Origin of the sequence: Pseudomonas mohnii (assembly GCF_900105115.1) — a bacterium.
Classification (GTDB): domain Bacteria; phylum Pseudomonadota; class Gammaproteobacteria; order Pseudomonadales; family Pseudomonadaceae; genus Aquipseudomonas; species Aquipseudomonas mohnii.
In genome coordinates this window covers 1147932-1204325 of the sequence record NZ_FNRV01000001.1, presented here as the reverse complement: position 1 = coordinate 1204325, position 56394 = coordinate 1147932, and the positions used below count along the sequence as shown (strand labels likewise).

Here is a 56394-nt window from a genome sequence, read left to right as displayed (position 1 = left end):
CCGGCTTTTTCGACACGGCCCTTGATGTAGTCCCACAGCACTTCCCGTGGTGGGTAGGAGCCGATGGGGCGGCCAAAATGTTCTTCGAAGGTGTAGTCGGCGAACTCCAGGCATTCCTTCGGGCCGTTCGACCACAGGTAGCGGTACATGCTGCCATGCACCGGTTCGCCGTTCTCGTCCAGGCCGGTGCGCCAGGTGTAATTCCACATGCCACCCCAGTCTTGCTGTTTTTCATAACAGACCAGTTCCGGGATGGGCGTTCCCTGGTCCCTGGCCGATTGAAATGCCCGCAGTTGAGCCATGCCGCAAGGGCCGGCGCCGATGATTGCTACGCGTGTGGTCATGGTCGTATCTCCTGGATGTTGATCGGGAAAAGGGCTCGCTCAGCGAAAAATCACCGTCTTGTCCTGGTTGATGAACACCCGGTGTTCCAGGTGGTATTTCAGGGCTTTGGAAAGCGCTACGGTTTCGGTGTCGCGGCCGATGGCGACCAGCGCATCGGGCAGGTAGGTATGATCGACTCGCTGGATTTCCTGCTCGATGATTGGCCCCTCGTCGAGGTCGCTGGTGACGTAGTGGGCGGTGGCGCCGATCAGCTTCACGCCACGGTCGTAGGCCTGGTGATAGGGCTTGGCACCCTTGAAACCGGGCAGGAACGAGTGATGGATGTTGATAGCCCGGCCGGACAGTTGCTGGCACAGGCTGTCGGACAGAATCTGCATGTAGCGGGCGAGCACCACCAGGTCGGTCTGAGTGTCCTCGACGATGCGCATCAACTCGGCTTCCTGGCTGGCCTTGCTGTCCTTGGTGATTGGCAGGTAGATGAAGCGAATGCCTTCGCGTTCGGCCATGGCTCGCAGGTCCAGGTGGTTGGAGACCACTGCGGTGATGTGCATGTCCATCTCGCCTTTGCGGTGGCGGTACAGCAGGTCAGTCAGGCAGTGGTCGAACTTGCTGACCATCAGCAGCACCCGGGTCGGCTGACTGCTGCAGAACAGCTGCCACCGCATGTCGAAGCCGCAGGCCAGGTCGCCCAGATGCTCGCGCAGGGCACCGATATCGCCCTTCACGCCGGTGTTGAAGCGGAACACCGCGCGCATGAAAAATTGCCCGGTGAACTCGTCGTCGAATTGCGCCAGCTCGCTGATGTAGCACTGCTGTCCGGCCAGGCAGGTGGTGATCGCGGCAACGATGCCGGACGCTGCCGGGCAATTGATCTTGAGAATGTAATGTTCGTTGGTAGTGTCCATCGAGAGTCCCCTGGAGACAGTGGTTGGAGGCTCAGCCCTTGGCTGTGCGCTTGGTTTTTTCCGGGTCGTCGAAGGGCAGGGCGTGGGTCAAGGCGGCGCTTTCCTGGCTGCCGCGCACCTGCAGGGCAATGCCTGGATTCGCGCAGGCCACGCTCATGCGGGCGATGGCCATGGAGCGTTTGCTCAGGCGCGAATACATGCCGCAGGTGATCACCCCGACTTGCTGGTTGCCTTGCCACAGGGTGTCGCCGGCTTCAGCGGGGCGCACGCCTTCGAGTAACACGCCGGTGATCTTGAAGCGCTCCTGACCGCGCAACCGGAAGTGCTCGTCGGCGCCACGGAATTCGCGTTTGTCCGGGGAGACGGTGAAATCCAGGCCCATTTCCCACAGCGTGTCGCCCGCCTTCTGATCGGCGAAGGGGTACATCTGCGAGTTGTCGTAGGGGAAAAACATCAGCGAGCTTTCCACCCGCAACCAGTCCAGGGCGGTAAAGGCACAAGGGATGATGCCCAGGCCCGCGCCCTGTTCGAGGATCGTGTCCCACAGCGCCGGGGCATCGGCGGCCTTGCAGAAAATCTCGTAACCGCGTTCGCCGGTATAGCCGGTGCGGGAGATCATCACCGGGCGATCGAACAGGCGGGTTTGCAGGTGATGGAAGTAAGGCAGCTGACGGATCCCGGGGACGTGCTCGGCGAGAAAGTCCACCGCCAGCGGCCCTTGCAGCGACAGATCGTGCAGGTCGTCATCGAACAGCACCGCCACTTGCCGGCCCTGGGAAGAGCGCACCAGCATTTCGTGGCCGCTGCCGGCACCGTGCACCACCATGAACGCGTTGGGTCCGGTGCGGTAGACGATGCAGTCATCGACGAACTTGCCGTCCTCGTCGAGCATCGAGGCGTACACCGACTTGCCGGGGTAGAGTTTGGCGATGTCGCGGGTGGTGGCCCATTGCAGCAGGCTCTCGGCGTGGGGGCCGACGTAATGGACTTTTTTCAGCCCGGACACATCCATCAGTCCGGCACGGGTGCGGATCGCCTGATGGTGATCGGCCAGGTCGCTGTCGTAGGTCCACGCAGTGCCCATGCCGTTCCAGTCTTCGAGGTTCGAGCCGAGTGCGCGGTGCCGTTCGGCCAGTGCAGAAATACGCCATGAATGCGTCATGTGAAGATCCTTGTCGGTGAATGTGGGTCAGGGTTCAGGCCGGGTCGAAGCGGCTCAGCCACTCGACCAGGGTCTGTCGGTAGCGGCTCATGCCCTTGTACTCGGCGATCGGCTCGGGCAGGTCGCGCAGCACACGGTGCAGGCGGCAGCCCCAGCCGGGCTGGGTGACCAGCTCCTGCAGGCTGATCAGGTAGGTGCGGATGCTGAACATCACCGCGTTGCTGCGCGGCAGACGGGCCATCACTTGCAGCTCGACACGCAGGTGAACCTGTTGCCCGACGTTCTCGGCGGTGATGCGACCGCGGTCGGCGCCCCATTCATGGAACGTCTCGGGGGAGGAATCCAGGCGCGGGTTGATGGTCAGCGTCCAGTTCAGACGCCGCACCGGCTGCCCGGTTTGCAGGTTGAGCAGGTATTTCAGCGCGCGGTCGAAGATGCCCATCTGGTGGGCCATGGGCACCGGCGAATGCCACTGCTTGAAACTCATGCCGGCGTCGAAGGCCAGGGACCAGTCGGCCGGGCTGGTGACCAGGCCGGCGTCCATGTACAGATCGCCGTCGCGTTGATCGAGCAAGGCGAAGTCTCCCTGCACCTGTCGGCCGATGAACTCCAGCGGCTCGCAGGGCAGGCTGGTGGCATCACCGAACACAAAGTGCTGATCGATGTTCAGCAGCGTGTTGCGCCAATGCCAGTGATCACCCTCACGCTCCAGCGAGAACCACTGCGGATAATCCGCAGCCAGGTGCTCCATGAGCATCTGCAGTGCATCCCAGGCCGCCACTTGCATGTGCGGCATCACCAGGTAGCGGCGCGGATCCTTGTCCAGCACCAGGGCGCGTTCGGCCATTTCCGAGCGGTAGTGTTCGTCAATGTCGAACCCGTGTTGGTAAACCGAGCCGGGATCCCGGGAGGTCGCCGGTTCGATGTTCACCGAATACAGGTAGCTGTCCTCGGTGAAGGGGAAAGGAAAACGCCGGATGGCGGCGGGGCTGTTGCGAAAGCTGAAATCGTCTCGATAGCTCTGCACGGGGCTTGATTGAATGGTCATGGTCGACTCCTAAAGATCCAGCGAAACGCAAGGGCCACGGCCGCGGGAGACACAGGGCATGAGAAAGTCAGCCTGCTCGGCGGGGCTCAGGAAACTGTCGCGGTGTTCGATGTCGCCGCCCACGTGGCGGGTCATGCATTGGCCGCAGACCCCGCCGCGGCACAGGTTGGGGATCTGCAGCCCGGCCGATTCCAGGGCTTCGAGCAGGCTTTGTTCAGCGCCGACCCGCAGGCGCTGGCCGCTGCGCAGCAGTTCCAGGTCGAAGGGTTGGCCCGGTTGTGCGGCATTGAAGGCTTCCCAGTGCACCCGGCCGGGCGGCCAGCCGAGTGCTTTGGCCTGTTGCCGAACCGCGTCGAGCAACGGTTGCGGGCCGCAGGTGTAAAGGTGGCTGCCCAGCGGTCGATCACGCAGGATCCGGCGCAGGTCCGGGCGGCTGGCGTAGGTGTGCAGGCGTGATCCCAGCCGCTGTTGCAACGCCTCGACATAGGCATCGCTCAGGCCCGGACGACAGAGGTAGTGCAATTCGAAGTCGGCCTTGCGTTGTTCCAGGGCCGCGATGTAGGCCATGAACGGCGTGATGCCGATGCCGCCGGCGATCAGGATGTGCAGGCTGGCGGTCGAGTGCAGGGCGAACAGATTGGCCGGTGGCGAAATCTGCAGCGTGTCCCCGACCTGGACCTGCCGATGCAGGTACTGCGAGCCGCCGCGGGAGGTCTCCTGCAGGCGTACGGCGATGCGGTAATGCTGGTTGTCCGCCGGGTCGCTGGTGAGTGAGTAGGCATTGCGCAGCTTGCCCTCGGCCAGTGGCAGGTGAACCTGCACATGACTGCCGGGGGAGAACGCCGGTAGGGGGCCGGCGCACGCCTGCAGGGTGAATTCGCGCACCACTGGGGTCAGCATTCTCGCCGCGCTGACCCGCACTTGGATTACGGCGCTCATGACCGGACCCCGGCATAAGGCTGGTCGGGGTTGGTGCAAACGCCGAGGTACGCCCCCAGGCGGCGGGAAAAGTGCTCCCGGACTTCCAGCCCGACATCGCAACCGATGCAGATCAGCAGCGACTCCGGCCCGGCGGCCTGAGTCAGGCCGCAGTGCACGCAATACACCAGGCGCGCACCGGCAATCGTGTGGGTCATGTCGATCTCGTCATTTTCCAGTCCGGCGCTGCGGGCCTCGCCGTAAATGCGCCAGATAAAGGCCTCGTCGCCCATGATGTAGAGATGGCTGCCGACCGTGGCGCTGACCAGCGCCCGCTGCAGGCGCCGGGAAAAGTCGGCGTTCTCGCCATTCAGCACCAAGGGCTGTTCCAGTTCACCGACAACGGGCGAGCAGGCGGCTGCCGATTGCATGACCACAATGTGCCGGGTGACGCTGTTACGAGGCAGCGGCTGGCGATAGCGCGGGAGGCTGTGAAGTCGGTCCGGGGCGGCGCTGTGTCTATCCGTCATGTGGGCTTTCCTGGCTGTTCCGCGCCTGTCGAAGGGCGAGAAAGGTGGCGTTGGACTGGGAATTTGTTTCCTGTTAGGGAAGATACTTTCCTATGGAGAAAATCTTCTCAATCCGGAAAAAGGGCTATGCCTTTGGAGATAAGCCCTGCGCAACGCCAGTTCGGGGCATGGAAGTTGCTGGTCTTCGCTCAGGGCTGAGTAACCGGACGGGGAGTTATCAATAGTGCGAACACGACCGCAGTGGTGGCCGCTCTGGCTGGGGCGTATTCGCCCCGAACAGGCACGCAACGTGCGCAAACTGCTGGCCGGATTGCCCTTGTGCCAGGTGCACGCTGACGGTGCCTTGTCGGGTTTTCTGGATCGTTTCGAAGCATTGTTGCCGACCTGCAAACTGAATCTGATCCTGGGTGGCGAAGACCTGGGGCCGGCACGGCGCGGATTGCTCGAGGGCTGTCAGGACGTTGCGCGTTGCCCTTGGCGTGACTCGACATTGCCTGATGTGGCTCAGGCCTGTGGCCCTTGCCGGCAACGGGGCGTACATCGCCTGCTGTGTGCCTTGCCGTACAGCGACGATTCGAGCAAAGGGGTGTTGTTGCTCGATACCCCACAACCGGTCCACGCAAGCTGGCGCCAGTTGCTGGAAGAGGCGGCGCAGGCGGTCGGCGTCACCGTGCGCTTGCGCTGCTACACCCGTGAGCAACAGCGTAAACAGGCGACGTCCCGGCACGGCGCCCTGGCCCGTGAGCTGCACGACTCGGTGGCCCAGCAGTTGGGTTACCTGTCATATCAGGCGCATTGGCTGCAGTCGCAGTTGGGCGAGCCTGCGCAGGCCTTCGCCGCGTTGCAGGAACTGTGCGGCGGCTTGAGTCAGCTGCAGCGCCAGGTGCGCGAGCTGATCACCAGCGCTCGTCTGACCATGGACGGGCGTTCGCTGCGCCAGGCATTGGCCGACTCTGTCGCCGAGTTCTCGCGGCGCTGCATCATCGTTTTCGAACTGGACAATCGCCTGACGGATGACGCTTTGAGCCCGGAAACCGAATTGCAGATTCTGCAGATCATTCGCGAGGCACTGGCCAACGCGGTGCGCCATTCCCATGCGCGGCATGTGCGCATCGAGTTGCGGCAAAACCAGGACGGCGATGTCTCGGTGACGGTGGAGGACGACGGCATCGGCCTGAGCCCGGCATCGGGGGAGGACAACCATTTCGGCCTGGCGATTATCCGCGAACGCGCCGCGAGCATTGGCGCCCGGCTGAGCATTGAAGCGATCCGCCCGCACGGGGTTCGCGTACACCTCGGCCTTTGCCATCACCAAGACCTGCCACAGGGGAGTTTCGATGGACTGCACGACCTTATTACTGATCGATGATCACCCGCTGTTTCGCAAGGGCCTGGCGCAGCTGTTCGGCGCCAGTGACGACTTCGAGGTGGTGGGGCAGGCCGCCAGCGGCCGCGAAGGCATCAACCTGGCGGTGAGCCTGGCACCGCAGCAGGTCTTGCTGGATCTGCACATGCCTGGCTTGAGCGGTTTGCAGGTGCTCGATGAACTGCGTCAGTTGCGCCTCGATTGCCAGGTGGTGGTGCTCACTGCGTCGATGGATCGCGCCGAGTTGTTGACGGCCCTGCGCCTGGGGGCCAGCGGTTATGTGCTCAAGGAAACCGAGCCCGATGCCTTGCTGGCCTACATGCGCAATTGTCACAAGGGCGCGATCGTCCTGGATTCGACCCTGATTGCCCTGTTGGCCGATCAGGACGAATCGTTGCACCGCCCCGCGCAGGATGCCGATCCTCTGGACACCGGCAACCTTACTGAACGCGAGGGCCAGACCCTGGCCCTGATTGTCGCCGGCATGAGCAACAAACAGATCGGTCGGGAACTGGGGATCAGCGATGGCACGGTCAAGATCTATGTGCGCAATCTGTTGCAGAAGCTCGGCCAGCACTCGCGTCTGGAGCTGGCGGCGTGGGTACACAACGGCGCGTCGGTGAGACACGAGGAGCGGCATTAGATGATGGAACGGCCAGAGGCATTTGTGCAGGCACCGTCCTTGCACCTGATGGATCGCTTTCCGGCGGCGTTGCTTGAACTGCGCGATAACGGGCAGATCGCCCACTTCAACCTGGCGTGGGTCGAGCTGATGGACAGGCCGGGTCCGGAGCGCAACCTCATCGACTATGTGCACCATGAGGACCGTTCGTTGTGGCGTCAGGCCTTGAATGAACTGCGTCGGCGTCCCGAGACTTCCTTCAGCCAGCGGTTGCGCTTTGTTCACCCCTCGGGGGAGCTGCGTTGGTTTGACGTCAGCCTCAAGCGCGAGACTCAGGGTTTTTATCTTGTGGCCGGGGACATTACCGCGCACAAACGCCGCGAAGTTGCCTTGCAGGCCAGTCAGCGCAGCAGCATGAGTTTGCTGGACAGCATGCCGGGGCTGATCTATCGCGGCCGCAACAATCGCGATTGGACCATGGAATTCGTCAGTGCCGGTTGTTTGCAACTGACCGGGTATCCACCGGAGCGGTTGGTGGACAACCATGAGTTCACCTACAACAGCCTGATCCTGGCGCAGGATGCCGATTACGTCTGGCGTGAGGTGCAATATGCCCTGTCGCGGCAAGAACCATTCGAACTCAACTACCGGATTCGTTGCGCCGATCAGTCGATCAAGCACGTCTGGGAAAAGGGCGTGGGGATCTATGCCGACACGCGTGAAGTGCTGGGTATCGAGGGGGCGATTTTCGAGCGTAATACCGGCCAGGACCTGGGGCGTTGAACGCAGGTTTGCGGTGTAGTCCTCGGCGTTTAGGCGACGCAGTTTCGGGGTAACATGTGGCCCAACGCAAATTGCCAGAGGGAACGGGATGTCTTCGATCATCAAGCCGATTGGTGCTGCTGACACTAATCAGGCAGCTGCAGCGTTGTGTGAGTTGTGGCCGAAATACTCACCGGCGGAGATTACCTCCAGGATCGACGAGATGCTTCGCCCCAATGGCTACCATCTGATCGGCTTGTGGGAAGAGGGCCTGGCGTCGGCAGTTTGCGTATTGGGCTACAGGATTCAATATTCACTGTGGCTGGGGAAGTCGCTCTACATCGTGGACATTGCGACCCTGCCTCAAAGTCGCGGCAAGGGGTACGCCTCGCGATTGGTGGCTTGGGCTGAAGAGGAAGCTGCGCGTCAGGGTTGCGCGGCTGTGCATCTTGACTCCGGGGTCGGTATGGACAGAGCGGCTGCTCATCGTCTCTACATGCAACGCCACTACCAGATTTCCTGCCATCACTTCCTGAAGCGCCTGGATTGATGCGCAGGATCGTCTGGCAGAGGCATGGCTTTGCTCCACAGCGAGTGAAACCACAGTCCAGGCGGCGGGTGCTTGAGCGGATCGCAGGCAAAGAAAAGCCCGGCACGAGGTCGGGCTGTTCTGTTTGGGGTCAAATCCTTTTGTATGCTCAATCTGCGCTCAATTCTGTGAGCGTTTCGTGAAAAGCACGTTGCCGAAATGAAAAAAGCCCGACACTTGGTCGGGCTCTTTGTAGATGGGCCAAATCCCTTTGGCTGCCCGCATTGTGCGGGGTCGATGTGACGAAGGCGTGACAGGGCGGATGTGAAAAGCCCGCCGCCGGTACGGGCTTTTTGATGACGGGGTCGGGTGGGTTATCGATTGAAGCGCTCGACCAATGAGTGCTGGGTGGACGCAGTTCTGGTGAGTTCTTTGCTCAAGTCCGCAGACTGGTGCGCTTGTTCCGAGGTTTGATCGGCCAGGTGGGCGATGGTTGTGATATTGCGGCTGATCTCCTCGGCAACGGCGGTTTGCTCTTCAGTGGCGCCGGCAATCTGCGTGGTCATCTCGGTGATGTGAGCAACTGCTTCACTGATACCCACCAAGGCCTTGTCTGCCTCAAGCACCCACGTCACGCCTTCTTCGGCCTGACGCTGACCACGCTCCATGGATTGCACAGCGTTATTGGACGACGTCTGGAGCTTGGTAATCAGGTCATGGATCTGGGTGGTGGATTGCGAGGTGCGCTGTGCCAGCTGACGAACTTCATCGGCCACTACGGCGAATCCCCGGCCCATGTCGCCGGCACGTGCCGCCTCGATGGCGGCATTGAGTGCCAACAGGTTGGTCTGATCGGCGATACCTTTGATCACGTCAACGACGGTCCCGATTTCATTGCTGTCCTTGGCCAATTGCGCAACCGTCAGCCCGGTTTCACCGACGACAGTGGAGAGGCGTTCGATGGCCTCGCGGGTGTCTCGGGCCACATCGCGGCCGCGACCCGTGAGCAAATTGGCTTGTTGGGTGGCATCCGCCGTGCGCTGGACGTGGCTGGCGACTTCCTGGGTGGTCGCTGCCATCTGGTTGACGGCCGCAGACACCTGCTCGGTTTCGACGCGCTGGCGATCAAGGCCGTTTGAGCTGTCAGTGGCCAGCAGGTCAGATTGTCCAGCCAGCGCACTGAGTTGCTCGGCGGTGTCTTGCAGGCGTGTCAGGCAAGTCTTCAGTCGCGCGGCCTGACTGACGAAGGCTGTCTCCAGACGGGCTTGTGGTCCCCGGGCATTGCTGTACATCTGAGCGATCAGTGAGTCGGAGGTCGAGGGCTCAGCCATCTGTAACAGGCGCAGGGTGCCCCGAGTCTGCCAGCGCGAAGCGAGCAAACCGATCGGCACGGCAATGCCTGTGGCCACGGCTATTGCCACGGGAGCGCTGAAGAACAAACCGCTCAAGGAACCCACCAAACCCATGGCGACATAGGGCAAAGAGCCCGATAGAGCGGGCAGCCAGCTGTCCTGCCGAGGGATGGCCGGCTTCCCCTGACTGATGCGCTTATAGAGGGATTCAGCACGGCGGACCTGATCAGCCGTCGGCTTGACCCGGACCGATTCAAAGCCGACTACCTGGCTGCCTTCAAATATTGGAGTGACGTATGCGTTGACCCAGTAGTGATCGCCATTTCTGGAGCGATTTTTGACGATACCCATCCACGGGCGGCCTTGCTTGAGCGCACCCCACATGTGGGCAAATACGGCAGGGGGGACGTCAGGATGACGGACGATATTTTGCGGGGCACCAATCAGATCGGCTTTATCAAAACCACTGACCTCTACGAAAGCGTCATTGCAGTACGTAATGACACCTCGAACATCTGTCGTCGAAATAAGCTTCTGCTGAGGTGCGAGTGAAATCTCACGCTGTGTTACAGGCTGATTATTTCTCATTCCGACTGCTCCTTGGTTCCTTTGAGAGGCCATCGACTAGTACGAGAACAAGGTTAGTGTCTTTTTCTAAAATATTTTTTATAAAAATGAGTTGTATTCGTGATGCCGAGCTGTGTTGGATCTGTATTGCTTGTTTGGATAGGCTATTGATTTTGATAGGGAAAAGTCACTCCCTCAGCCTCTCTTCAGCCTGGTGTTTTCGCAGGAGTGGTCGGCACATTAATGGCTTTTATTTCGTTGAAAATTTGGTGAGTTGCGGCCAGAAAGTGCAAATAGATAGTCATGCGTGAAAGAAGCACGGCCACTGCGTCGGGTTTTTTTATGGGGGCTCCATTCCCTGACTATTCTCATTTGACCTGAAATGGCAGAGTGAATTTACATATCAAGCGCAATTGGAATTACATCAAGGCACTTCTTGAGCAAGTCGAACAGGCCAATAGAAAGGGGGGGCTTCAAGAGCATGCTCTGAACGTAGCGCTTGCTCACGACATTCATGACCCGGCCAAAAAGGAGCAGGCGACCCATGCACTCCAGCTCATCGTCAAGGAAGCATTCGTGGCGAGTACCGTGGACGCCTCAGGCGTCGAGACTTTGATCCCGCTCATATGGCGAGGCCATGACCTGCTGGGTGATGGGAGAGCGAACGTCGCCAAGTACGAATTCAAGCACTTTCATTAAGTGTCTTCTTGCCAAGCCCCGCCATCACGCGGGTTTTTTTGTGCCTGCGATTTCCCAAATCCCTCTAAGCCTCTGGTTGACCCACTCATCAATGGCGCGCGCGCATTGCGGGTGTAAGGCCCTCAATTGGAGGCGGTTATCCAGCCACGCATTCAATTCGTAAAGGGCCACACGCACCGCGCGAGGGTAGTCCTCCAGAGCGGCAAGCAAGCGCTGCCGGGCGCCTTCAGTTGGCTCAATATCTCTGGTCCGGATGTATTGAGTGATGAAGCGCTCGATGCAGCAGAACTCTGATGATGACAGATGGATCATGCTGAGATTTGTTGAGCGTGTGCCGTTAGCTGGAGCGAACATCCATGATTCCTTGCTTGTGCATGCGGAGACTTAAAGCTCGTTATTCGGGGTGTTTGTAGTGGGTTGGAAGAAAAGGCGGGGCGGATGATACTTATTTCCATGCGTCGTGTACGTATATCAACACGCCATCATCGACGAACGGCGTAATACGTTAGTCTTATAATGCAAGGTGATTTGCCGCCGTTTGCGAGTTTCAGGTATTGGCCGCGGTTTTCCATCGGCTTCTGCCCAACCGAGAAGGCCTGGCACCGCGCAATGACGCGGATGAAGATCACCGGTTCTCCCTACCCAAAGTCGGACGGCTGGCGTTTTCTGGCCCAGCCGAATATCGGGGTGAGCACCGCGATCGACCACGGTGCGGATCGGTGCCCGAACATTATGTTCGGGCACACCACTGACTGACGTCTTGTCGAGTGCCGGGTAAAGGTCCTTGATAAAAGGGCGTTGTAGTTCGGCATTGCCCTGCCGACAGCCAAGCCTTGGCCAGGGGACGGTGGCAGGCGGTGTCGGTGTCCAATGGCCTGTTCAATAACGTGCTTACTTCAAACTCTTGAGATAAGCGATGAGGTGCTGGCGGCTCTGCGCATCGGGCTGCCCCGGGAACATCATCATGTTGCCCGGCAGCAAGCTGGCAGGGCTTGTCAGCCACTTGTCCAGGTTGGCGTCATTCCACTGCAGCTTGGCGCCTTGCAGGGCGGCGGAATAGTTGAAAGCCGGCGCCTGGGCGCTGGCGCGATTGAACACGCCGTGCAGGCTCGGCCCCATCAGGTTCTTACCCGCTTCGGGGCTGTGACAGAAACCGCATTGAGTGCTGAAAAGGGCTTGGCCCTGAGCCACGTCGCCCTGGGCTTGCGTCAGAGGGGCTGCCAGCAACAGGGCGCTGGCAACGAGCAGTTGTGTGTGGGTCATTTCGTTTCCTACAAATAGCAAAGCCCCGCCAAGACAGACCTGGCGGGGCCTCAAGAGCAATCAGAATGAATTGGCGAGGTCGATGCCCGACTTGCCTGGTGCCAGAATGTTGTTCGGGTCCAGCGCACGTTTGATGGCATGTTCAAGTTTGCGTTTCACAGGGCCGTAGCTCTGCGCAACTCGATCCTGGAATGCTGTGTTGACGCGGTAGACGGCGTAGCCTTCCTTCTCGAATACATCGAGCAGTTCGGCAAAGCAGGCGTTAGCGCGTTTGGTCTCTTCCGGGTTGGAGCGGTCATACAACACGTCGATGACGTGGTGCATGTCGCGCCAGCCGACGATGAACTCGCCGACATAGTCCAGACCGTGCTTGTTGAGGGTCTTCTTGGCCAGCGCCTGTTGCTTGTCGCACTCGCTGCCTCGGGCCTGGCTCACCGGTGCGAACCACATCGAGCCGCCGCCGCCACGCCAGTTGTACAGGCCAAATTCCTGCAGGTTAGGCACCCCGGACATCAACTGGGCTCGGTACTTGAACGGCTGGGTGTCGCCGGCCTCTTCCTGGGTGACGATGCGCCCCTTGCCCAGTTGCTTCAGGGCTCCAGTGACGATATTCCAGTTGACGTCGACCTGCTCCTGGGTGCCGTACAGCGCGGCATAGACGTTCCAGGCGCCGAGATTCTTGTCTTTCTGAATTTGCTTGAGGATCGCGTCAGAGGTCGCGCCCGGCTCGGTGGTGTAGTCGGAGCGGCGGGTGTTGCAGGTGGATGCCTCCCAGAGTACGCCTGCAATGACGACCGAGTTCGGAATGACTTGGGCGATGCGCAGCGGGCGGATGAATTCGACGATTTCGGCGATGTCCGATTCGTTCTCGAACTTGATCTCGAATGGTTTGAATACGGGCGGTTTCGGCATCAGCCAGAAACCCATTTTCGTGCAGATACCATAGTTGGCTTGGGTGAACATTCCGTCCAGCGTCGGGCCATAGCCCCACTTGAATACCTGCCAGGCATTGTCACCTTTCACTCCGCCCATGCCGGTTCGGTACACATCGCCGTTAGCCAGCACCACTTCCATGCCGCACTGCATCAGAAAGTGTTCGCCATAGGGTGTGTAACCCACGCCACGATCCATGGTGTTGCCCAGTGGTCCGGCGATAGCCGACGGTGCAGAGAACGACAGCATCAACGGCAGTTGGTGTTCCTGGATGTAGTCGTAAAGCTGCTGATAGGTCACCCCCGGCTCTACCAGGGCGGTACACAGTTCCGGGTCGACGTGGAGGATTTTGTTCATTTTCTTCAGGTCAAGTATGACTTGACCTCGCTGGCCTGGCGCGGCCGAGCCGTAACCGAAGTTACGACCCGTGGAGATGGTCCACACCGGGATTTTGTGTTCGTTGCAGATCTTCACCACCCCTTGCACCTGTTCGACGGTAGTGGCGGTGACGGCGGCAGACGGCGTGTGCTCGGCATTGTCCACGGCGATCATGATCTTGCTGTACGGGATCAGTTGATCATCTTTGGTCAGGACGTTTTCATCGCCCAGCAATTTGCGAAACTTGGCGATTGCTTGCTCGAAGTTTGCGCTGTTGACGCCGCGCGGGAGCAGGGGCTTGTTGTTTTTCTCAGTCATTTGGTTAGCTCCTTCAAGCCTCGATCGAAAACGAAACGAAATTACCGGTCAGCGGCGATGGGCGGCTGGCGATCAGTGGCGCTTGGCCTGTGTTGGCGGTGCCCAGGGCGGCAAGGGTGTAGCCCAGCGTGGCTGCCCATTGCTCGGAACCGGCAGTGCTGCGTGCGGCCGCGGACACTTGCAGCGGGGCCTGTTGGCCATGCAGGCGGTATTCGCTGAGGCTGAAGCCCGTGCCGCAGGCGTTCAAATTCAGGCCCAGCTGCGGGGCGCAGCCACTGGCGGCCTCGGCGCTGAGCAGGTGGTGCTGCGAGGCATGGGTCGTGGCGCGGTGCTGGCCGATCCACTGCACGCGAGCGCCAGCGCTGCGCGCCAGGTCAATGATCAGTGCGGCACTGGCATCGTCGACCAGGCCGATGATGCGTTGTGGTTGACCACTGCGCAGGCGTTTATCCAGGCCGAGAATGAAGCTCAGACCGAGGTCGGTACGCTGTACCTTGACTTGCCCGCCTGCCGGGCTGGCGCTAATCCCCTGAAGGAAGGCCGACTCGGCGACTTCGCCGCTGACCAGGGCCAGGGTCGGCAGAACCGGATGGGCCTGACTGCCCATTACACGATTGGCCATGGTCAGACCCGAGCTGCTCATGGCCACGCCGGCCAGGCCGCCCAAGGCCATGCCCTTGAGCAGTACACGACGTTCTATGTTCATGCCTGACTCCTCAAGGTTTGGCCGCGGGGGCGGAGGTTTTGGAAATGTATTCGGCCACTTGTTGCAGCGAGTTGTCGTCGATGAACGAGGCGGGGAAGGCCGGCATGGCACGGAAGCCGTGGCGTACGATCGCAGTGATGTACTGCGGTGGCAGTTGGCGGCCGGTGATTTGTGGGCCGACCTTGTTCTCGTGGCAGTGGCCACACACCTTGGCATAGACGTTTTCGCCGCCTTTCCAGACGCCGTCGCCATCGGCAGCTGCATGACCCGCCAGCACGATAAACGGCAGGGTAAAGCAGGCAACAAGGGTCCGTTTCACAGCAGGGCTGTTGAGGAGTGAGTGCATTTCGTACTCCATATTCTTATTGGTAGGTTGGTTCATGGAAGGCCGGATTCGGGTCAGAACGGATACGGCCTTGGGGCGTGTTGCAGGGTGATCCAGTGGTCGGTGGTGAACTCGTCAATGGCCCAGTCGCCGTTGAAGCGGCCAAGACCGGAGTTCTTCTCACCGCCGAAAGGTGCGTTGGGTTCGTCGTTGACCGGGATGTCGTTGACGTGGGTCATGCCGGCGTGAATGCGTTGGGCGAATTGCACGCCGCGCTCCAGGCTGGACGTGAACACAGCGCTCGACAGTCCATATTCGCTGCGATTGGCCAGTTCCAGGGCATGCTCGGAATCGCGGGCGGATTGAATCCCGACCAGAGGGCCAAAGATTTCTTCACGGGCGATCTCCATGTCGGCAGTGACCTGGCCGAACACGTGAGGCGGCAAGACGTTACCCTGGGCTTCCCCGCCAACCAGCAACGTGGCGCCTTCGGCCTTGGCGGTGGCGATCTTCTCTTGGAGGCCAGCCAGTTGCTTACTGTTGATCACGGGGCCGATCACGGTCTCGGCTTTGCTCGGGTCGCCGTAAGGCAGGGCTTTGACGCGTTCGACAAAGCGCTGGGTGAAGGTTTCCAGCAGCGGCTGCTCAACGATGATGCGGTTGATCGCCATGCAGATCTGGCCCTGGTGAAGGAACTTGCCGACCACGGCGGCGTTAACGGCTTGTTCGATGTCGGCATCGGCCAGGACCACGAACGGGCTGTTGCCACCCAACTCGAGGGCGACATGCTTGAGGTACTCGCCGCCGCTGGCGATTCGGCCGATGTTGCGTCCGACCTGGGTCGAGCCGGTGAAGGAAATGAACGCCGGTACCGGGTGCTCGACGAAGGCGTCGCCGATTTCCGCGCCGGAACCGACCACCACGCTGAGTACGCCTGCTGGCAGGCCGGCTTCCTCGAAGATGCGCGCGAGCAACAGGCCCCCGGTGACGGGGGTGTCACTGGCCGGTTTGACCACCACGGCATTACCCAACGCCAGGGCGGGTGCCAGGGAGCGGGCGGTCAGGTGCAGGGGGAAGTTCCACGGGCTGATCACACCGATCACGCCCAGCGGCGTACGGTAAACGCGGCTTTCCTTGCCCGGGATGTTGGACGCAATAATGCGGCCATGCACGCGGCTTGGCAGGCTGGCCGACTCCAGGGTGATGGCGCGGGCGGCGCCCCATTCGATTTGCGCCTTGATGCGCGTACTGCCGGACTCGCGGATGATCCAGTCGATGATTTCTTCACGACGCTCGTCGAAGATCTTCACCGCGTTGAGCAGCACTTGGCCACGCTCGGCCGGCCCCTTGGCAGCCCAATGGGCCTGGGTCTCGCGTGCCTTGCGGTAGGCCTCGTCGAGGTCATCGCGATTGGCCAGTGTGATCTGCAGCAAGCTTTTCTGGGTGAAGGGGTCGAATACGTCCAGTGGACGACCGGCGCTGCCGGCGCGCCATTGTCCGGCGAGGGGCTGCAGTTCAAGGTTTTGATAGGCAAGACGAGTTACGGTCATGGAGTTTTCTCTCTTATTGGTGCGAAAGGGCATCGATCAGGGGCGCCGCCGATGATCGAAGACTTTTGCGGTTTATCGTGGCAGGAACCCGGGGATGCTCCGGCTCAGCCATGAGGCCGACGCGAGCAGGCGGCCTGGCTCATCACCTGCGGATAACAACTATCGTGCCAAGCCTCGGCGCGATGAAAAATACTCAATAAAATCAAGTAGTTAGTCGTATTTGTGATGACCGTTGCACGTTCATGGGTCGACGTTATAGTCGCCAGCGCGGAATTTTATGAAGAGGATGCTGCAGGCCGCTGAAAGCTCAACGCCCGGTTTTTTTTCGGTTTTATCTGTGCGGTTATCGGACAAATGTGGGGGCGCAAGGCAGGTGGTCAGTCACTGACGGATTGACCGTGCGGGTTGTCCGGGCATACTTGAAACTTTACTTCCCTGCCGCCTGTTGACCCTATGACTCCTAATAACAATAACCGTCCTGCCGATGAGGAATTCCTCAAGCAGATGCTCGGCAGACAAAAGCGCTATATCGTTGACCGGGCCAGCCAGTTTGGCGCCAGCGGTCTGCCTTCGGCCGAGCAGTTGGCTGAAACGGTGGCTTTCGCCCCCCAGGACGGAAGCATCTGGTTATGTGGCCAGCGGGTGATGCTGCTGCAGGGCTCTGCCTTCGGCGCCATTCGCCGCGAACTGATCGATGCGCTGGGGTTCGACAAGGCGCGCGGCCAGTTGACCCGCATTGGTTGGCAGGCTGGAGCACGCGACGCCGCCCAGGTCAGCGAACAATGGCCGGAAGGTGATCACGCCAGTCTGTACAGCGCCGGCCCACGACTGCACATGCTCGAAGGCATGGTCAATGTCGAGGTGGTGCGCTTCGAGATCGACTCGGGTATCGGTCACTTCTATTCCGAATTTCTCTGGCACAACTCGCTCGAAGACGACGAACACATTGCCGCCTACGGCCTGGGGGGCGAACCGGCGTGCTGGATGGAGATCGGTTATGCGAGTGGTTATGCGTCGTCACTGCTCGGTCGCTTGGTGGTGTTCCGCGAGCTGGAATGCCGTTCGATGGGGCATAAAGCCTGTCGCATCGTCGGCAAGCCGGCCGAACAGTGGGACGATATCGACGTTGACCTGGCGTATCTGGATCCGAGTGACTTTCTCAGTCGCAGCACTTACACCTCGGGCGTTGAGACCACCGTTGCCAAACTGGAAGAGCCTGTAGACGGCAAACCGTTGGTGGGCATTTCGGCTGCGTTTGTCGCGGCAAGCCAATTGCTGCAACGTGTCGCACCGACGCAGGCGACGGTGTTGTTGATCGGTGAGTCAGGCGTCGGAAAAGAGCTATTCGCCCGAACGCTGTACCAATCGAGTTCGCGGCAGCATATGCCGCTTGTGGCGCTCAACTGCGCGGCCCTGCCGGAGAATCTGGTGGAGGCCGAATTGTTCGGTGTCGAGCGGGGGGGCTTCACTGGCGCCGAGCGTTCGCGGCCCGGGCGTTTCGAGCGAGCCCATGGTGGGACGTTGTTCCTCGACGAAATTGCGACCTTGAGCCTCAGTGCGCAGAGCAAGATTTTGCGAGCCTTGCAGGAAGGTGAGATCGAGCGGGTCGGTGGTACGGCGCCGATCCGCGTGGACGTACGGATTATCGCGGCGACTAACCTGGATCTGCGTCGCGAGGTTGAGGCCGGGCGTTTTCGTGAAGACCTGTTCTACCGACTGAATGTTTTTCCCATTCATCTGCCACCGTTGCGGGAACGTCGCGAAGATATCCCGTTGCTGATGAGTTATTTTCTGCGCCATTTCAGCTTGCGCCATGGGCGTCAGCTGGCGGGTTTCAGCACGCGGCTGGTCAACGCGCTGCTCACTTATCGGTTTCCCGGCAATATTCGTGAGCTGCAGAACCTGATCGAACGCGGTGTGATTGCCGCCAGTGACGGTGAGGTGATCGACATGGTGCATCTGGCCGAGGCTGGAGCGCCGTTGATGGCGACGGCCATCGGCCTGACCCCTCAAGGGCGCTTGTCTGCCGTGCAGCAACGCGATGAGGCGGGTAATGAAGTGCCGGCACCCGCGCAATCCATCGAAGGAGAGGGCGGGGCAGAAGCGCTTCGCGAGCCCGTTCTGGAGAGTTTGCAGGCCTTCGTCTCCGGACGCCAACGGGTGTTGAATATGTCCCTGGAAGAAATCGAGCTGCGCCTGGTGCGCCTGGCGCTCGAGCGCTCGGGGGGGAACATCACCGCGGCGGCGCAAATGCTCGGCATGAGTCGCGCGCAGGTCAGCTATCGCCTCAAGGGAAGCTAGGGCCGAAACCGGCAAGCGGGCCATGCAACGCCCCCTGATCTGATGGTCATGGGGCGTTGTCATGGCTGGCGTCGGGTCAGGCTCAGAGCGGGATCGTGAACTTCAGCCAGTAGGTCTGGCCATCGGCACGGTTGCGTACGCCGGATTCATCTTGCCATTTGGCGCTGAGAAACCAGCCATCCTTGCTCGCGTATTGAACGGCCGGGCCGACGGAGAAGGAGCTGCCGCGGTTGCCGTCAGCGGCCTCGACAGCCGCTGCGGCGGCGCAATGAGCGGCGCTGCACTGGTCATCGCTCACTTGTTTGTAGGCGTGGCCACCGATGCCCAGTACCCAGCCATTGCCCAGGCCCCAACCAAGGGTGTAGTCGGCATGAAGCTCGCGGCCGGACTGGTAGTGGGTGTCCTGGTTTTCGAAGTTGTAATCGTACATCAGGCGCATATCAGCGTTGAAACCCGCCGGGTCCATGTAGGTCATGGCATATACCGCTTGTACGGTGTAGTAGTTAGTGCCGAGGTTGACCAAGTCGTTCTTGTCATACTCGCCGCCGGTAGGCACCACGAAGTCGACACCCATGGCGGTGTGGAACTTGTCGCTGTGGTGGAACCCGATCACCGGACCCAGGTGAGCGTCGCCCAGGCCGCGCTTGTGTTCGTGCGGGCCGTCCTTGATGTTCAGCCGAATGTCATTGAGCGGTAGCAGTGCGTGGAAGCCGAGGTTGCCACCGAGTACTTGCTGCTCGGTGACCCAGACAAACCGTGGCACGAGCGTCGTGACGCGCAGGTCGATGTCGGCCACTTTGTCGCCCGCGTTATCGCGCAAGGTGTCGGCCATATAGTTGCCGACGAACAACTGCCCGTAGGTACCCGGTGGCGGCAGAACCCCCATGCCGTAGATTTCGATACCCATTGGCCAGGAGGAGACACCGCCTTCGGTAGCCTGAACCAGTGATGTGCTGCCGGCCAGGAGCAGGCCAGCGCCGAAGGCAAGGGAAGTGCAGTGAGTGAGTGTTTGACGCATGAGAAGTCCAGCCTTTTTATTGTTGTGAACGATGCGGGATATGAATTCCCGCAAGGTCGCTTCTCAACTATCGTGCCAACTCCGATTATTAATTATTTAGTTTAAAATCAATGGTTTGCGAATTAATTGGGGCAATTGAAATCTCTTCTTCCGACGCGCTCGGCGGTTTTTGTTAAGAGAATTCGGCTGGCCGCGGAAAGTTCGAATGTTCAGGTCTCGCTGTCGCCATGCCTGGCCGCATGGCGGAAGGCATTCGGAGTCTGGCCACTGAGGCGGCGAAAAAAACGCGAGAAGTAGGTGGGGTCGCTGAAGCCGAGATGATCGGACAGATGGCTGATACTCATGTTTGTATAAATCAAGCTTCGTTTGGCTTCCAGCATCACACGCTGGTGAATCATTTGCAGCGCCGTTTGCCCTGTCAGTTCCCGGCACAAGGTATTGAGATGCACATTGGAGAGCCCGATGCGATGAGCAAAGGTATCGACGCTAAGGTGCTCGCGGTAATGCTGCTCTATCAACTTGATGAAGTGGCCAAGCATGTGCTGATTGCGTTCGCCAAGGTTGCCTGGTGAGGTCTTCATTTGTCGTTGTCGACTGATCCAGACCATCAGTACGCTGACCAACGAATGCAGTTGCAGGTCTCGGGACGGCGCGCTGTTCAGGTATTCGTGGTGGAGTGCGGTGAACAGGGGCGTCAGATAGCGGCGCTCGCGTCCGACCGGGTAACAACCCGTTGAGGCTAAAACAGTCAGGGGGGCGCCCATTTGTGCCTCCAGCCGGGCGACCAGGGGAGCACTCAGGGTCAGGACGTAGCCTTCGACGTTTTCTGAGAAATGAAAGCCATGCACCGTCATGGGCGGGACGACCTGAATGGCCGCTTCCAGCACATCACTGCGCTTGCCCTCGATCTCGACCACAGCCTGACCGCGCTGGACATATAGCAGCTGAAACAGGTCGGCATGGCGGTGTGGCTTGATCTCCCAATGATGCAGGCTGCTACGTTTGGGAATGGACTCACAGTGCAGCAAGTCAGACGTTGGCCACGTCTGGCTTTCTCCGTACAACTTAAATACAGGGATGTTAGTGAGACCTGTTTTCATTGTTCAACCGACCTGCCGGGAGTTAATACGAGGAGGTAGTGCGTTAATCGATAATCGAACCGAATTACTAAAAGTGCAATTTCTCGTGGGTTTTATCCCCTGTTTTTCGAAAATTTGTCAGTAAAAATGCAAGGGAAGAATAAATCTAAAACATCCGGCCGCTGTTCCGCATCGGCTGGAGTGCTTACGAGAAGCCAAAATAATGAAAACTCAGATCGCTATCATCGGTGCTGGTCCTTCCGGTCTTCTGTTGGGCCAATTGCTGCACAAGGCCGGTATCGACAATGTCATTATCGAACGTCAAACGCCTGAATACATCCTCAACCGTATTCGTGCCGGGGTGCTGGAGCAAGGCACTGTCGACATGCTGCGCGAAGCCGGTGTCCACGAACGCATGGATGCCGAAGGCCTGGTCCACGACGGCGTTGAGTTGCTGGTTTCCGGCAAGCGCGTGCGTGTTGACCTGAAGGGGCTGACTGGCGGCAAGACGGTAATGGTCTATGGCCAGACCGAGGTGACCCGGGATTTGATGGACGCTCGCACCGCCAGTGGCGCTCCAGTCATCTACTCAGCCGCGAATGTGCAACCGCACGAAATGAAGGGCGAAAGTCCCTACGTCACCTACGAAAAGGATGGCCAGACTCATCGGATCGATTGCGACTACATTGCCGGTTGCGACGGATTCCACGGGGTTGCCCGACAGAGCATTCCCGCAGAGGTGCTCACCCACTACGAGCGCGTGTATCCATTCGGCTGGCTGGGACTGCTATCCGACACCCCACCGGTCAACCACGAGCTGATCTATGCCCACCACGACCGTGGCTTCGTGTTGTGCAGTCAGCGCTCGCTGACCCGCAGCCGTTACTACCTGCAAGTACCGCTGACCGACAAGGTCGAGGAGTGGTCCGACGAACGCTTCTGGGATGAGCTCAAGGCACGTCTGCCACAGGACGTGGCGCAAAAGCTGGTGACCGGTCCTTCGCTGGAAAAGAGCATCGCGCCGTTGCGCAGCTACGTCGTCGAGCCGATGCAGTACGGCAAGTTGTTCCTGCTCGGCGACGCCGCCCATATCGTGCCGCCAACCGGTGCCAAGGGCCTGAACCTGGCCGCCTCGGACGTGTGCTACCTGTATCGCATCCTGGTCAAGGTCTACAAGGAAGGGCGTACGGACTTGTTGGAGAAATACTCCGAATTGGCACTGCGCCGTGTCTGGAAGGGCGAGCGTTTCAGCTGGTTCATGACCAACCTGCTGCACGACTTCGGCGATCACAAGGACGCGTGGGACCAGAAGATGCAGCAAGCCGACCGTGAATATTATTTCAACTCACACGCCGGTCTGGTCAACATCGCAGAGAACTACGTGGGCCTGCCCTACGAAGACATCGAGTAATCCGTTTCTACCGTGCCCACCGTCAAGTGGTGGGCTTTGAATAATAAATACGGAGGTGGTCATGGGCCTGTTCGACTGGAAACACTGGCTGGTGCTCTTGCTCGTAGTGGCGGTGCTGTTCGGTGGTAAACGCCTGAAGAGCCTGGGATCCGACTTGGGCGAGACGATCAAGGGTTTTCGCCGCTCGGTGAGCAGCGACGACGAGGCGCAGCCTCAGGTTGCAACGTCGGCGCGGGTGCAGAGCGATACCGCACAAACTCCGCTGACACAAAGTGAACAGGCACCATTGGGCCATTAATCGCTTCTCGATTTACACCCTTCGTTTACCGAGGACCGCGTTCATGTTGTTCAAGCGTTCGATACGCACACAGGTGCTGACGTCGATAGGGGCCAGCCTGTTGTTGGTCATGCTATCGGTGCCGCTCTGTGTCTACTTTTTCACTAACGTCCTGTCTGAACCGACATGGTTCACGGGAGTCCTGGCACTTCTGGCCGTTGGTGGGCTGGCGTGGTTACTGGCTCTGAGGTTGTTCAACCGTGTGTTATTCGCGCCACTGGGCCATTTGCTCGAATGCATTGAGCTGTTGGATAGAAGCCATGGCGCTGAACGGGCAAACAATGCCCGGATAGACCAGGCGGGTTGCCTGCAATGGGCCGCGGATACTTTGCGTGATGTGCGCCTGGAAACTTCCATGCGCCTGGAACAAAGTACCCGCCAGCTGGATGCGGCCAGTGGTGAGCTGAATTCGATCGCAATCGAATTGGGTCAAGGCATACAAGACCAGAGTCTGCGCCTGGATCAGGTCGCTACTGCGATGGAAGAAATGGCCAGCACCGCGCAAGAAGTTGCAAGCCATGCCACGCGGGCTGCACGCGCCGCCGACGATGCCGAAAACGCGACCCAGCAAGGCGAAAAAGCCATGGTAGGCATGGTCAACGGCATCAACGACATCCGCGATGAAATCACCAACACGGCTAAAGTCATCCATCGCCTGGCAGATGACAGTGGGCGAATCGGTGAGGTGCTGGCGGTCATCCACAGCATTGCAGAACAGACCAACCTGCTGGCGCTGAACGCCGCCATTGAAGCTGCCAGGGCCGGCGAGCAGGGGCGAGGCTTTGCCGTCGTGGCCGATGAAGTACGCAACCTGGCACAACGTACTGCCCAGTCCACGGCTGAAATCAACACCATCATCGCCACCGTGCAAAAGGGCGCAGAAAGTGCGGTACAAGCCATCGAGAGTGGGAAGCGCAGCATCGAGAGCGGCATTGATCAGGTCCAGCTTGCCGGCAAGATTCTGGGCGGCGTAACCGACGCGGTGCAGACCATCTGTGATATGAACCAGCAGATCGCCGTTGCGGCCGAAGAACAGACGCTGGTCACCGAAGATATTTCACGCAACCTCAGCGAATTGGTGGTGATTTCTGCGAGCAATCAGGAAAACGTGCGACGCACTGAAAGTGCGGGTAAAAGCCTGCACCTGGTGGTCGGCGTACTCACCGAGCTGGAAAAATGAATACCTTCGCTGCGTAGCCTGACACCCGCCACCCGAAGGCGACGACCAAACGTGGGTTTCAGGTCCGATACCCTGATTGAGGCGTACCTTGGGTGAGCGCTAGCGCACCGTTCCGCCCGGTTTTCGCCAGTTGCCGTCGAGGTCCGTGACGCTCGACGGCAGTCGCGCGCGCTCAGACAGTATTGAACCCTCGTGCGCCGGATCATGGTCGGTGCGCCGTGAGTTGGCCCCTGCAGTTTCGCCAGCTTGAGTGTCACGCACCGGTGACGCTGTCACCCAGTCCGTAGCCATTGTCCTTCAGATCCGCCCCTGCATCGCCGAAGTCGCCCTCCAGTGACACGATCGGCACGATGACGACGGTGGTCTTGCGCGTATCGGCCACTCTTGTCTGGGAGTGCCATTGTTTGGGCGTATGAGGCCGACAGGGCGCTTATCGAACGAGGGATAAGGCCTGTCCGGATACTCTGGCGCTCTTGAGCAACTATTGGCAGGTGAGGGGAAGTCACGCACTCGGCTCAAAACTAGATTGGCGGCACGGCCTTTCGGCCGCGTACAAAAACAAAAAATGAGAGCCGACAATGAAATCTCTTACACAGCGTGCCTGGTTGTCACTGGGTGTGATGATCGCTGCTTCCACTGCTAATGCCGCAGAAGCTCCGCCACCTTCCGTCAGTCAGCCATCCGGAATCAACCTCGGGGTCACCAGTTTCTTCGACGGGTTTGCCGGGCCGCCTGGCTGGACTCATCTTGTATACCTGCGACAAAGTCGGGCGACGTCGATTCGTAATAATCAGGGTAAGGATGTGGCTGTCTTTGACGATCCCAGCATCGAGGCCACGGTCCTGCTGAATCAGATCAGTTACATCTCGCCATCCACGATCGGTATGGGCGCTCACCTTGGCTGGAATGCGATTATTCCGCTGACGACGGTAGATGCCTCCTTCGGTGCTGCCGGTCCTGCGCTGGCTGACAACGCGACGGGTCTGGGTGATCTCACTACCGGCCCGCAGATTCAGTTCGACCCTGTCTTCAACGCGCAGGGCAGACCTGTCTTCTCCCAGCGTTTTGCATTTGACGTCATCGTTCCCGTGGGCAAGTACGACCCTCACAAAGACATCAACCAAGGTGCAAACCATTTCTCACTGAACCCTTACTGGGCCGCGACCTGGCTCCCCTCTCCGGGGTTCGAGGTGAGCTGGCGTCTTCAGTATCTGTACAACTTCAAGAACGACGACCCTGCCAGTAGCACGCCTCAGTTCTTCAACGGTCAGTCCTTGCGAGACGTCCAGGCCGGCCAGGCTGCCTGGGCCAACTTCACCACCTCGTACGAAGTCGCTCCAGGGCTGCATTTGGGACTCAATGGCTATTACTTCAAGCAGGTGACCGATGATCGAGCGAACGGCCACCGTCTGGAGGATTCGCGTGAGAAGGTGCTGGGGATCGGTCCGGGCCTGTTTTGGGCCATCAACAAGTCGGACGGGTTCTGGTTGAATACTTACCGCGAGTCTCAAGTGGAAAATCGCGCGCGCAACGATTACGTCGTGCAGGTTCGGTTGGCCCACGCCTTCTGACATTATCCGAACCAGTCGATCAGTGGTGTAGGCTGGCTCGCGCGCTTCGGACATACTCGTGTCCGGTGCGCCGTGCCACCTCTACCATTGAACGATGAGCAGAAGAGGGCCCTCCCATGAATCAACTATCGATCCTGTCAACTGAGCAGCTCCCGGCGGGAGAGCGCATGGCTCAGTGGGCCCAATGTATAAGCCTGTACGCAGGCCAGACGTCCGCAGTGGTCAGGCAGAACGAGGAGAGCTCTGTCGAACCCTACAGTCCAAGGGGGTTCAGAGGGCGACTGGAGTTCGGTGACCTGGGTGATCTCCACATTTGTCGAATGATGGCGAGTCCGCATCGGTATCGCAGGAAGTTCCGTGCCGCGCAGGCTCATGAAGGAACCAACTGGACGCTCGTGCTTCAGGAGGGCGGCGTCAGCCATTTCGAGCAAGGCGGGAACACCCTGATGCTGGTGCCCAACCAATTCGCGCTTATCGACGTGAATCAATCGCTGGAGGTGACCAGTTCAAAGGGGTGCGAGCAAATCATCATTCCTTTGGCAGGCCAGCGGTTCAGCCTTGGCGGCAGCGGGCGTCTGTACCACCTTCAGACCGAAGTAGGACTACCCAGGATGCTGCGCAGCATGCTGCACGATGCACTGGCGCAGTATTCAAGCCTTTCCTACAGGGCCTCCAGATCTGTCGGGGACGCACTTCTTGGTGTGTTGGAAAGTGCCATCGAGCAGTCCTGTTCCGGTGAAGAGGAAGAAAAAACCAAGCCTTCTCTCATTGCCATGATCCAGGGGTGTATCGAGGAGAATTTGCATGATCCAAGTCTGAATGCGGAAGTCATCGCGCGTAACTTGAATTGGTCATCACGATCGCTGCATCGCCATTTTCAGAACTGCTTTGGGTGCACCTTCAGCGATTATGTCTGGCAGAGAAGGCTGAGTCGCTGTGCCGAGCAAATGCTGGACGTCTCGCAGTTCAATCGTTCCATCACTGAAATTGCATTTAGCGTGGGGTTCAGCAGCAGCTCCCACTTCAGTCGCAGTTTCAAGGAGGCTTTTGGTATGACACCTCGCGCGTATCGCAAGTCCCTCATACGCTGAGTGTTCGGCTGAGGTGTCTCGACGGATCAAAACCAGGCTGATCCAGGCAAGTCGAAGGAGGTATCGGGCTCTTAAGGTTTCACTGCACTTTCTACCGCTGATTGAGCGGCCATCAACAACAAGAAAGCCAGGTGAAACTTATGTCCTTGCCAAGCCAATGCCGCATGCCGCGGCCAGTGTCCACGCCTCGAAACAGTCGAAATCTCTCTGCCATAGTCCTGCTCCTTCTATCGAGCCTGCCGCTATCAGTGACTGCCTTAGCCGAGGACCGTTCCCCTCAGAAAGTTTACCAGGCCGTTTGTGCGCGCTGTCACGAGGAAGGCATTGCGCTGTCGATTCGAGGCTTCCCTGCGGCAGTAGTGCAGTGGAAGGTACGTAACAGCGTAGGGGCCATGCCTAGACTCCCTGCCACGGACATCGACGATCAGTCGCTTTCTGAGCTTGGCGCATACATCCAGCAATTGAAGCCCGTTGCCGCCGATCAAGGTGAGCGGCAATGAACCGTCGGCAGTTTCTCAATCGAAGTGGAGCGGCCCTGGCGGTTGGAGGGCTCTCTTTTGCCTTGCCCACCCGCTTGATGGCCTCTCCAGGTCTCGATCCTGTCGAGCGGCCTGTCCTCTTGGTCGGCAACCAGTCACGTCCATCGCGAGCTTTCGACGTGGCGTTCGCCCATTCACTGCATCTCCCTTCTTCCAGGATTCGGCGCGTGGCGTGGAGGGATGGCGTTACACCCCGTACCTTGGCCGAGTTCATTCAGGAGGTTGCCGCAAGCGGGCTAATGGTTGCGGGGCTGGTCCAATGGGGGGACTGGGAAATCCTTCAATCGCAGATGCCTCGACATGTGGTTCTGCACCATCTGCGGCATACGCAAGCGGTTTCCGGTACTCAAGGCATCCGATTGCATTCTCCAGGCGTCACGCAAGAGGGCGTCGTCTCGAGTTCGACGCGTGTTGGACGCAAGAGTTGGGCGGCAATGAGCGGTGTCTCGGCGGCTTCGGCTGTACAAAGAAGAGAACCGCCAGGGGGATGGCAGTCCGAAAGCCCCGTCTCCTCAACCCCCTACGTCTCTTTCGTCCTTCTGACTTGATTGTTTCCCTGGAGCTGTGACATGACCACTTCAACCAATCTGCCTGCTGGCGTGAGCCAAAATACCTTCAACCAAGCCGTCTCCGAGTACGCCGCGATTGTCGGCAACGACAACGTTTTTGTAGCCGATGAATCAATGTCGCCTTACATGAAGGCCTACATTCCTGTTGACGAGAAACTCTATGCACCCTCCGGTGCGGTCTCCGTGTCGAGTGTGGAGCAGATTCAGGAGGTCCTGAAAGTCAGTCATAAGTATGGGATCCCGCTGTGGCCTATCTCGACGGGCAGGAACTTTGGCTACGGGGAGGCCTTGCCTGCCGTACCAGGGCAGCTCCTTCTGGACCTGCGCAAGATGAACAAAATCATTGAGGTGGACCCTGTGTTGGGCACTGCCCTGGTCGAGCCTGGCGTCACCTATGCCCAGCTTCACGCCTATATCAAGGAGCACAACATTCCGCTTTGGCTGAGCGTGCCTGGCCCTGGACCGCTGGTGGGGCCGCTCGGGCAAACCCTCATTCGCGGCGAGGGGTACACCGCCTACGCAGAACAGTTCTCGGCCTGCTGCGGGATGGAAGTGGTTCTCGCCGATGGTCAAGTGGTCAGGACGGGACTCGGCGGCATAGAAGGTACCAGCGCCTGGCAGACCAACAAATATGGGTATGGTCCTTATCTGGATGGCATTTTCAGTCAGTCCAACTTCGGCATCGTCACAAAGCTCGGGCTGTGGCTGATGTCCGCCCCGGAAAGCTACGAGATTTTCACGATCAGCTTCCCGCTTTACGCAGATGTCGAAAAGGCTGTCGACTTGGGGCGCCGGCTGAAGTTGTCCGAGACCGTCCGGTCCCCCCTGTTGATCGCGTCGACCGCTACGGGCATGGCGCTTGCTGGTGTTCCCCGCTCGGTGATCAAGCCTGGACCTGGCGCTCTCACTGCTGACGAAATCCAGGCGTTTGCTCAGAAAAACCATCAGCCAACGATCTCCATGACCGCCGCTCTATACGGCACCAAGGATCAGATCGCTGCCCACCTCAAATTCGTTGAAAAGGAAGCCAAGGCCGCGGGTGGGATGTTGCTGCATGGCGAGCAACTGAACGTACTGCCGGAAAAACTGGTGCATCACTTCCATGACATGTTTACGGGAACGCCTGACCTTCAGGAGTTTGCACTGCTCAACTGGATTGGGGGTGGCGGTCTGATCTGGTTTGCTCCGATCTGCCCGACCCGAGGCAGTGAGGCGATCAAACAGATCGACATGATGAAATCGCTTGCCGCCGAATTCGAGTTCGATTTCATCGATGCGTTCTTCCTGAACGGCCGTAGCATGGTGCATCTGTTCAACCTGTTCTATGACCGCAGCAATGAGGATCAGAAGAAGAGGGCGTATGCCTTCTTCGAAAAGGCGCAAGCGACGTTCGCGAAGGCGGGGTATGGGGTGTATCGCAGTAATCCCGCGTTCATGAAGAAAACGGCGCAAGTCTATGGCTCGGCGCAAATGGACCTCAATCGGCGCATCAAGAAAGCCTTGGATCCGAAGGGCCTGATTGCTCCCGGGATGTCAGGCATCACCATAGCCTGACCGGCTGAAGGCAGTATTCCACCGAAGGACAAAAAACTCGGTGGAATACCTGCTGTTCTCCTGTCTGCGCATCGCCGTATCAATTTCTCCATCCAGTTGACTGACAGCCTTGGTCAACGCTGGCGCAGCCAGAATAAATAACAAGAAACCCTGGAGCCTGAAGCCCCGGTCAATCCTGAGGGTCCTTGCACTTCTCAGTGCCGTTCAGGTCTCCACAATAAAAGGGGTACCCGTATGGGGTATGTGTTGAGCAATCTCTCGATTGGTCGCAAGTTGCTTCTAGGCTTTGGATTGGTTGTCGTGGTGGCGTTGGGCGTAGCCAGTGTGGGCTTCATCAACATCTTCGCATTGTTAGAACGCGGCGACCTGATGACGGGTATTGCTGAAAGCCAGATCCACTTGCTTCGTGCGAAGGTGGCTCAGCAGGATTACGTCCGCTCTGGATCTCCGGACTCCGCGCAGCGCGCCCAAGCGTCGCTCAATGCTCTGCAGTCTCGGTTGGACGCGCTTCTGGGGGGGGCGCTTGAGCCGTGAGCAACGGGCGCTCCTGGTTGAAATGAAGTCCGCTACGAAAGCCTGTCAGGCGTCTTTTGATCGCTTGAGGGGTATTGCGGATGGGGCTTCCCATGGAGGGACGGCGTATGAAGACCTGGAACAACAATCTGCCAAATTGCTGGGTCTTGCAGAGGCCGCTTATGTGGCGCCTGGCAAAGAAATGGCGGCGCTCGATAAACGAATCCCAGGCCTTATGGGTTTCAGCTGTTTCGCTCTCCTCCTGGTGGCGGGTGCCGTTGCTTTGTTTTTGCACCGTCAGATCGTCTTGCCTCTGCGTCATGCCGTCTCGGTGTTGCGTACCGTAGCAGCAGGCGACCTTTGCATTGCAATCGAGGTTCGCCAACAGGATGAGTCAGGGCAGTTGCTGCTTGCGACTCGCCGCATGGTCTGTGATTTCCGTGGGGTGGTTGAGCGGATTGGCGGCGGCGTTGAAACGCTATCGGTGATGGCGGCCGGCTGCGCTGTTATCAGTGCAGGCGCCGGCGAGATTACGCGCAGGCAAAGCCAGGAAGCAGAGCAGAGCGCGTCGGCACTCGTGCAGATGGCTGCAAGTGTGCATGAAGTGGCGAGCCATACGCAGCAAGCGTCTGTGGCGGCGCGCGATGCGCAACAGCAGGCGCGATCCGGCGCCATGATGGTGGCTGACGCCGTGGGCAGGATCGATGGTTTGGCAGAAGGCGTGCTGGCAACTAAAGCCAGTATGGTTTCCTTGTCCGCAGAGAGTGAGCGAATCGGCGGCATACTCGATGTGATCAAGTCTGTTGCCGAGCAGACGAACCTCCTGGCGCTCAATGCCGCGATCGAGGCCGCTCGCGCGGGAGATCAAGGGCGCGGATTTGCGGTTGTTGCAGACGAAGTCAGGGCACTTGCAAGACGAACCCAGGACGCCACGATGGATATCGCCACGACCATCGAGTCCCTGCAAGAACTGACGCGGCAAGCCATGTATCGCAGCGAGGATTGCCTGGTGCAGGCGAGCAGGGCCGTTGAGCAAGTCCGTCTGGCCGATCACAGTTTGATATCGATCACACAGTCGGTTTCTCTGATCGAGCAAATGAACCAGCAAATCGCTGCGGCGGTCACGCAGCAGAGTGCCGTAGCCGAGCAAGTGAGTCGTAGCGTCGTCAAGGTGCGAGACGATGCGCAGGCAAGTGCTGCCAAAGCGAGCGAAAGCACTGGCTTCAGCGACGCGTTACAACACCTCAGCGTTGAGCTGAGCCAGTGCATCACGCTATTCCGGTACTGATATGCCGCGGTTCTGAGGAAACTGGAGTCGCGTGCGACAGCTTTCAGCAAACGCTGTCCTTGACAGTCAAGTTGTCGCATCGCTCAGGCAAGTCGCGTCGCCTTTCCAAGTCTAAATTCGTGCTCGGATGCTGTGCTCAGCTCCAGGGTTTCGCCCATTGCGGCGAGCATGAAAACAAGAATCCGGTCGAACCGGTTCTACGATTTAGGTGATGCACATGACTCTGCAATTTCCGGCTCTGCCTAATTTCACTGGCTACAATGCCCCGATGCGCACTGACTGCGAGATCCTGGATCTCGAGGTGACGGGAGAGATTCCGGCCGAGATCGAGGGTACCTGGTATCGATGTGGTCCCGATCCACGCTTTGCGCCCAAGCTTGGCGACGATATCTACGTGAACGGTGATGGCGTTGTGAGTCTGTTTCGCTTTCACCGTGGGCGAGTTGAATTCCGTATGCGTCACGTCCGCACCGAGCGCTTCCTCGCCGAGCGCGAAGCGGGTCGCGCCCTGTTCGGTGCCTATCGCAATCCCTTCACCGACGATCCTCTTGTGGCCACGGTCAGTGGTAGCTCCGCCAACACAACCGCTTTCTTCCACGCTGGCCGTCTGTTCGCCCTGAAAGAGGATGGGCTGCCCTACGAGCTGGACCCTGACACCCTTGAAACACGCGGAACCTGGGACTTCAAAGGCAGGCTGACGAGCAAGACCGTGACGGCCCATCCCAAAATCGACCCTGCCACAGGGGAATGGTTGCTGTTTGGTTATGAGGCTGGCGGACTCGGTTCAAGGGACATGGTCTTCGGTGTGGTCGATAAGCACGGAAACCTGATCCGCGAAGACTGGTTTGAAGCGCCGTATACCGCAATGCAACACGATTTCGCGGTCACTCAGGACTACGTCATCTTCATGGTCTTCCCGACGACTGCCGACGTCGAACGCATGCGCGAGGGTGGGGATCACTGGGTGTGGGAGCGTGACAAGGAGAGCTGGATCGGCATCTTGCCGCGTCATGGCTCGGTGGATCAGCTGCGGTGGTTCAAACGGCCTGCGGCTTATTCGTTTCACGTGGGTAATGCCTATAACGAAGGCAGCATGGTTTACATCGACCTGTGTCTGTCCCATCGCAATGCCTTCCCGGGCATTCCCGACGCGGACGGCGCGCCTTACAACCCCGAGGAGGCGGCGCCTTTCCTGACCCGCTGGAGCTTTGATGCGCAGGATCCTGAGCAGAGCTTCAGCTCGCGACAGCTCAGCCCCATCCCCGGGGAACTTCCTCGGGTAGACGGGCGAGTGGTTGCGGCGAAGCACCGGGTCATCTACTACGGTGGCATCAACCCTGAACTTCCCCTGAACATCTCCGGCCCCATCGGGCCTGGCTCCAACTTGTTGGTTCGTGTCGACGTCGAAAGCGGTGCTGTCAGTGCACTGCATCTTCGCGATGCCGATTCGTTCCAGGAACCACAACTGGTTCCCGCCGCCGACCACGAGGGCTATCTGCTGGTCGTGGTGGATCATCACGACCGGATGCTCGCCTCGGTGGCGATCCTTGAGGCGGCCCACCCGGAAAAAGGGCCTGTCGCCACGATCAAGCTGCCCATCCGATTGCGTGACGCTTTCCATGGTTGCTGGGTTGCAAGTGGTGCGTCGAACGGAGCCTGAGCCACCTGCCAGGCGATCACCACTTTCAGCGACGACTCAAGGCACGGGAAGGGCTTTAGATCCCTTCCGTGCCGTCGCGTCTTTCTCGTTTGTTCATCAACTGTCGATTGTGCTTTGAGCGCGCATCTAGCGCAGCTCTTTGGCACATCATGAAGATCAAGGATTTGCACCATGGAACACACTCAAGTACCGCGCTATCTCATTGAAGGTCATCAGTACATCAACGGTGCCTGGCGCACGGGTCGCTCTGCCAGGCGCCTGGAGGATAACAATCCGTACACCGGCGAAAAGCTTCTGGAGATGCCGCTGGCCTCTATCGGCGATCTCGATGACGCCTACCAATCTGCCAGGACGGCTCAGGATGCATGGGGGAAAACATTTCCTGGGCAACGCCGCCAGTTGCTGGAGAACCTGGCCCGTGTAATGGAGGCGCGAGCCGAAGAAATTGTCGAATGGCTGATCCGGGAGTCGGGCAGTACCCGGCTCAAGGCGGGGTTCGAATGGCATAACACGCTGCAACTGGTGAGGGAGTGCTCGGGGCTCCCATTCCAGGTCGAGGGGCGCATCCTCAGCAGCCACAAACCGGGTGAGCAGAGTTTTGTGTTCCGCGAAGCGCTGGGGGTCGTGGGGGTTATCAGCCCCTGGAATTTCCCCCTTTACTTGAGTATGCGTTCGGTCGTTCCGGCCATTGCGCTGGGCAACACCGTTGTACTCAAACCGGCCAGTGACACGGCTGTCAGCGGTGGGTTGCTGATAGCGCACATGTTTGAGGAAGCGGGATTTCCGGCCGGAGTGATCAACGTCCTGGTCGGTGCCGGCTCTGAAATCGGTGATGCGTTCGTCGAGCACCCGGTGCCGAGTCTGGTTTCCTTCACGGGTTCGACTGAGGTTGGGCGAAATGTCGGACGGATTGCTACTGGCGGCGCCCACCTCAAGAGGGTTGCCCTGGAACTGGGCGGCAATTGCCCTCTGGTTGTCCTGAAGGACGCTGACGTCGAGCTGGCGGCTCATGCCGCTGTCGTTGGGCGTTTTCTCCACCAGGGTCAAATATGCATGAGTGCCAATCGGGTCATTGTCGAGCGTTCGCTCTACGCGGATTTCGCCGCACTGGTCGTCGAGCGTGTCAGGAAACTCAAGGTGGGTGACCCCATGGCAGCCGATACGGTCATCGGTCCGCTGACCAATCAGGCGCAGATGCAGTCGTTGCAGGCCAAGCTCGCCAACGCAAGGAACTCCGGCCTTGAGGAGCTTCATGGCGGCGAGCCGAATGGCCTCGTATTGCCGCCTCATGTTTTCGGCAAGGTTCCCGCGAGCCACGAACTGGCACTGGAGGAAACCTTCGGCCCGGTACTTCCTCTGCTTGTCGCCGATAACGAGGCCCATGCGCTACACCTCGCGAATGCGAGTGAGTACGGGCTTTCCAGTGCGGTTTTCACTCGCGACATGCAACGGGGTATCGAGTTCTCGCGAGGGATTGTGGCCGGCATGACCCACATCAACGACATCACTGTGGACGACCAGCCGAATGCGCCTTTCGGTGGTGAGAAGAACTCCGGGTTGGGGAGGTTCAATGGCCATTACGCCATTGACGAGTTCACCCGGGCTCACTGGATCACCTGGAGACAAAACGGCGCGAACTATCCGTTCTGAGAACGCCTGGCCCCCTGATGGGGGCGAGTCGCCGCACCGAAAGGCACAGGCCAAACGGTCACCATCGTTCACGTAGAGTGAGGACAACATTCATGCAGTTTCATCTCAACGGTTTCCACGCGGGTGATCCCTGCCTGCAACCCGCAAAGGAGGGGGTGCACAATCACGAATTGCCTGAAGCAGTTGATGTACTTATTGCTGGCAGCGGTCCCGCGGGATTGGTATTGGCAACCCAGCTCTCGACATTTCCAAACATCGTGACGCGCATCCTCGAGAGGCGCTCCGGGCCTCTGCTGATGGGACAGGCCGATGGAGTCGCCTGCCGCACAGTCGAGATGTTCAATGCTTTTGGCCTGGCCGACCGATTGCTGCGTGAGGCCTACTGGGTCAACGAAACGGTGTTCTGGCGACCTGACGCCAGTCATCGAGGTTCGATCACCCGTACGGGGCGAGTCCAGGACACCGAGGACGGCCTGTCGGAATTCCCCCACTTGATCGTCAATCAGGCGCGAATCCAGGATTACCTGCTTGAGTCCATGGAGAAGTCCAGCCGCCGGCTGGTGCCTGACTACAACTGGGAAATCGTCGATCTTGCGCGTGACGACACAAACCCCTATCCCGTTCAGGTGACCCTGCGCCGTACAGATCCCGGTCACGAGGGGCAGGAGCGCCAGATTCGAGCCAGGTATGTGGTCGGTTGCGATGGTGCCCGCAGTGTGGTGCGTGGCGCTATCGGGCAACAACTGCGCGGCGATGCTGCCAACCATGCCTGGGGAGTGATGGACGTATTGGCTGTAACCGACTTCCCCGACATTCGTCTCAAGGCGGCTGTTCAGTCCGCGACGGGTGGAAATCTGCTGATCATTCCTCGCGAAGGAGGTCATCTCGTTCGTTTCTATGTCGATCTTGGCATTGTCGATCAGGACAATCGTCAGTCAATTCGGCAAACCAGCATCGAGCAGATGGTCTCGATTGCCCGGAGTATTCTTCATCCTTACACGTTGGATGTGAAGGAAGTCGCCTGGTCCTCGGTCTACGAAGTCGGGCAACGTCTGACCGATCGCTTTGACGACTCCCTGGATCAACAGGGTGATGAGCGTGAACCCAGAGTTTTCATTGCCGGTGACGCTTGCCATACGCACAGTGCCAAGGCTGGCCAGGGCATGAACGTTTCAATGCAAGACACGTACAACCTCGGTTGGAAGATTGCAGCAGTGCTCGAGGGGCGCAGCGATGCCACTCTCCTGAAAACCTACAGCCAAGAACGTCAGCCTGTCGCTCAGGAACTGATCGACTTCGACAAGCACTGGGCGGCACTGATGGGAGGACGGCCAAAGGACCCTGATAACCCTGACTCTAGCGGAATCGACCCCGCTGAAGTGCAAGAGTATTTTGTCCGCGCCGGGCGTTATACGGCAGGTGTGGCAACACGCTACAAGCCTGGAATGCTGACGGGGGAGGGTCATTGGCAGCATCTGGCCGAGGGGTTGCACATTGGAAGCCGATTCCACTCGGCCCCCGTGATTCGCCTGGCAGACGCCAAGCCTGTCCATTTGGGGCACACGGCTTGTGCTGATGGCCGCTGGACGCTCTACGCCTTTTCTGACAAGGAGCAGACAGGTCTGCGCGGTCTGTGCAATTTTTTGAGCGAAGCCGCGTCCCCCTCGTTGCGCCGCATCGCGGCTCTAAGCGCTGACATGGACGGCATCCTGGATGTACGGGCGATTTTCCAGCAACCTCACCGTACATTGCGCCTGGAAGATCTGCCTCCGCTTTTGCTTCCACGAAAAGGACGATACGGGTTGATTGACTATGAAAAGGTCTTCACCGCGGACAGTCGTCTGGATGTATTCGCGTTGCGCGGCATTGATCGTGAGCGGGGCGCAATGGTACTGGTGCGACCGGATCAGTTCATCGCCCATGTTCTGCCCCTGGATGGATACGAGGTGTTGGAGGCGTTCTTGCGTCCGGTCTTCAGTTGCGAGTGAAGGGGGGCTTGAACATCCCCAAGGCCAGTCACCTGCGGCAGCCGTGTTGATTGATCGTTCCCGATGTTGATGGCTTTGGTTTGGCCACTTTCGGCTGCTCAACATTGTTCGTGTCGATCGGATCTGTACCCACCTGCCGTGTTCGGCAGGTGGGTACATTGGGCGCACTCGCGCAGGCATCACTAGCCGATGCGAACAGGCGTGAGACTGTTTCTGTGTGAGCGACTGACTCATTACAGCTTTCTAATATTCAATTTTCCCCATATATCCAAAGCATTTCGCCAGGTGCTAGCCTGCCGCTCGCCTTAAAATCAGGGCTTTGAGCTGACTGTTATCCTCAGGAACAGGCACCTTGAGGAAATATTTCGTTTCTTTTCATTTACCTTATATACGTAAAAACATATATTCGTTAAATCGTATATGAGTTGAGATTTCGCAGTGACCCGCAAGCGCCGGCACCCCTCACGACATTCATGAGCGCATCAAGATATTCATCCTGGTGAAACCAAACGCTGAGCATCGATATGGCCGACCATCTGACACCGACCACTGTTTTCAAATGCCTGGCTGACGACACCCGTGTCCGCACCATGCTGCTCATTACCCGTGAAGGAGAGCTTTGTGTTTGCGAGCTGACCTGCGCGTTGAACGAGAGCCAGCCAAAAATCTCCAGGCACCTGGCGCAATTGCGTACGTGTGGCTTGTTGTCGGACCGTCGCCAAGGTCAATGGGTGTATTACCGCCTGCACCCGAACCTCCCTGACTGGGTTCATCAAGTGCTGACTACCGTGCTGGAAAGCAACAAGCATTGGCTGAGCCCTGATGCCAAACGCCTTGATGAAATGGGTGACCGTCCTGAACGTGCAGCCGTGTGCTGTGCAAGCAAAATCGCCTGATTGCGCCTTCGACTACGAGATCGCTCGATGAAAATCCTGTTCCTCTGCGTTTGCCACGGTGATTGGCCCATTGGTGGAAGTGCCGGTACTGATATCCCTGGTCGGTGTGGCCCTTTGGCTGAAACGCCGCTGGTTCGATGAATCCAAGAGCGCCATTGCGCAGGACAAAGACTATGTTTGATGACCAAATCCCCCAACTCGATACCGAACTGGTTGATTTCCCATCGACTGACAAGCTGGGCATCGAGAAGACCTCCACCCATAAGCCGCGCATTTTGCTGCTCTACGGATCGACCCGTGAGCGCTCCTTCAGTCGCTTGTTGGTCGAGGAGGCCGGCCGACTGCTGGAGCACTTCGGCGCCGAGGCGCAGATTTTCAATCCGTCCGGTTTGCCGCTGCCCGATGACGCACCGGACGATCACCCACGTGTGAAGGAGCTGCGCGAGCTGATGCTGTGGTCCGAGGGGCAGGTTTGGTGCTCTCCAGAACGCCACGGTTCCATGAGCGCGGTTTTCAAGGCGCAGATCGACTGGGTGCCACTGGCGATGGGCGCGGTACGCCCGACCCAGGGCAAAACCCTCGCCGTCATGCAGGTGTGCGGTGGCTCGCAGTCGTTCAACGTGGTCAATCAGCTGCGAGTGCTGGGACGTTGGATGCGCATGTTCACCATCCCTAACCAATCCTCCGTGCCGAAGGCCTATATGGAATTCGACGATAACGGCCGGATGAAACCTTCTCCGTTCTACGACCGTGTCGTTGATGTGATGGAAGAGTTGGTGAAATTCACGCTGCTGCTTCGCGACCGTCAGGACTATCTGGTTGATCGCTACTCCGAGCGCAAGGAGTCGGCGGAAGAACTCATGAAACGTGTTAATCAGCGCTCCATCTGAGGCTTTTTCACCGTGCCACAACACCCATATTCCGTACTGCCCGGTGCCCAGGGAAGAAGGGCGCCCGTACCGGTTTGGTCGTTGCGTCCATAAGCGATTCAGCATCCTGCCCCTATTGAAAACATCGTCCGGTTCGATATCCCGTCGAACGCCCACTGACAACAGACACAGAGCACCACAACATGACGATCAAAGTTGGCATCAATGGTTTCGGTCGGATCGGTCGTCTCGCGCTGCGAGCCGCCTGGAGCTGGCCAGAGTTTGAATTCGTGCAGATCAACGATCCAGCGGGGGACGCGGCGACTCATGCGCACCTGCTTAATTTCGACTCGGTACATGGTCGTTGGCATTACCAGGCTGATTCCGAGGGCGACAGCATCGTCATCGACGGCAAACGAATCAAGGTAACGGCCAATAAGGCGATTGCCGACACCGATTGGTCGGGCTGTGATCTGGTGATCGAAGCGAGCGGCAAAATGAAGACGGTTGCGGTGCTCCAGGCTTACCTGGACCAAGGCGTGAAGCGAGTGGTGGTCAGTGCGCCAGTGAAAGAGAAGGGCGCGTTGAACATTGTCATGGGCGTCAACCATCAGCTATTCAAACCGGCGGAACATCGCATCGTCACCGCCGCTTCATGCACGACCAACTGCCTGGCGCCGGTGGTGAAAGTCATCCACGAGAAACTGGGCATTCGCCACGGTTCGATCACCACCATCCACGACCTGACCAACACCCAGAGCATTCTCGATCAGCCGCACAAGGACCTGCGCCGAGCGCGTGCCTCGGGGATGAGTTTGATTCCGACCAGCACCGGCTCGGCCACCGCCATTGCCGAAATTTTCCCGGAGCTGCGTGGGCGCCTGAATGGCCATGCCGTACGCGTGCCATTGGCCAACGCTTCGCTGACGGACTGTGTCTTTGAAGTCGAGAGAGCCACCACGGTCGAAGAGGTGAACCAACTGCTCAAGGACGCTTCCGAGAACGAGCTCAAAGACATCCTCGGCTTCGAGGAACGCCCCCTGGTGTCCATCGACTACCGTACCGATCCGCGCTCATCGATCATCGATGCGCTGTCGACCATGGTCATCAATGGCACCCAGGTCAAACTCTATGCGTGGTACGACAATGAATGGGGCTATGCCAACCGCACCGTCGAACTGGCCAGAATGGTCGCAATGGCAGTCTGAGGAGCGGTCATGAAAGTGTTGTCAGCCCTCGCTCCGCCAGTGCGGCAGTACTTGCTGGTCACGGGCAATTACTGGGCCTTCACCCTCACCGACGGCGCCTTGCGCATGTTGGTGGTGCTGCACTTCCACGCGTTGGGCTACAGCCCCCTTCAAATCGCGGCCCTGTTTTTGCTCTACGAGCTGTTTGGCGTGATCACCAACCTGGTGGGGGGCTACCTCGGCGCCCGGTTGGGCCTGAACCGGACCATGAACATCGGGCTGGGCCTTCAGGTCGCGGCGCTGCTGATGCTGACGGTGCCTGGCGCCTGGCTGACCATCCCGTGGGTGATGGGTGCCCAGGCGCTGTCGGGGATTGCCAAAGACCTGAACAAGATGAGCGCCAAAAGCTCCATCAAACTGCTGGTTCCGGAGGGGCAGCAGGGCAAGCTCTACCAGTGGGTGGCGATCCTCACCGGCTCGAAGAACGCACTCAAGGGTGTCGGCTTCTTTCTGGGCGGGGCCTTGCTGGCATCGATCGGCTTCAAAGGTGCCTTGCTGGCGATGGCGGGTGTCCTGGCGCTGATCTGGATCAGCAGTCTGATCCTGTTGAAGAAGGACCTGGGCAAGGCCAAAGCCAAGCCCAGGTTTCGCGACATCCTGTCCAAGAGCCGGGCAATCAACATCCTCTCGGCGGCGCGGATGTTCCTGTTCGGCGCCCGCGATGTCTGGTTCGTGGTGGCCTTGCCGGTGTACCTGAGCAGCGTGTTCGGCTGGGACTTCTGGGCGGTCGGGGGCTTCCTGGCGGCCTGGGTGATTGGCTACGGCATCGTCCAGTCCTTTGCGCCGGCCATCACCGGCAAGAAACGTGGGCACGTACCCGATGGTCGTGCGGCGTTTTTGTGGGCGCTGGCGCTGGCGGGCCTGCCTGCGGCCATTGCTCTGGGGCTCAATACCGGGCTGTCGCAACAGGGGGTGTTGCTCGGTGGATTGATGGTCTTTGGTGCGCTGTTCGCGGTGAACTCTTCGCTGCACAGCTACCTGATCGTGTCATACGCCAAGGAAGACGGCGTGTCGCTGGATGTGGGGTTTTACTACATGTCCAACGCCATGGGACGGTTGGCAGGCACGGTGCTCTCCGGCTGGGTTTATCAGGTGTATGGGCTCGGTGCGTGCTTGTGGATATCGAGCGCATTCGTGTTGCTCGCAGCACTGATCTCCATAGGGTTACCGAGGCATGCCGAGGCGATGTAAAGGTCAGCTCCGTGACGCTATGACGAATGATGTCGCCGGCGTCGGGACCGCCGGAACCTGTACCGATTACAAATAAATCAAAGTCGTAAGTCATTTCGTTTCCCTGCAAGGACCGCACAGCGCGTGTGCGTCAAAAGTGGCAATGGCTTCTGTGTTCAGTCTCGCCATCCCGGCGCAATCAGAGAACCAGCAGGGATGTCATGACTCAATTGTGCTGGGTGAAACAATCCAGGCCGCGATCTGGCATGAACGATCAGGCGATGCTCCTGGGTTTGTAGCCCGCTGCTGTCGACTGACCGATAGCGTCCAGGAGCGAATACAATGCAGCGCATAAGCAGAGCCTATCGAAGGGGAACCCACATGCTGCTACGACATTTGCGCTATTTACTGGCCGTCGCGGATAACGGCGGCTTTACCCGCGCCGCCGAGGCGTTGCATGTTTCCCAACCGACCTTGTCCCAACAGATCCGGCAACTGGAAGAGTCGCTCGGCGTTGTGCTGTTCGACCGAACATCACGGACCGTGAAACCGACCGACGCGGGGCAGGCCTACATCGAATGCGCGCGTCGCGTGCTGGTGGAGTTGGCCGCTGGCAAGCGCGCACTGCACGATGTGAAGGACTTGTCCCGGGGCACCTTGCGCCTGGCCATGACACCGACGTTCATGGCGTATCTCGTCGGGCCACTGGTACGCGACTACAAAAACCGCTATCCCAACATCCATCTGGAAATCTTTGAATTGTCGATGGACGATATCGAAACCGGGTTGGCGGAGGATTCGCTGGATATCGCGATCGCGTTTGACCAAGTGAGAAACGCGGACATCGAATCGATTCCGGCTTTTATCGAAACCCTGGGGCTGATGGTCGGGCGCGATCACCCGCTGTACGACTGCAAGACGCCATTGACGGCCCAGCAGGTTGCTCAACTGGAGTTTGCCCTGTTGACGCCGGACTTCGTCACTCGCGTCTGTATCGATGAGTACTTTGCAAGCGCGCGGATCACGCCGAAGGTGGCGATCGAGGTCAACTCGGTCAACACACTGCTGGAAGTCATCCGGCACACGGCGATCGCCACCATTCTTCCCGAGCCGATCGCTACCCAGGACCGCGCCCTGCGCAAGCTCGCGTTGATGGACAACGGACCTCGACGCGGAGCGGCGTTACTGCGGCGCAAAAACAACTACCACAGCGCAGCATCCGTCGCCTTCATGGAATTGGTGTCAGGAACCACGGTGGGCGATTAGAGCCGTGCACAGCGATCATTACGCTGGGTGAACTCGGCCTGCCAACGCACGGTTGATCACCGTATCTGGCGCCGGTTATGACGCCGAAGACGCCATCAAACGCTCCCATGGCTTGCTTGAAGTCATGGAAGACGAGCTGGGCCAACGTCCATTCCTGGCCGGTGACAAGCCGACGGTCGCCGACATTGCCGCCTACACCTACGTGGTTTTTTCCTGGATTGCTTCCTGTCAAACCGGCCAGCCCGACGGCGCGTGCGAAAATCGATGCGGCCGACAATACTGGCAGATCGAGTCTGCACGCATCGGCAGCCAGATACCGCGCTGTACTTTCATTGGAGAGAGAGTCGTCTATGGATCGCTTTCAAGAAATGCAGATTTTCATGGCGGTCGCCGAGGAGGAAGGATTTGCCGCCGCCGCCCGGCGCCTGAATATCTCTCCTCCCAGCGTGACCCGTGCCATCGCCGCGATGGAAGAGCGAATCGGCACACTCCTTCTCTCTCGAACGACCCGCAGCCTGCACCTCACCGAAGCGGGGCAACGCTATCTGGAAGATTGCCGGCGAATCCTGAGTGAGGTCGAGGAAGCGGAGGAGGCCGCCGCCGGGAGTTATTCGATACCCTGCGGGAATTTGACAGTCACGGCGTCGGTGCTGTTTGGCGAGTTATACATCGCGCCACTGCTGGCCCGTTATCTGGACCAGTTTCCCTCAGTGCATCTCAACGCCTTGCTGGTTGACCGTGTCGTGAACATGGTCGATGAAGGCATCGACGTGGCCATTCGCATTGGCCATTTGCACGAGAACAATCAGCACGCCATCAAGGTCGGTGAGGTGCGGCAGGTCATATGCGCGGCGCCGGCGTACTTTGAGCGATACGGCAGGCCGCTTCACCCCGCAGAGTTGAGATCGGCCAATATTGTGATGTCTTCGGCCAGCCATCTGCTCAGCGATTGGCAATTTGAGAGCGACGGCAACCCCTTGAGCTTTCGCTTTGATCCGCGGCTTGTGGTCACTGCGAATCAGGCGGCGATCAATGTGGCTTGCCTGGGGTGGGGAATCACCCGGGTATTGTCCTATCAAGTGGCCAGCCAGGTTGCCGCAGGTGAACTGGAGGTGGTGCTTGAGGCGTTTGAACCGCCTGCGTTGCCGATCCAGGTGGTGTACCTGAAAAACAATCGCGTGCCCGCAAAGGTTCGTACCTTCGTGGATTTCCTGGCCGAACGACTGGGGAACGACCCGGCGCTCAGACCTGTCGGCAAGCGTGCGTAATGATGGACCGTTACCATGAAATGATCGTGTTCGAGGCGCTCTCGGAGCATCCCAGCCTTGCCGCGGCGGCACGTCGTCTTAGCGTTTCCGGCCCGACGGTCGTGCGCGCCATCGCCCGGTTGGAGGCGCGCCTGGGTGTGCCGCTGTTAGTGCGCAGTACCCGAGGGGTGACATTGACTGAAGCGGGTACGGCATTCATGGCCGATTGTTCCCGCATCCTCAAGGCGGTTGATGAGGCCGAGGCCTCGGCCAAAGGTTCGCATGTTCAAGCGCAGGGCAACCTGACGGTGCTGCTGCCGCTGCTGTTCGGCCGTTATGTCATGACCCCCTTGCTGACGGGTTACATGGAGGCGTATCCCGAAGTCAAAGTGTTCGCCCATTACCATGATCGCTTTCCGAACATGAATGAAGAGGCGCTGGACGTCGCGGTGTTGGTCGGGCATTTGCCGAGTTCGTCATTGATCGCTCGGCAGGTTGGCCATGTGCGCTCGATCGTTTGCGGCAGTCCTGCCTACCTTGCCACTCACGGTGAACCCGATGTACCGCAAGACCTCAAGCGTCATCGACTGATCGCCACGAAGGCCTACAGGGACAAGGTCCAATGGGACTTTCAGGCGCAGGGCGAGCCCAACAACATCAAGGCCCGGTCGCAGGTCAGTTGTGCCACGGTACAGGCGGCCATCGATGCGGCGGCCCATGGTGCCGGTCTGACGCGCTGTTTGAGCTATCCGTTGTTCGACTATTTGAACAGCGGACGATTGAAACGGGTCTTGCAACCTTTTGAACTGCCGGCCTTGCCGGTGCATGTGGTGTATCGCGAAAGGCGCAGGGCCTCGATGCGGGTGCGCAGTTTTGTCGATTACATCGTCGACGGGCTCCGTGAGCATCCAGCCCTGCGGCCGGATGCGCTTTGAGCGATTTCAGCGTGACCTGGCGGTCGATCCCGCCATTTCAGCAGGCGAAACAGTGGATTGCTTTTTTTGGTCGTTCTCTCCATGGCGGTTACGGCAGAGCATGAGCACTCACTGTTAAACCCCTCCATGCAGCAGAGGCTCGGATCCGATGAAACGCGTGCTCATGTTACTGGCCAACGGCGTAGAGCCACTGGAAATGGCGGCTTTCACCGATGTGCTTGGCTGGGCCAATCTGCTCGGGGACCAACCCGTTGAATTGGTCAACGCCGGCCTTCGCGCAAAAATCGTGACCACCTTTGGTCTGACGCTCATCCCCGGTTTTTTATTGAGCGACCTGGACGTGAGTGGCTTCGATGCCCTGGCATTGCCGGGTGGTTTCGAACCGGCAGGCTTTTATGAGGAAGCGTTGAGCGAACCCTTCCTGTCGACCATCCGTCACTTCGTCGAAACCGGCAAACCCGTGGCCAGTGTGTGCGTGTCATCGATATGCCTGGGTGTGGCTGGCGTATTGCGTGACAGGAGCGCGACGACCTACCACCAGGAGGGCGGCAAACGGAAAAACCAACTGGTGGAAACCGGGGCCCGCTTCGTCGATCGGCCTGTCGTGGTCGATGACCACATCATCACCTCAAGTGGGCCGGGCACTGCCACCGAAGTGGCGTTCGTGCTGCTGGAGCAAATAACCAGCGTCGAAAATGCCGCGTTCATCCGTCAAAAAATGCGCTTTGCCACACCCGGCCGTGATTGGTACGAGGCGCCGCAAGTGCCGTAGAACCCATGCAGACCATCGCTCGTTTTTTGCGCGCGAGATGCACCTGTTTACGAATGGAAAAACGTAGAGGTGATCATGAGTCAGACAGACGGGCCGGGGGCATCGCCCTGGCATGCAGGCGAGTTGCACTTACAGGAAAGCGTTGGCGTCGCCCAGGTGATGGAGGCAAACGGACGCAGGGTCATACGCGATTACATGCCCGACCAGCACCGCTTGTTTTATAGCCAGTTACCTTATCTGGTACTGGGCGCCGTCGATGAGCAAGGCATACCTTGGGCCACCCTGATCGAAGGCCCTCCAGGCTTTGCCCATTCCCCGGATCCACGGGTGCTGCAACTCGATCGCCTGCCGGCGGACAGTGATCCAGTCAAACCGGCACTGCGAACGGGCGCCGCCGTAGGGTTACTCGGCATCGACCTGAAGACACGAAGGCGCAATCGCATGAACGGCAACATCAGCACCGCCTCTTCTGGCGGTTGTTGCGTTTCTGTGGTGCACAGTTTCGGCAATTGCCCGCAATACATCCAGTTGCGCCAGGTCGATCCGGTGAGCCTTGGACACTGCTCGCCGAGCGCCCGGGCAGAGCGTTTCAATGAGCTCGATGAAGCTGCCCGTAAAACGATCGGCAAGGCGGATACGTTCTTTGTGGCCAGCTACGTGGACCTGGACGGCGATGTCACCCAACGCTCGGTGGATGTCTCGCACCGGGGAGGCAATCCGGGTTTCGTCAGGATTGAAGGCAATGTGCTGACCATTCCCGATTTCGCCGGCAACCTGCACTTCAACACCTTGGGCAATTTTTTGCTCAACCCGCGAGCCGGGCTGCTGTTCGTCGATTTTGAAACAGGCGATATGCTGCAAGTCGCCGGGCGTGCCGAAGTCATTCTCGAGGCCCCGGAAATCGCCGCGTTCCAGGGGGCCGAGCGGCTATGGACGCTGACCGTGGAGCATGTCGTGCGGCGAGCCGCTGTGTTGGCTGTGCGTTGGCGCTTCGAAGGGTTTTCGCCCAATAGCCTGATGACCGGCAGTTGGGAGCAAGCCGCAGGCCGTTTGCAGGCCGACGCCTTGCGCGATCAATGGCGACAGTTGCGGGTGACCCGCATCGTTGATGAAAGCAGCACGATTCGTTCGTTTTACTTTGAACCTGACGACGGCGCCGGCTTGCCGCGCTTCGAGGCGGGTCAACATCTGCCCGTGCGCATTGGCGTGGCCGAGGGTGAAGCGCCGCTGGTCAGGACCTACAGCCTGTCGAGCGCACCTTCCGATAGTTTTTTCCGCATCAGCGTCAAGCGTGACGGACGGGTTTCGTCGCACTTGCATGAGCGGATTCAGGTCGGGGACCTGATCGAAGCCCGTGCTCCTCAGGGCCGCTTCACGGTGCAGGCGGACGAGCATCGTCCGCTGGTGCTGTTGGCCGCAGGCGTGGGCGTGACCCCCATGCTGTCGATGCTGCGCGAGGTGATCTATCAAGGGGAACGCATACGTCGCACTCGCCCGACCTGGTTCATTCAAAGTGCGCGGAGCCTGGCCGACTTGGGCTTTCGCGACGAGTTGTATGAACTGGCCACCCGCGCCAAAGATAAAATTCATGCGTTGCGTCTGCTCAGTCAGCCGGAGACCCATGCCCGCGTCGGTGAGGATTTTGAAGTGGCGGGGCGTGTCGATGTCGAACTGCTCAAAGCGTTGCTGCCCCTGGATGATTACGACTTTTACCTGTGTGGTCCCGGGGCGTTTACCCAGGCGTTGTATGACGGCCTGCGCGCGTTGCGCATTGGTGATGATCGTATTCACGCCGAGACTTTCGGACCTTCGACCTTGATTCGCCAGCGGGATCAACTGACCCCGGCGGTCGAGCAAATACCGGCGGCGAGCCACCCGGTCAAAGTGCTGTTTACCGCTTCAGCCAAGGAAGCGCGTTGGGAGCCAGGCGGCGGGAGTTTGCTGGAGCTGGCGGAAAGCCGAGGCCTGAACCCGGACTTCAGTTGCCGGGGTGGCTCCTGCGGTACCTGCCGCACCAGACTGATCAGCGGGCACGTACATTATCTGAACCTGCCGGCTGAAATGCCGGCCGAAGGGGATGTGCTGATTTGCTGCGCAGTGCCGGCACAAACCAGGGAAGGCGATGCCCCCCTGGTGCTGGATTTGTGAGTCGTGTGCCATCGGCCGCTCATCCTTCAAGCCTGTTGCGTACGGCTGGAGTCAGTGCCTGATCAGGCAACGGCTTTTTCGGGACGGGCCTGCACGGCGCAGGTCGTCGGGTGCTTGACCAGGGACTTGAACGTCTTGTTGTCGGCGTCCAGGGCGTCGATCGAACCGGTCCCGATGTCGTAGACCCAGCCATGCAGATTCAGCCGGCCTTTTTCCTGGGCCAGGCGCACGCTCGGGTGGGTCTGGATGTTGGCCAGTTGAGCGATGACATTTTCACGCACCATCGAACTCACTTTGGCGGCTTCATCTGCGTGAGGGCGCGACTCATTGATGACTTTGGCCGATTCGGAATGTTGCAACCAGCCGGCCACGGCAGGCAGGTGATCCATGCATGTGCACTTGGCGACGGCGGTCATGGCACCGCAATCGGAATGGCCGCAGATCACGATATCGGTCACGCCCAGCACGGCCACGGCGTATTCGACAGTGGCCGACACGCCACCCGGGTGCGGGCTGTAGGACGGCACAATGTTGCCGGCGTTACGAATGACGAACAGCTCACCGGGTTCTTGCTGGGTCAGCAGCTCCGGTACAACGCGGCTGTCGGAACATGTGATGAACAACGTGCCTGGGTGTTGCGTGGTGGCCAGGTGTTTGAACAGGTCCGTCCGTTGTGGAAACGCTTCCTTTTGGAACTTCAAAAAACCTTCGATGAGCGCTTTCATGATGCGTACCTTTCATTGATTGCGTGATGATTGAGTGACGATCAGTTGGTACAGCCGGTACCGATCACGTTGTATTCCAGCGTTCGGGTATCGCCGTGGGAATCCTTGTAAGTCATCTGCACGGGCGTCGGACCGCAGACATCCGCGGCCGGGGTGATGTTGATCACCTTGGCGATATCCAGATGCATGCCGTAGGCATAGGGAACGGCTTCTGGTGCGACCACCGGTCCCTGTGCGTAGGCTGACAGCGAGGCCGTCAGGGACAGGGCGAGAAACAGAATTTTTTGCATGACGAGTCCTCCATTCCAATGGGCTGATTGATAGAAGCGGGTTCGGTCGGTTTTGAAGCGGGCCCACAAAGGCTGCGGGCCGAATGACAGGTCCGGTTAGGTCCTTAGAAAGGACGCAGTGGCAGGAACTTGCCGTCGAGGGTGATCACCGCACGGTGGCCGCCTTCCGGGTCTTCGACTTTCTTCATGTCCAGTTTGAAGTTGATGGCGCTGATGATGCCGTCGCCGAACTGTTCGTGAACCAGGGCTTTCAAGGTGGTGCCGTAGATCTGGATCATCTCGTAGAAGCGGTAGATGGTCGGGTCGGTCGGCACACCCGACAGGCTGCCGCGCAGCGGGATGATTTGCAGGCGGGCTACCGAATCGGCGTCCAGGTCCAGTTTCTTGCCGATCACGTTCGCCGCGTTTTCTGGCAGCGGGTGCTGACCGAGCAGAGCGGCGGTGACGTAAGCCAGGCCAAGGCCGGTGCCTTCAACCAGGTCCTCGAAGGACAGGTTTTTGCGAGCCTTGGCGTCCAGGATTTTGGCGGTCAGTTCGAGGCTGGTGTCGTTGTAAGCGTGAGACTGTTGCATGGAGAATCTCCTGTCGGGGTTGCTGGTTGGGTATTGCTTGGGTGTTGCTTGGGTGTGAAACAATCTTCTGTCGTTTGTTCGATAGGGTCCAAGACCGATATGCAATCCTTTGCATAGGTCTTGCCTATAGATGCCGGTCGGAGTGCGCGCTGCTGTTGGCCCCGCACCGAGGCGAATGCGTGAAGGTGTGGATCGCGGGGAAAAAGCCGGAAAACGCACGCGCCCATTGGGTTTGTATTGCTGTGTATCTCCAGTGTCGCCAGCGACCTCGGCATACAAAAACCGGTCAGTCGGACATGTGGGAGATACACCGTTGACTCGAAATGGACGCACTGCATGAGCGAAACCCGCCTCGGCGTTTACCGTGCACTGACCGGAGAAATTCAATGCCTCGTTTCAACACCCATAAGATTCTCGGCAGGTTTGCTGCCGCCCTGGCCGCGGTGTCCCTTTGTGCATTCGCGGGGATGGCACAGGCTGAAGCGGCACACGAGACGTCTGCGGCAAAAAGCTGGCAGACAGGCCTGCATCGCACGGATCTGGTGAAACGTGATCTGGGCGTTTCCGACCGCGAAGTGATCCAGGTCCGCGTTGACTTCGAGCCGGGGGTCGCAGCACCCAGGCATTCGCACCCCGGTGTGGAAGTGGCTTACGTCATCAGTGGCACCTTTCAGTATCAGCTCGAGGGGCAGCCAGCGGTGACTCTCAACGCCGGTGACTCGCTGTACATTCCGGAAGGAACCGCCCACACCGCGACGAACATCGGCACGACCGCCGGTTCGGAACTGGCGACCTACATCGTCAAGAAGGACACTCCACTGGTTGTTTTGCAAAAATAAGCCGCCTGCGCCAATTGCCTGGCGGGCACGACCTCCAGGCAACCGTCACGGACCAATTTGAGCGCTGACGAAGGGAGCGTCAGGAAAAAGCTGGCCTTCAAGGCAGCCGAACATTACCCAGTCGAGAGAAACAGTGGTTCAATCCCGGCCAACCCATAAGTACAAAAAAATCAGGAGTCATTGATGCAACCGATCCGTCTCGGTCTGGTGGGCTACGGCAAGATTGCCCAGGATCAACACGTTCCAGCCATCAACGCCAACCCCGCGTTCCAGTTAGTGTCGGTCGCCACGCAAGGGCGGCCCTGCGCCGGGGTAGAGAATTTTCAGTCCCTGAGCGAGTTGCTCGAACGTGGCCCGCATGTCGATGCGATAGCGTTTTGCACGCCACCCCAGGGGCGATTCGCTCTGGTCCGTCAGGCGCTGGCCGCAGGCAAACACGTTCTGGTGGAAAAACCGCCATGCGCCACGTTGGGCGAAGCGATGGCATTGGTAGATCAGGCCGAGGAGCAAGGGGTCAGCGGACTGTTCGCCTGGCATTCACGCTATGCGCCCGGCATCGAAGCCGCCCGTGACTGGCTGGCCACCCGTACCCTGCAAAGCGTGCAGATCGACTGGAAGGAGGACGTTCGCAAATGGCACCCCGGCCAGGCATGGATCTGGCAACCTGGTGGCCTGGGCGTCTTCGATCCGGGCATCAACGCCTTGTCGATTGCCACCCATCTGCTGGCGCTGCCGCTGTTCGTTGAGTCAGCCGAACTGCGAGTCCCCGCAAACTGCCAGTCGCCCATCGCCGCTTCCATCAAAATGTCTGACGCGCGCCACCTCGATGTTCGCGCGGAGTTCGATTTCGACCACGGACATGACGAGCTCTGGAGCATCGAGATTCGTTGCACCGAAGGTATCCTGCGACTGGACAACGGGGGGGCGCGCTTGAGTATTGATGGTGTGCGCCAGGCCGTGTCGGAGGAGGGCGAGTACGCGGCGGTGTATCGACATTTTCAGCAGTTGATTGCCGACAAAGCCAGTGACCTGGACCTCCAGCCGCTGCGACTGGTGGCCGACAGCTTCTTTGTCGGCAGCCGGACGGAGGTTGAGCCGTTCTTTGACTAGCGGCCGCCAGCCGTTACCGTGATAAAGCTTCCACGCCGGACGGTTTGCGACTGGCGTTTGCCTCGGGCAAGTCAGGTATGTCCGTTGCTGGGCGATGGGCTGATTTCCTCGCCCTGAATGTCTGGCATCGTCGCATGCCCCGGTGTGAACACTGTCGGGCATGCGCAACGTTCACCGCAGTCAGAGTGAGTAGCTGATCGCCTGTCCAAGGTTATTGTCCTGCGTGCCAGCCATCAGGTGCAGTGGCACATGCTGCTGCGCATCCACGGACTGGATTTCGATACTGCCCACCACATGGAGCTGTCGCTCACTCAGTCCGGTCGACTCTTCTTCCTTTGCCTTGGCCATTCTCGCGTGGTTCGCTGCGATTTCATTGAGAGTTGACACGTTACATCTCCGGTGACTGACCAAGCGTATCGCTGGCGTCCTTAAGCGTTGAATTGAGGCGCAGCCGCGTCAGAATTATGTCGTTCTGGGGTGCTACGTCGGGCCTTTGCAAACCCTAAGCCAGACAGGGGGCTCAGGTGTCGTTCCGTTTTCATTTACGACGAAAGGTTGCCTTGGCCACTCGGCGCAGGACCACACTATCGGTACTTGATGACGATCCCTTTAAGCTTGCGCCCCTCAATGGTCTGTACATCGCGAGCCCATAGTGGCCCGTTGACATAAGCGCCCACCGGTTGAATATGGTCATAGACCACCACCACCGCATCGCCCCCGAGCTTGGCCGCCTCATCCCGCAGTTTTTCTTCTACCTGGGTGATGGGTGGCGCGGGATCGACGCTGGCGTCAATCAATATTTCACCCAATCGAACATGCGGGCGCAGCGGCTCGGTACGCAGTACGACCACTTCACTGGGCAGTGTTGGCGCGGGATGCTCGACGCCGACATAAGCGGTCGTTTGGGCGTCGACGGTTGCGCACCCGCCGAGAGCCAGCAGGGTGGCGATGAGCCCGCCAGCCAGAAGCGACAGTTTCAACCGGGTGGACCATGACAGGTCATGGACTGGCATAGGGGATCCTCCGAAAGGTCGCTGCTATGCGGGTGACTATTTGACGGTAGCAGACGGCCCGAGAGTTGCCAGCAAGCCCAACCTTTGCCGGTCGGGCTTTCTCATGCCTTGAGCATCGCGATCAGCAGGGTGTGCTCACTGATCCTTTTCGCAGTTGACCATCCATGACACGCCAAAACGGTCCACCAGCATGCCAAAACGGGCCGCCCAAAACGTGGCATCCAGGGGCATTTGCACACTGCCGCCCTCCGACAGTGCGGCGAAGACCCGCTCGGCCTCGGCGATGCTGTCGACGTTGAGGGAAATCGAGCAACCGCTCATGTCGTCCACCGGGCGATCGGGCGTGGTGTCCGAGCCCATGAGCACTTGATCGCCCACCAGCAGGCGGGTGTGAATGATCAGGTTGTGCAGGTCTTTGGGCATGTGTTCGCCGGCAGGGGTTTTACCGAAAGTCATCATGGCTTCGATCTGGCCTTGCAGGCTTTGGGCGTAGAAGGTGAACGCGGCTTTACAGTCACCGTTGAAGATGAGGTAGGGATTGATTTTCATGATTCGGCTCCCGGTCATTGAAGGTGCGCATCGGATTGGACGTTGCGTTCGACGGCAAAATTCCGATGGCATTGACCCGGCAAGCAAAGCGCTAAGTCGTGGCGGGAGCCTGGATTTTTTTAGATGTTTTCTCGATAGACGAGGCCAGGCTTATTGCCTCGCTCGCGCGGCGTGGCGCCAGCAGGCGTTCGATGGCGCCGCTCACCATGCTTTCCAGAAGCTCGTCGTGCTCGCGCTCATCGAGTGTGTGCGAGGTCAACCAGGTGGGCGCACTGTTGAGCAGCGCGGCAATGGCGTGCCCGGCCGCCAACTGGCCCGCCTCACTGAACCGCGAACGCGCGCCGAGCATCAGCAGCAACTTGCGCTCGTATTGCTCGCGCAGATGCTGAACCCGTACCTGTTGCTCTTCATTCAGGCAGCCGCCGTCGCGCTCTGCCAGACGAAAATGCCATGGCATGTCGCGATGCAGGTTCAAGTGCGCGCGGATCAGATTGTTGAGTCGATCACGCCTGGCCGGGGCTTTTTTCTCGATACGCCCGAGGGTGGCCAACAGCTCTTCGTAGAACTCCTCGATCAGATCGAGCAGCAAGTGCTGTTTGCTCGGGTAATGGTGATACAGCGAGCCTGGGGAAAGCCCCAGGCACGTGGCGAGCTCACGCATGCCGACCTGACCGAAACCTTTGCTGGCAAAGAGCTCCAGCACCTTGTCCCGGTATTCGGCGAAACGCGAGCAACGCTCAGGCATAGGCATGGAAGCCGCGCCCCGTTTTGCGTCCCAGGTAACCGGCGGCGACCATTTCCTTAAGCAGTGGCGCCGGACGGTATTTGCTGTCGTTGAAGCCTTCGTAGAAGGCTTCCATGATCGCCAGCAGGGTGTCCAGGCCGATCAGGTCCGCCAGAGCCAGCGGGCCGATCGGCTGGTTGCAGCCCAGGCGCATGCCGGCGTCGATGTCCTCGGCGCTGGCCAAGCCTTCCTGCAACACCAGGATGGCTTCGTTGATCATCGGCACCAGAATCCGGTTCACCACAAAACCCGGACGGTTGCCGGCGGTGATCGCGGTTTTGCCAAGTTTGGTCGCCATTTCCAGTGCCAGGGCATGGGTGGTGTCGCTGGTCTGCAGGCCGCGGATGACTTCGATCAGGCCCATCACGGGCACCGGATTGAAGAAGTGCAGGCCGATGAAACGCTCAGGCTGGCTAACGCTGGCGGCGAGTTGGGTGATCGACAGCGACGAGGTGTTGGAGGCGATCGCACAGTCGGCGCTGACCTGGGCTGCGATCTGTTGCAGCACTCGCAGTTTCAGATCGAGGTTTTCGGTCGCCGCTTCGATCACCAGTTGCGCGCCTTTCAGGCTGGCGTATTCGGTGCTGGTGCGGATCTTGTCGAGGGCGGCGAGTTTTTGCTCCGGCGTCAGGGTTTCCTTGGCGACCTGCCGATCGAGATTTTTGCCGACAGTGGCGAGGGCTTTTTGCAGCGCGCTCTCGGAGATATCGATCAAGGTCACGCTGAAACCGGCCAGGGCGCAGACTTGCGCAATACCGTTACCCATGGTGCCGGCGCCGATCACGCCAATGTTTTGCAGATTCATCTTGCCGTCCTTCCAGTAAAACCTTGCGATACCTTGGCCGCCGTGATGGCCGAAGGCGTACTATTGGCCCGGAGTCTAGAGCTGGCGGGGCGGTTGTCCTATGCCGAAACTGTTCAACGGCACTGATGTTTTTTGCCATTTCGGGTGATGGGGAGAGAAGCGTTCACATGCGGGAAAAGGACTCAGTGGCCGCCTACTTCGTACAGGCAATGCTCCACGGGATAGGGGACGACCCGCAGCGGGTGCGGGCCGTGCTTGAGCAGGCCGGCATCGATCCGGCGGTGATCCGGCAGCCCATGGCGCGGGTGCCGGCCAATGCGTTTGCGGCTTTGTGGCTGATCCAGATCCGCGAGTTGAACGACGAGTTTTTCGGACTCGACTCCCATGGCATGCCACCGGGCGCTTTCGCCCTGATTTGTCGGGCATTGATTCAGGAACCCGACCTGCACAAGGCCATGCGCCAGTGCCTGGTCAATTTCGGCCTGTTCCTGCGCGACTTTCGCGGCACCCTGACCGTGCGCGGTAAACGCGCCGTCATCAGCCTTGACAGCCATTCGGCCACCGAAGACGCCAGCCGCTTCGGCGAAGAAACGTACCTGGTGCTGATGATCAGTCTGCTGTGCTGGCTCGGTGGCCGGCGCATCCCGATCGACCGTGCCGACTTTCGCCACAAGCGTCTGCCGCTGAGCGATGACCGACTGCTCTGGGGGCCGAATCTGACCTTTGGCGCCGAGCGCACCGAAATAGAATTCGCCAGTCACTATCTGCGTTTGCCGGTGGTTCAGGACCTGGCTTCGCTCAAAGTGTTCCTGCGCACCGCGCCGCAATGGCTGGTGATCCGCTTCCGCAACCAGCATGGCCTGGCGTCCCAGGTGCATCAGCGTTTGCGCAGCAGCCATTACAGTGATTGGCCGACCTTGCAGGCCTTCGCCCTCGAACAGCATTTGAGCCCCAGCACCTTCCGCCGAAAACTCGAGCGTGAAGGGTGTTCCTATCAAGAGATCAAAGACGAAGTACGGCGTGCCGTGGCGTTCGAGCAATTGCGGGAAAGTCGGGCAAGCATCAGCGACATCGCCGAACAGCTGGGTTTTCAGGAACCGAGTGCGTTCCACCGCGCGTTCAAGAAGTGGACGGGGGAGAGCCCGGGGCGCTATCGGGCCCGGTATCAGGGGGAGCGGGCCGGCACTTCAGTGGAGTCCGAGGCGTGAGCGCCTTACTGATTCGCTTCACCTCACTGCTCGACCAGGCCCGACGTGCCCTGCTGCTGGTCTGGGGTACCTCGCGCGGGTTGTTTCTCGGTCTGGTGCTGGCGACGCTGATTGCCGGCGTTCTTCCAGCGCTCGCGGCCTGGTTGGGGCAGCGCATCGTCGACGCCGTGGTGTTCGCCATGCAGTTGCATGCGCAACAGGGCAGTGCGCCGTTGTGGCCGGTGGTGCGTTATGTGCTGATGGAGGCGGGTGTGTTGGCATTATTGTCCGCCACCCAGCGCGCGCTGTCGGTCCAGCAGTCGCTGCTGCGCGTGCAGCTGGGGCAGAAGGTCAACACGATGATTCTGGAAAAGGCCCAGACATTGTCGCTGGTGCAGTTCGAGAATTCCGAGTTCTACGATAAGCTGGTGCGGGTGCGCCGCGAAGCCTCGACCCGACCCTTGGCCCTGGTGATGAAGTCGTTGGGGCTGATCCAGAACCTGATCGTATTGATCAGTTTTGGCGTGCTGCTGGTGCATTTTTCGCCGTGGGCGCTGGTGCTGTTGGTGGTCGGTGCGTTGCCGGTGTTCTTTGCCGAGGCGCATTTTTCCGGAGACGCCTTTCGCCTGTTTACCCGCCGTGCGCCAGAGAGCCGACAACAGTCCTACATCGAGACGCTGCTCTCCCACGAGGGCTACATCAAGGAGGTCAAACTGTTCGGTTTCGCGCCGCTGTTGTTGCAGCGCTATCGCGATACGTTTGCCCGTCTCTACGCCGAAGACCGGCGCCTGACCCTGCGCCGCGATGGCTGGGGATTCGTTCTCGGCTTGCTGGGCACCGGGGCGTTTTATCTGGCGTATGCCTGGGTGGTGGTCGATGCCGTGCACGGCAGCATCAGCCTCGGACAGATGACCATGTACCTGGTGTTGTTCAAACAGGGTCAGACGGCGGTGAGCAGCAGCCTGAGCGCCATCAGCGGTCTGTACGAAGATGGCCTCTACCTCTCGAGCCTCTACGAATACTTGGCCGAACCCGTGGTGGTCGACACTGGCCACCTCACCGTCGGTGCGGTGCCCGGCGATGGCTTGCGTTTCGAGAATGTCGGTTTTCGTTACCCGGGCGCCAGTCGTGCGGCGCTGGAAGGCATCGATCTGCACCTTGTCCCCGGCCACAGCCTGGCGCTGGTGGGGGAGAACGGTTCGGGCAAGACCACGCTGATTAAACTGTTGACCCGCTTATACCGGCCCGATCAGGGGCGCATCCTGCTTGATGGCAGCGACCTGCAGGCCTGGGAGGAAGATGCATTGCGTCGGCGTATCGGCGTGATTTTCCAGGATTACATTCGCTACCAGTTCTCCGTCGGCGAGAACATAGGCGTGGGCGATACCCTGGCGTTCGACGATCAACAGCGCTGGCAGGAGGCCGCTGCCGAGGGCATGGCCGCGCCCTTTATCGAACGTCTGGATCGCGGCTATGCCACGCAACTGGGGCGCTGGTTTGCCGGTGGCCAGGAGCTGTCCGGCGGGCAGTGGCAGAAGATCGCGTTGTCCCGCGCGTACATGCGTCGCGATGCCGATATCCTGATTCTGGACGAGCCGACCTCGGCGCTCGATCCGGCGGCGGAAGCCGCGGTGTTCGAGCATTTCAGCCAGCACACCCAGGACCGCATGACCTTGCTGATTTCTCACCGTTTTTCCAGCGTGCGCAACGCCGATCACATCATCGTCCTCGATCAGGGGAAGGTGCTCGAGCGCGGCGATCATGAGCATCTGCTGGCCCAGGGCGGGCGCTATGCGCAGTTGTTCGATCTGCAGGCGCGGGGTTATCGCTGAGTAACAGCCAACAATAACCCTCTGGAAAATACCTGCTTCTTATTCGGAATGCTGATGCTTAGTTATGCAACATCCGTTGATAACAGATCTGCGCGAACGAAACGTTCGGCA

Annotated in this window: 53 protein-coding genes and 5 pseudogenes (1 of these 58 cut by a window edge); 33 read left to right on the top strand and 25 right to left on the bottom strand. The window is 59.4% G+C overall.

All coding sequences use genetic code 11. From position 1 onward, the window contains the following. The 6 genes in view from BLV61_RS05495 to BLV61_RS05470 are tightly spaced (at most 39 nt apart) and all read right to left on the bottom strand, a layout consistent with a single transcriptional unit that may run on beyond the window. On the bottom strand, positions 1-344 hold the start of the coding sequence (locus BLV61_RS05495) for an NAD(P)-binding domain-containing protein (RefSeq protein WP_090463289.1). The gene continues 1024 nt to the left of window position 1, outside the view; only the first 344 of its 1368 coding nucleotides appear in the window; it begins with the start codon at positions 342-344; its stop codon lies off the left edge, out of view. Between the two features lie 39 nt (positions 345-383). Next, positions 384-1250 (bottom strand): formyltetrahydrofolate deformylase, encoded by an 867-nt coding sequence (gene purU, locus BLV61_RS05490; protein ID WP_047530833.1) that lies wholly within the window; start codon positions 1248-1250, stop codon positions 384-386. 31 nt (positions 1251-1281) lie between these two features. Further along, on the bottom strand, positions 1282-2412 hold the full coding sequence (locus tag BLV61_RS05485; protein ID WP_090463286.1) for an aminomethyl transferase family protein: 1131 nt from the start codon (positions 2410-2412) through the stop codon (positions 1282-1284). A gap of 34 nt (positions 2413-2446) precedes the next feature. Continuing rightward, positions 2447-3460: a heme-dependent oxidative N-demethylase family protein gene (locus BLV61_RS05480; RefSeq protein ID WP_090463283.1), complete on the bottom strand. Its 1014-nt coding sequence runs from the start codon at positions 3458-3460 to the stop codon at positions 2447-2449. 9 nt (positions 3461-3469) lie between these two features. After that, on the bottom strand, positions 3470-4399 hold the full coding sequence (locus BLV61_RS05475; protein WP_090463281.1) for a PDR/VanB family oxidoreductase: 930 nt from the start codon (positions 4397-4399) through the stop codon (positions 3470-3472). Continuing rightward, positions 4396-4908, bottom strand: a complete 513-nt coding sequence (locus BLV61_RS05470; RefSeq protein ID WP_090463278.1) for a dimethylamine monooxygenase subunit DmmA family protein — start codon at positions 4906-4908, stop codon at positions 4396-4398. Before BLV61_RS05470 ends, BLV61_RS05475 begins: the two co-directional genes overlap by 4 nt. Positions 4909-5131: 223 nt before the next feature. Here BLV61_RS05470 and BLV61_RS05465 point away from each other — a divergent pair, with 223 nt between their 5' ends. The 4 genes from BLV61_RS05465 to BLV61_RS05450 all read left to right on the top strand — a co-directional run bounded on the left by BLV61_RS05465 (position 5132) and on the right by BLV61_RS05450 (position 8208). Beyond that, positions 5132-6277, top strand: coding sequence for a sensor histidine kinase (locus BLV61_RS05465; protein ID WP_244159804.1), 1146 nt, complete (start codon positions 5132-5134; stop codon positions 6275-6277). After that, positions 6246-6917 (top strand): response regulator, encoded by a 672-nt coding sequence (locus BLV61_RS05460; RefSeq protein WP_047530823.1) that lies wholly within the window; start codon positions 6246-6248, stop codon positions 6915-6917. The genes BLV61_RS05465 and BLV61_RS05460 overlap by 32 nt, the downstream gene beginning before the upstream one ends. Further along, a complete protein-coding gene (locus tag BLV61_RS05455; RefSeq protein WP_090463270.1) occupies positions 6918-7679 on the top strand; it encodes a PAS domain-containing protein in 762 nt (253 codons plus the stop codon). Between the two features lie 88 nt (positions 7680-7767). Then, on the top strand, positions 7768-8208 hold the full coding sequence (locus BLV61_RS05450) for a GNAT family N-acetyltransferase (protein ID WP_090463267.1): 441 nt from the start codon (positions 7768-7770) through the stop codon (positions 8206-8208). Between the two features lie 353 nt (positions 8209-8561). On the opposite strand, the pseudogene BLV61_RS32005 reads toward BLV61_RS05450, so the two are convergent. Next, positions 8562-9578, bottom strand: a pseudogene (locus BLV61_RS32005) (methyl-accepting chemotaxis protein); the annotation flags it as partial. Between the two features lie 273 nt (positions 9579-9851). Further along, positions 9852-10127: pseudogene (locus tag BLV61_RS32000) on the bottom strand (PAS domain-containing protein); the annotation flags it as partial. 369 nt (positions 10128-10496) lie between these two features. On the opposite strand from BLV61_RS32000, the gene BLV61_RS05440 reads away from it, so the two are divergent. After that, positions 10497-10805, top strand: a complete 309-nt coding sequence (locus BLV61_RS05440; RefSeq protein WP_090463259.1) for a hypothetical protein — start codon at positions 10497-10499, stop codon at positions 10803-10805. A gap of 24 nt (positions 10806-10829) precedes the next feature. Here the strand turns inward: BLV61_RS05440 and BLV61_RS05435 are convergent, their stop codons facing one another. From BLV61_RS05435 to pchA, 6 genes are all read right to left on the bottom strand, one after another. Continuing rightward, positions 10830-11159, bottom strand: coding sequence for a hypothetical protein (locus tag BLV61_RS05435; protein ID WP_090463256.1), 330 nt, complete (start codon positions 11157-11159; stop codon positions 10830-10832). A gap of 537 nt (positions 11160-11696) precedes the next feature. Then, a complete protein-coding gene (locus tag BLV61_RS05430) occupies positions 11697-12068 on the bottom strand; it encodes a c-type cytochrome (protein ID WP_047530813.1) in 372 nt (123 codons plus the stop codon). Between the two features lie 60 nt (positions 12069-12128). Further along, the gene (locus BLV61_RS05425) at positions 12129-13697 is read right to left on the bottom strand and encodes an FAD-binding oxidoreductase (protein WP_090463253.1); all 1569 of its coding nucleotides are present in this window, start codon (positions 13695-13697) and stop codon (positions 12129-12131) included. A 13-nt stretch (positions 13698-13710) separates the two neighbouring features. Continuing rightward, a complete protein-coding gene (locus BLV61_RS05420; protein ID WP_090463250.1) occupies positions 13711-14403 on the bottom strand; it encodes a hypothetical protein in 693 nt (230 codons plus the stop codon). A 10-nt stretch (positions 14404-14413) separates the two neighbouring features. Next, positions 14414-14749 (bottom strand): c-type cytochrome, encoded by a 336-nt coding sequence (locus BLV61_RS05415; protein WP_047530808.1) that lies wholly within the window; start codon positions 14747-14749, stop codon positions 14414-14416. Between the two features lie 53 nt (positions 14750-14802). Then, entirely contained in the window at positions 14803-16278 is a 1476-nt protein-coding gene (gene pchA / locus BLV61_RS05410; protein WP_090463247.1) for a 4-hydroxybenzaldehyde dehydrogenase, read from the bottom strand. A 453-nt stretch (positions 16279-16731) separates the two neighbouring features. On the opposite strand from pchA, the gene BLV61_RS05405 reads away from it, so the two are divergent. Continuing rightward, positions 16732-18579, top strand: a complete 1848-nt coding sequence (locus BLV61_RS05405; protein ID WP_090463244.1) for a sigma-54-dependent Fis family transcriptional regulator — start codon at positions 16732-16734, stop codon at positions 18577-18579. A gap of 82 nt (positions 18580-18661) precedes the next feature. On the opposite strand, the gene BLV61_RS05400 is transcribed toward BLV61_RS05405, so the two are convergent. Next, positions 18662-19597 carry a SphA family protein gene (locus BLV61_RS05400; RefSeq protein WP_090463240.1) on the bottom strand — a complete coding sequence of 312 codons (936 nt, stop codon included), beginning with the start codon at positions 19595-19597 and terminating at the stop codon, positions 18662-18664. A 209-nt stretch (positions 19598-19806) separates the two neighbouring features. Next, complete coding sequence (locus BLV61_RS05395; protein ID WP_090463237.1) at positions 19807-20697, bottom strand: helix-turn-helix domain-containing protein; 891 nt, start codon at positions 20695-20697, stop codon at positions 19807-19809. A gap of 202 nt (positions 20698-20899) precedes the next feature. Between BLV61_RS05395 and pobA the strand changes: the two genes are divergently transcribed. The 3 genes from pobA (at position 20900) to BLV61_RS05380 (ending at position 23604) form a co-directional block, all read left to right on the top strand. Continuing rightward, a complete protein-coding gene (gene pobA / locus BLV61_RS05390) occupies positions 20900-22087 on the top strand; it encodes a 4-hydroxybenzoate 3-monooxygenase (protein ID WP_090463234.1) in 1188 nt (395 codons plus the stop codon). Between the two features lie 61 nt (positions 22088-22148). Then, the gene (gene tatA / locus BLV61_RS05385; protein ID WP_090463231.1) at positions 22149-22385 is read left to right on the top strand and encodes a twin-arginine translocase TatA/TatE family subunit; all 237 of its coding nucleotides are present in this window, start codon (positions 22149-22151) and stop codon (positions 22383-22385) included. Between the two features lie 43 nt (positions 22386-22428). After that, positions 22429-23604, top strand: coding sequence for a methyl-accepting chemotaxis protein (locus BLV61_RS05380; protein ID WP_090463229.1), 1176 nt, complete (start codon positions 22429-22431; stop codon positions 23602-23604). A gap of 259 nt (positions 23605-23863) precedes the next feature. On the opposite strand, the pseudogene BLV61_RS31835 reads toward BLV61_RS05380, so the two are convergent. Then, a pseudogene (locus BLV61_RS31835) lies at positions 23864-23959 on the bottom strand (SphA family protein); the annotation flags it as partial. Positions 23960-24182: 223 nt separating this feature from the next. Between BLV61_RS31835 and BLV61_RS05375 the strand changes: the two are divergent. The 20 genes and pseudogenes from BLV61_RS05375 (at position 24183) to BLV61_RS05285 (ending at position 46577) form a co-directional block, all read left to right on the top strand. Continuing rightward, positions 24183-25175 carry a SphA family protein gene (locus tag BLV61_RS05375; RefSeq protein ID WP_090463227.1) on the top strand — a complete coding sequence of 331 codons (993 nt, stop codon included), beginning with the start codon at positions 24183-24185 and terminating at the stop codon, positions 25173-25175. Positions 25176-25291: 116 nt separating this feature from the next. After that, on the top strand, positions 25292-26266 hold the full coding sequence (locus BLV61_RS05370; protein WP_090463224.1) for a helix-turn-helix domain-containing protein: 975 nt from the start codon (positions 25292-25294) through the stop codon (positions 26264-26266). A gap of 140 nt (positions 26267-26406) precedes the next feature. Beyond that, complete coding sequence (locus BLV61_RS31995) at positions 26407-26766, top strand: c-type cytochrome (RefSeq protein ID WP_139213605.1); 360 nt, start codon at positions 26407-26409, stop codon at positions 26764-26766. Between the two features lie 608 nt (positions 26767-27374). Beyond that, positions 27375-28928 carry an FAD-binding oxidoreductase gene (locus BLV61_RS05360; RefSeq protein ID WP_090463221.1) on the top strand — a complete coding sequence of 518 codons (1554 nt, stop codon included), beginning with the start codon at positions 27375-27377 and terminating at the stop codon, positions 28926-28928. 234 nt (positions 28929-29162) lie between these two features. Next, entirely contained in the window at positions 29163-29462 is a 300-nt protein-coding gene (locus tag BLV61_RS05355; RefSeq protein ID WP_090463218.1) for a hypothetical protein, read from the top strand. Further along, complete coding sequence (locus BLV61_RS05350; protein ID WP_090463215.1) at positions 29410-30729, top strand: methyl-accepting chemotaxis protein; 1320 nt, start codon at positions 29410-29412, stop codon at positions 30727-30729. The genes BLV61_RS05355 and BLV61_RS05350 overlap by 53 nt, the downstream gene beginning before the upstream one ends. 217 nt (positions 30730-30946) lie before the next feature. Further along, positions 30947-32389, top strand: coding sequence for a carotenoid oxygenase family protein (locus tag BLV61_RS05345; RefSeq protein WP_167361778.1), 1443 nt, complete (start codon positions 30947-30949; stop codon positions 32387-32389). Between the two features lie 171 nt (positions 32390-32560). Then, positions 32561-34039: an aldehyde dehydrogenase family protein gene (locus BLV61_RS05340; RefSeq protein ID WP_090463209.1), complete on the top strand. Its 1479-nt coding sequence runs from the start codon at positions 32561-32563 to the stop codon at positions 34037-34039. 92 nt (positions 34040-34131) lie between these two features. Continuing rightward, positions 34132-36027 carry an FAD-dependent monooxygenase gene (locus tag BLV61_RS05335; RefSeq protein ID WP_090463206.1) on the top strand — a complete coding sequence of 632 codons (1896 nt, stop codon included), beginning with the start codon at positions 34132-34134 and terminating at the stop codon, positions 36025-36027. A gap of 524 nt (positions 36028-36551) precedes the next feature. Next, positions 36552-36923: a metalloregulator ArsR/SmtB family transcription factor gene (locus BLV61_RS05330; RefSeq protein WP_047530794.1), complete on the top strand. Its 372-nt coding sequence runs from the start codon at positions 36552-36554 to the stop codon at positions 36921-36923. 46 nt (positions 36924-36969) lie between these two features. Further along, a pseudogene (locus BLV61_RS31535) lies at positions 36970-37104 on the top strand (arsenical-resistance protein); the annotation flags it as partial. Then, the gene (gene arsH / locus BLV61_RS05325; protein ID WP_090463203.1) at positions 37097-37813 is read left to right on the top strand and encodes an arsenical resistance protein ArsH; all 717 of its coding nucleotides are present in this window, start codon (positions 37097-37099) and stop codon (positions 37811-37813) included. The pseudogene BLV61_RS31535 and the gene arsH, both read left to right, overlap by 8 nt. Positions 37814-37995: 182 nt before the next feature. Next, positions 37996-39000, top strand: coding sequence for an ArsJ-associated glyceraldehyde-3-phosphate dehydrogenase (locus BLV61_RS05320; RefSeq protein ID WP_090463201.1), 1005 nt, complete (start codon positions 37996-37998; stop codon positions 38998-39000). Positions 39001-39009: 9 nt separating this feature from the next. After that, a complete protein-coding gene (arsJ, locus tag BLV61_RS05315) occupies positions 39010-40230 on the top strand; it encodes an organoarsenical effux MFS transporter ArsJ (RefSeq protein ID WP_090463197.1) in 1221 nt (406 codons plus the stop codon). A 360-nt stretch (positions 40231-40590) separates the two neighbouring features. After that, positions 40591-41475: a transcriptional regulator CynR gene (cynR, locus tag BLV61_RS05310; protein WP_090463194.1), complete on the top strand. Its 885-nt coding sequence runs from the start codon at positions 40591-40593 to the stop codon at positions 41473-41475. 37 nt (positions 41476-41512) lie between these two features. After that, positions 41513-41680, top strand: a pseudogene (locus tag BLV61_RS05305) (glutathione S-transferase C-terminal domain-containing protein); the annotation flags it as partial. 145 nt (positions 41681-41825) lie between these two features. After that, positions 41826-42743, top strand: a complete 918-nt coding sequence (locus tag BLV61_RS05300) for a LysR family transcriptional regulator (protein WP_047530785.1) — start codon at positions 41826-41828, stop codon at positions 42741-42743. A 2-nt stretch (positions 42744-42745) separates the two neighbouring features. Continuing rightward, positions 42746-43657: a LysR family transcriptional regulator gene (locus BLV61_RS05295; protein WP_090469768.1), complete on the top strand. Its 912-nt coding sequence runs from the start codon at positions 42746-42748 to the stop codon at positions 43655-43657. Positions 43658-43805: 148 nt separating this feature from the next. Next, on the top strand, positions 43806-44429 hold the full coding sequence (locus tag BLV61_RS05290) for a DJ-1/PfpI family protein (protein WP_047530783.1): 624 nt from the start codon (positions 43806-43808) through the stop codon (positions 44427-44429). Positions 44430-44504: 75 nt separating this feature from the next. Next, positions 44505-46577: a 2Fe-2S iron-sulfur cluster-binding protein gene (locus tag BLV61_RS05285; RefSeq protein WP_090463192.1), complete on the top strand. Its 2073-nt coding sequence runs from the start codon at positions 44505-44507 to the stop codon at positions 46575-46577. A gap of 62 nt (positions 46578-46639) precedes the next feature. On the opposite strand, the gene BLV61_RS05280 is transcribed toward BLV61_RS05285, so the two are convergent. From BLV61_RS05280 to cynS, 3 genes are all read right to left on the bottom strand, one after another. Next, entirely contained in the window at positions 46640-47302 is a 663-nt protein-coding gene (locus BLV61_RS05280) for a carbonic anhydrase (protein ID WP_047530778.1), read from the bottom strand. A gap of 41 nt (positions 47303-47343) precedes the next feature. Then, positions 47344-47592: a DUF2790 domain-containing protein gene (locus tag BLV61_RS05275; RefSeq protein ID WP_090463188.1), complete on the bottom strand. Its 249-nt coding sequence runs from the start codon at positions 47590-47592 to the stop codon at positions 47344-47346. A 104-nt stretch (positions 47593-47696) separates the two neighbouring features. Continuing rightward, positions 47697-48164: a cyanase gene (cynS, locus tag BLV61_RS05270; protein ID WP_047530774.1), complete on the bottom strand. Its 468-nt coding sequence runs from the start codon at positions 48162-48164 to the stop codon at positions 47697-47699. A 386-nt stretch (positions 48165-48550) separates the two neighbouring features. Here cynS and BLV61_RS05265 point away from each other — a divergent pair, with 386 nt between their 5' ends. Both BLV61_RS05265 and BLV61_RS05260 read left to right on the top strand, forming a co-directional pair. Beyond that, complete coding sequence (locus BLV61_RS05265; protein WP_090463185.1) at positions 48551-49003, top strand: cupin domain-containing protein; 453 nt, start codon at positions 48551-48553, stop codon at positions 49001-49003. Between the two features lie 183 nt (positions 49004-49186). Beyond that, positions 49187-50113 (top strand): Gfo/Idh/MocA family protein, encoded by a 927-nt coding sequence (locus tag BLV61_RS05260; protein WP_090463182.1) that lies wholly within the window; start codon positions 49187-49189, stop codon positions 50111-50113. A 180-nt stretch (positions 50114-50293) separates the two neighbouring features. On the opposite strand, the gene BLV61_RS05255 is transcribed toward BLV61_RS05260, so the two are convergent. From BLV61_RS05255 to BLV61_RS05235, 5 genes are all read right to left on the bottom strand, one after another. Further along, the gene (locus BLV61_RS05255) at positions 50294-50500 is read right to left on the bottom strand and encodes a hypothetical protein (protein ID WP_090463179.1); all 207 of its coding nucleotides are present in this window, start codon (positions 50498-50500) and stop codon (positions 50294-50296) included. Positions 50501-50697: 197 nt separating this feature from the next. Beyond that, the gene (locus BLV61_RS05250) at positions 50698-51126 is read right to left on the bottom strand and encodes a hypothetical protein (protein WP_047530766.1); all 429 of its coding nucleotides are present in this window, start codon (positions 51124-51126) and stop codon (positions 50698-50700) included. 135 nt (positions 51127-51261) lie between these two features. Next, the gene (locus BLV61_RS05245; RefSeq protein WP_090463175.1) at positions 51262-51675 is read right to left on the bottom strand and encodes a VOC family protein; all 414 of its coding nucleotides are present in this window, start codon (positions 51673-51675) and stop codon (positions 51262-51264) included. 91 nt (positions 51676-51766) lie between these two features. After that, entirely contained in the window at positions 51767-52426 is a 660-nt protein-coding gene (locus BLV61_RS05240) for a TetR/AcrR family transcriptional regulator (RefSeq protein ID WP_090463169.1), read from the bottom strand. Continuing rightward, entirely contained in the window at positions 52413-53264 is an 852-nt protein-coding gene (locus BLV61_RS05235) for a 3-hydroxybutyryl-CoA dehydrogenase (protein ID WP_047530760.1), read from the bottom strand. The genes BLV61_RS05240 and BLV61_RS05235 overlap by 14 nt, the downstream gene beginning before the upstream one ends. 167 nt (positions 53265-53431) lie before the next feature. On the opposite strand from BLV61_RS05235, the gene BLV61_RS05230 reads away from it, so the two are divergent. Further along, positions 53432-54472, top strand: a complete 1041-nt coding sequence (locus BLV61_RS05230; RefSeq protein WP_090463166.1) for an AraC family transcriptional regulator — start codon at positions 53432-53434, stop codon at positions 54470-54472. Then, the gene (locus BLV61_RS05225; RefSeq protein WP_090463164.1) at positions 54469-56283 is read left to right on the top strand and encodes an ABC transporter ATP-binding protein; all 1815 of its coding nucleotides are present in this window, start codon (positions 54469-54471) and stop codon (positions 56281-56283) included. The genes BLV61_RS05230 and BLV61_RS05225 overlap by 4 nt, the downstream gene beginning before the upstream one ends. Positions 56284-56394 lie beyond the last annotated feature (111 nt).

Coding starts and splice junctions, on each gene's coding strand:
- purU (WP_047530833.1), bottom strand. CDS start 1,250: ATGGACACTACCAACGAACATTACATTCTCAAGATCAATTGCCCGGCA.
- BLV61_RS05485 (WP_090463286.1), bottom strand. CDS start 2,412: ATGACGCATTCATGGCGTATTTCTGCACTGGCCGAACGGCACCGCGCA.
- BLV61_RS05480 (WP_090463283.1), bottom strand. CDS start 3,460: ATGACCATTCAATCAAGCCCCGTGCAGAGCTATCGAGACGATTTCAGC.
- BLV61_RS05475 (WP_090463281.1), bottom strand. CDS start 4,399: ATGAGCGCCGTAATCCAAGTGCGGGTCAGCGCGGCGAGAATGCTGACC.
- BLV61_RS05470 (WP_090463278.1), bottom strand. CDS start 4,908: ATGACGGATAGACACAGCGCCGCCCCGGACCGACTTCACAGCCTCCCG.
- BLV61_RS05460 (WP_047530823.1), top strand. CDS start 6,246: ATGGACTGCACGACCTTATTACTGATCGATGATCACCCGCTGTTTCGC.
- BLV61_RS05455 (WP_090463270.1), top strand. CDS start 6,918: ATGATGGAACGGCCAGAGGCATTTGTGCAGGCACCGTCCTTGCACCTG.
- BLV61_RS05450 (WP_090463267.1), top strand. CDS start 7,768: ATGTCTTCGATCATCAAGCCGATTGGTGCTGCTGACACTAATCAGGCA.
- BLV61_RS05435 (WP_090463256.1), bottom strand. CDS start 11,159: ATGTTCGCTCCAGCTAACGGCACACGCTCAACAAATCTCAGCATGATC.
- BLV61_RS05430 (WP_047530813.1), bottom strand. CDS start 12,068: ATGACCCACACACAACTGCTCGTTGCCAGCGCCCTGTTGCTGGCAGCC.
- BLV61_RS05425 (WP_090463253.1), bottom strand. CDS start 13,697: ATGACTGAGAAAAACAACAAGCCCCTGCTCCCGCGCGGCGTCAACAGC.
- BLV61_RS05420 (WP_090463250.1), bottom strand. CDS start 14,403: ATGAACATAGAACGTCGTGTACTGCTCAAGGGCATGGCCTTGGGCGGC.
- BLV61_RS05415 (WP_047530808.1), bottom strand. CDS start 14,749: ATGCACTCACTCCTCAACAGCCCTGCTGTGAAACGGACCCTTGTTGCC.
- pchA (WP_090463247.1), bottom strand. CDS start 16,278: ATGACCGTAACTCGTCTTGCCTATCAAAACCTTGAACTGCAGCCCCTC.
- BLV61_RS05405 (WP_090463244.1), top strand. CDS start 16,732: ATGACTCCTAATAACAATAACCGTCCTGCCGATGAGGAATTCCTCAAG.
- BLV61_RS05400 (WP_090463240.1), bottom strand. CDS start 19,597: ATGCGTCAAACACTCACTCACTGCACTTCCCTTGCCTTCGGCGCTGGC.
- BLV61_RS05395 (WP_090463237.1), bottom strand. CDS start 20,697: ATGAAAACAGGTCTCACTAACATCCCTGTATTTAAGTTGTACGGAGAA.
- pobA (WP_090463234.1), top strand. CDS start 20,900: ATGAAAACTCAGATCGCTATCATCGGTGCTGGTCCTTCCGGTCTTCTG.
- tatA (WP_090463231.1), top strand. CDS start 22,149: ATGGGCCTGTTCGACTGGAAACACTGGCTGGTGCTCTTGCTCGTAGTG.
- BLV61_RS05380 (WP_090463229.1), top strand. CDS start 22,429: ATGTTGTTCAAGCGTTCGATACGCACACAGGTGCTGACGTCGATAGGG.
- BLV61_RS05375 (WP_090463227.1), top strand. CDS start 24,183: ATGAAATCTCTTACACAGCGTGCCTGGTTGTCACTGGGTGTGATGATC.
- BLV61_RS05370 (WP_090463224.1), top strand. CDS start 25,292: ATGAATCAACTATCGATCCTGTCAACTGAGCAGCTCCCGGCGGGAGAG.
- BLV61_RS31995 (WP_139213605.1), top strand. CDS start 26,407: ATGTCCTTGCCAAGCCAATGCCGCATGCCGCGGCCAGTGTCCACGCCT.
- BLV61_RS05360 (WP_090463221.1), top strand. CDS start 27,375: ATGACCACTTCAACCAATCTGCCTGCTGGCGTGAGCCAAAATACCTTC.
- BLV61_RS05355 (WP_090463218.1), top strand. CDS start 29,163: ATGGGGTATGTGTTGAGCAATCTCTCGATTGGTCGCAAGTTGCTTCTA.
- BLV61_RS05350 (WP_090463215.1), top strand. CDS start 29,410: ATGCTCTGCAGTCTCGGTTGGACGCGCTTCTGGGGGGGGCGCTTGAGC.
- BLV61_RS05345 (WP_167361778.1), top strand. CDS start 30,947: ATGACTCTGCAATTTCCGGCTCTGCCTAATTTCACTGGCTACAATGCC.
- BLV61_RS05340 (WP_090463209.1), top strand. CDS start 32,561: ATGGAACACACTCAAGTACCGCGCTATCTCATTGAAGGTCATCAGTAC.
- BLV61_RS05335 (WP_090463206.1), top strand. CDS start 34,132: ATGCAGTTTCATCTCAACGGTTTCCACGCGGGTGATCCCTGCCTGCAA.
- BLV61_RS05330 (WP_047530794.1), top strand. CDS start 36,552: ATGGCCGACCATCTGACACCGACCACTGTTTTCAAATGCCTGGCTGAC.
- arsH (WP_090463203.1), top strand. CDS start 37,097: ATGTTTGATGACCAAATCCCCCAACTCGATACCGAACTGGTTGATTTC.
- BLV61_RS05320 (WP_090463201.1), top strand. CDS start 37,996: ATGACGATCAAAGTTGGCATCAATGGTTTCGGTCGGATCGGTCGTCTC.
- arsJ (WP_090463197.1), top strand. CDS start 39,010: ATGAAAGTGTTGTCAGCCCTCGCTCCGCCAGTGCGGCAGTACTTGCTG.
- cynR (WP_090463194.1), top strand. CDS start 40,591: ATGCTGCTACGACATTTGCGCTATTTACTGGCCGTCGCGGATAACGGC.
- BLV61_RS05300 (WP_047530785.1), top strand. CDS start 41,826: ATGGATCGCTTTCAAGAAATGCAGATTTTCATGGCGGTCGCCGAGGAG.
- BLV61_RS05295 (WP_090469768.1), top strand. CDS start 42,746: ATGGACCGTTACCATGAAATGATCGTGTTCGAGGCGCTCTCGGAGCAT.
- BLV61_RS05290 (WP_047530783.1), top strand. CDS start 43,806: ATGAAACGCGTGCTCATGTTACTGGCCAACGGCGTAGAGCCACTGGAA.
- BLV61_RS05285 (WP_090463192.1), top strand. CDS start 44,505: ATGAGTCAGACAGACGGGCCGGGGGCATCGCCCTGGCATGCAGGCGAG.
- BLV61_RS05280 (WP_047530778.1), bottom strand. CDS start 47,302: ATGAAAGCGCTCATCGAAGGTTTTTTGAAGTTCCAAAAGGAAGCGTTT.
- BLV61_RS05275 (WP_090463188.1), bottom strand. CDS start 47,592: ATGCAAAAAATTCTGTTTCTCGCCCTGTCCCTGACGGCCTCGCTGTCA.
- cynS (WP_047530774.1), bottom strand. CDS start 48,164: ATGCAACAGTCTCACGCTTACAACGACACCAGCCTCGAACTGACCGCC.
- BLV61_RS05265 (WP_090463185.1), top strand. CDS start 48,551: ATGCCTCGTTTCAACACCCATAAGATTCTCGGCAGGTTTGCTGCCGCC.
- BLV61_RS05260 (WP_090463182.1), top strand. CDS start 49,187: ATGCAACCGATCCGTCTCGGTCTGGTGGGCTACGGCAAGATTGCCCAG.
- BLV61_RS05250 (WP_047530766.1), bottom strand. CDS start 51,126: ATGCCAGTCCATGACCTGTCATGGTCCACCCGGTTGAAACTGTCGCTT.
- BLV61_RS05245 (WP_090463175.1), bottom strand. CDS start 51,675: ATGAAAATCAATCCCTACCTCATCTTCAACGGTGACTGTAAAGCCGCG.
- BLV61_RS05240 (WP_090463169.1), bottom strand. CDS start 52,426: ATGCCTATGCCTGAGCGTTGCTCGCGTTTCGCCGAATACCGGGACAAG.
- BLV61_RS05235 (WP_047530760.1), bottom strand. CDS start 53,264: ATGAATCTGCAAAACATTGGCGTGATCGGCGCCGGCACCATGGGTAAC.
- BLV61_RS05230 (WP_090463166.1), top strand. CDS start 53,432: ATGCGGGAAAAGGACTCAGTGGCCGCCTACTTCGTACAGGCAATGCTC.